The sequence below is a fragment of the Lederbergia citri genome (genome assembly GCF_018343625.1).
GTDB lineage: Bacteria > Bacillota > Bacilli > Bacillales > Bacillaceae_C > Lederbergia > Lederbergia citri.
In genome coordinates this window covers 415,280-472,950 of the sequence record NZ_JAGYPG010000002.1, presented here as the reverse complement: position 1 = coordinate 472,950, position 57,671 = coordinate 415,280, and the positions used below count along the sequence as shown (strand labels likewise).

At 38.5% G+C, this 57,671-nt stretch carries 54 protein-coding genes (1 of these 54 cut by a window edge); 43 read left to right on the top strand and 11 right to left on the bottom strand.

Annotation, left to right across the window (positions count from 1 at the left end; genetic code table 11):
• The 8 genes from araB to KHA97_RS11005 form a co-directional block, all read left to right on the top strand.
• A protein-coding gene (gene araB / locus KHA97_RS11040) for a ribulokinase (RefSeq protein ID WP_213124799.1) crosses the window boundary here: on the top strand, positions 1–234 show its final stretch. Its footprint begins 1,437 nt before the window's first position; only the last 234 of its 1,671 coding nucleotides appear in the window; the start codon falls outside the window, past its left edge; the stop codon is at positions 232–234.
• Positions 235–249: 15 nt separating this feature from the next.
• On the top strand, positions 250–945 hold the full coding sequence (gene araD / locus KHA97_RS11035; protein ID WP_213124798.1) for an L-ribulose-5-phosphate 4-epimerase: 696 nt from the start codon (positions 250–252) through the stop codon (positions 943–945).
• Between the two features lie 196 nt (positions 946–1,141).
• The gene (gene araA / locus KHA97_RS11030; RefSeq protein ID WP_213124797.1) at positions 1,142–2,623 is read left to right on the top strand and encodes an L-arabinose isomerase; all 1,482 of its coding nucleotides are present in this window, start codon (positions 1,142–1,144) and stop codon (positions 2,621–2,623) included.
• Between the two features lie 44 nt (positions 2,624–2,667).
• A complete protein-coding gene (locus KHA97_RS11025; protein ID WP_213124796.1) occupies positions 2,668–4,155 on the top strand; it encodes an alpha-N-arabinofuranosidase in 1,488 nt (495 codons plus the stop codon).
• Positions 4,155–4,415: a DUF6171 family protein gene (locus tag KHA97_RS11020; protein WP_213124795.1), complete on the top strand. Its 261-nt coding sequence runs from the start codon at positions 4,155–4,157 to the stop codon at positions 4,413–4,415. Before KHA97_RS11025 ends, KHA97_RS11020 begins: the two co-directional genes overlap by 1 nt.
• A gap of 26 nt (positions 4,416–4,441) precedes the next feature.
• The gene (arfA, locus tag KHA97_RS11015) at positions 4,442–5,947 is read left to right on the top strand and encodes an arabinosylfuranosidase ArfA (protein ID WP_213124794.1); all 1,506 of its coding nucleotides are present in this window, start codon (positions 4,442–4,444) and stop codon (positions 5,945–5,947) included.
• A gap of 137 nt (positions 5,948–6,084) precedes the next feature.
• Positions 6,085–6,327 (top strand): VOC family protein, encoded by a 243-nt coding sequence (locus KHA97_RS24625; protein WP_213124793.1) that lies wholly within the window; start codon positions 6,085–6,087, stop codon positions 6,325–6,327.
• Complete coding sequence (locus tag KHA97_RS11005; protein WP_213125825.1) at positions 6,282–6,482, top strand: VOC family protein; 201 nt, start codon at positions 6,282–6,284, stop codon at positions 6,480–6,482. Before KHA97_RS24625 ends, KHA97_RS11005 begins: the two co-directional genes overlap by 46 nt.
• A gap of 96 nt (positions 6,483–6,578) precedes the next feature.
• Here the strand turns inward: KHA97_RS11005 and KHA97_RS23970 are convergent, their stop codons facing one another.
• The gene (locus KHA97_RS23970) at positions 6,579–6,713 is read right to left on the bottom strand and encodes a YuzL family protein (protein ID WP_213124792.1); all 135 of its coding nucleotides are present in this window, start codon (positions 6,711–6,713) and stop codon (positions 6,579–6,581) included.
• A 141-nt stretch (positions 6,714–6,854) separates the two neighbouring features.
• On the opposite strand from KHA97_RS23970, the gene KHA97_RS10995 reads away from it, so the two are divergent.
• Genes KHA97_RS10995 through KHA97_RS10970 form a run of 7 tightly spaced genes read left to right on the top strand, consistent with a single transcriptional unit; the run spans position 6,855 to position 12,373 of the window.
• Positions 6,855–8,114, top strand: a complete 1,260-nt coding sequence (locus KHA97_RS10995; protein WP_233713446.1) for an alpha-L-fucosidase — start codon at positions 6,855–6,857, stop codon at positions 8,112–8,114.
• A complete protein-coding gene (locus KHA97_RS23965) occupies positions 8,114–8,311 on the top strand; it encodes a hypothetical protein (RefSeq protein ID WP_233713445.1) in 198 nt (65 codons plus the stop codon). Before KHA97_RS10995 ends, KHA97_RS23965 begins: the two co-directional genes overlap by 1 nt.
• A gap of 33 nt (positions 8,312–8,344) precedes the next feature.
• A complete protein-coding gene (locus KHA97_RS10990) occupies positions 8,345–9,442 on the top strand; it encodes a mandelate racemase/muconate lactonizing enzyme family protein (protein ID WP_213124791.1) in 1,098 nt (365 codons plus the stop codon).
• Positions 9,443–9,454: 12 nt separating this feature from the next.
• Complete coding sequence (locus tag KHA97_RS10985; protein ID WP_213124790.1) at positions 9,455–10,270, top strand: SDR family NAD(P)-dependent oxidoreductase; 816 nt, start codon at positions 9,455–9,457, stop codon at positions 10,268–10,270.
• A complete protein-coding gene (locus KHA97_RS10980) occupies positions 10,267–11,040 on the top strand; it encodes an SDR family NAD(P)-dependent oxidoreductase (protein ID WP_213124789.1) in 774 nt (257 codons plus the stop codon). The genes KHA97_RS10985 and KHA97_RS10980 overlap by 4 nt, the downstream gene beginning before the upstream one ends.
• Before the next feature lie 21 nt (positions 11,041–11,061).
• A complete protein-coding gene (locus KHA97_RS10975; RefSeq protein WP_213124788.1) occupies positions 11,062–11,952 on the top strand; it encodes a fumarylacetoacetate hydrolase family protein in 891 nt (296 codons plus the stop codon).
• 4 nt (positions 11,953–11,956) lie between these two features.
• Complete coding sequence (locus tag KHA97_RS10970) at positions 11,957–12,373, top strand: RbsD/FucU family protein (RefSeq protein ID WP_213124787.1); 417 nt, start codon at positions 11,957–11,959, stop codon at positions 12,371–12,373.
• Positions 12,374–12,463: 90 nt separating this feature from the next.
• On the opposite strand, the gene KHA97_RS10965 is transcribed toward KHA97_RS10970, so the two are convergent.
• From KHA97_RS10965 to KHA97_RS10935, 7 genes are all read right to left on the bottom strand, one after another.
• Positions 12,464–14,266 carry a glycoside hydrolase family 2 protein gene (locus KHA97_RS10965; protein ID WP_213124786.1) on the bottom strand — a complete coding sequence of 601 codons (1,803 nt, stop codon included), beginning with the start codon at positions 14,264–14,266 and terminating at the stop codon, positions 12,464–12,466.
• A gap of 242 nt (positions 14,267–14,508) precedes the next feature.
• Positions 14,509–15,471, bottom strand: coding sequence for a glycoside hydrolase family 43 protein (locus KHA97_RS10960; RefSeq protein ID WP_213124785.1), 963 nt, complete (start codon positions 15,469–15,471; stop codon positions 14,509–14,511).
• Between the two features lie 16 nt (positions 15,472–15,487).
• Positions 15,488–16,147 carry a DUF624 domain-containing protein gene (locus tag KHA97_RS10955; protein WP_213124784.1) on the bottom strand — a complete coding sequence of 220 codons (660 nt, stop codon included), beginning with the start codon at positions 16,145–16,147 and terminating at the stop codon, positions 15,488–15,490.
• 6 nt (positions 16,148–16,153) lie between these two features.
• Positions 16,154–16,996 (bottom strand): carbohydrate ABC transporter permease, encoded by an 843-nt coding sequence (locus tag KHA97_RS10950; protein WP_325167441.1) that lies wholly within the window; start codon positions 16,994–16,996, stop codon positions 16,154–16,156.
• Between the two features lie 27 nt (positions 16,997–17,023).
• Positions 17,024–17,965, bottom strand: a complete 942-nt coding sequence (locus tag KHA97_RS10945; protein WP_213124783.1) for a carbohydrate ABC transporter permease — start codon at positions 17,963–17,965, stop codon at positions 17,024–17,026.
• A 49-nt stretch (positions 17,966–18,014) separates the two neighbouring features.
• Complete coding sequence (locus KHA97_RS10940; RefSeq protein ID WP_213124782.1) at positions 18,015–19,271, bottom strand: ABC transporter substrate-binding protein; 1,257 nt, start codon at positions 19,269–19,271, stop codon at positions 18,015–18,017.
• A 291-nt stretch (positions 19,272–19,562) separates the two neighbouring features.
• The gene (locus KHA97_RS10935; RefSeq protein ID WP_213124781.1) at positions 19,563–20,492 is read right to left on the bottom strand and encodes an ArsR/SmtB family transcription factor; all 930 of its coding nucleotides are present in this window, start codon (positions 20,490–20,492) and stop codon (positions 19,563–19,565) included.
• A 168-nt stretch (positions 20,493–20,660) separates the two neighbouring features.
• Between KHA97_RS10935 and KHA97_RS10930 the strand changes: the two genes are divergently transcribed.
• Together KHA97_RS10930 and KHA97_RS10925 are read left to right on the top strand one after the other, a co-directional pair.
• Complete coding sequence (locus KHA97_RS10930; RefSeq protein WP_233713444.1) at positions 20,661–21,719, top strand: family 43 glycosylhydrolase; 1,059 nt, start codon at positions 20,661–20,663, stop codon at positions 21,717–21,719.
• 271 nt (positions 21,720–21,990) lie between these two features.
• On the top strand, positions 21,991–23,541 hold the full coding sequence (locus tag KHA97_RS10925; protein WP_213124780.1) for a glycosyltransferase family 2 protein: 1,551 nt from the start codon (positions 21,991–21,993) through the stop codon (positions 23,539–23,541).
• Positions 23,542–23,988: 447 nt separating this feature from the next.
• Here the strand turns inward: KHA97_RS10925 and KHA97_RS24285 are convergent, their stop codons facing one another.
• The gene (locus KHA97_RS24285) at positions 23,989–24,117 is read right to left on the bottom strand and encodes a hypothetical protein (RefSeq protein WP_267912425.1); all 129 of its coding nucleotides are present in this window, start codon (positions 24,115–24,117) and stop codon (positions 23,989–23,991) included.
• Positions 24,118–24,242: 125 nt separating this feature from the next.
• Between KHA97_RS24285 and KHA97_RS10920 the strand changes: the two genes are divergently transcribed.
• From KHA97_RS10920 to KHA97_RS10840, 17 genes are all read left to right on the top strand, one after another.
• A complete protein-coding gene (locus tag KHA97_RS10920) occupies positions 24,243–25,202 on the top strand; it encodes an AAA family ATPase (RefSeq protein ID WP_213124779.1) in 960 nt (319 codons plus the stop codon).
• On the top strand, positions 25,203–26,300 hold the full coding sequence (locus KHA97_RS10915; RefSeq protein WP_213124778.1) for a DUF58 domain-containing protein: 1,098 nt from the start codon (positions 25,203–25,205) through the stop codon (positions 26,298–26,300).
• 14 nt (positions 26,301–26,314) lie between these two features.
• Entirely contained in the window at positions 26,315–27,607 is a 1,293-nt protein-coding gene (locus tag KHA97_RS10910; RefSeq protein WP_213124777.1) for a DUF4129 domain-containing protein, read from the top strand.
• Between the two features lie 66 nt (positions 27,608–27,673).
• Positions 27,674–28,561 (top strand): AraC family transcriptional regulator, encoded by an 888-nt coding sequence (locus KHA97_RS10905; protein ID WP_213124776.1) that lies wholly within the window; start codon positions 27,674–27,676, stop codon positions 28,559–28,561.
• Between the two features lie 119 nt (positions 28,562–28,680).
• Positions 28,681–30,189: an alpha-glucosidase/alpha-galactosidase gene (gene melA, locus KHA97_RS10900; RefSeq protein ID WP_213124775.1), complete on the top strand. Its 1,509-nt coding sequence runs from the start codon at positions 28,681–28,683 to the stop codon at positions 30,187–30,189.
• 395 nt (positions 30,190–30,584) lie between these two features.
• On the top strand, positions 30,585–31,922 hold the full coding sequence (locus tag KHA97_RS10895) for an ABC transporter substrate-binding protein (RefSeq protein WP_407658034.1): 1,338 nt from the start codon (positions 30,585–30,587) through the stop codon (positions 31,920–31,922).
• Positions 31,923–31,994: 72 nt separating this feature from the next.
• The gene (locus tag KHA97_RS10890) at positions 31,995–32,939 is read left to right on the top strand and encodes a carbohydrate ABC transporter permease (RefSeq protein WP_213124773.1); all 945 of its coding nucleotides are present in this window, start codon (positions 31,995–31,997) and stop codon (positions 32,937–32,939) included.
• A 1-nt stretch (position 32,940) separates the two neighbouring features.
• The gene (locus tag KHA97_RS10885) at positions 32,941–33,783 is read left to right on the top strand and encodes a carbohydrate ABC transporter permease (protein ID WP_213124772.1); all 843 of its coding nucleotides are present in this window, start codon (positions 32,941–32,943) and stop codon (positions 33,781–33,783) included.
• 36 nt (positions 33,784–33,819) lie between these two features.
• Positions 33,820–34,431 carry a YesL family protein gene (locus KHA97_RS10880; protein WP_213124771.1) on the top strand — a complete coding sequence of 204 codons (612 nt, stop codon included), beginning with the start codon at positions 33,820–33,822 and terminating at the stop codon, positions 34,429–34,431.
• Positions 34,432–34,534: 103 nt separating this feature from the next.
• The gene (locus KHA97_RS10875) at positions 34,535–35,698 is read left to right on the top strand and encodes an MFS transporter (protein ID WP_213124770.1); all 1,164 of its coding nucleotides are present in this window, start codon (positions 34,535–34,537) and stop codon (positions 35,696–35,698) included.
• A 51-nt stretch (positions 35,699–35,749) separates the two neighbouring features.
• Entirely contained in the window at positions 35,750–37,357 is a 1,608-nt protein-coding gene (locus KHA97_RS10870) for an extracellular solute-binding protein (RefSeq protein ID WP_213124769.1), read from the top strand.
• A 129-nt stretch (positions 37,358–37,486) separates the two neighbouring features.
• On the top strand, positions 37,487–38,659 hold the full coding sequence (locus tag KHA97_RS10865; protein ID WP_233713443.1) for a sn-glycerol-1-phosphate dehydrogenase: 1,173 nt from the start codon (positions 37,487–37,489) through the stop codon (positions 38,657–38,659).
• Positions 38,660–38,967: 308 nt separating this feature from the next.
• The gene (locus KHA97_RS10860) at positions 38,968–39,663 is read left to right on the top strand and encodes an ABC transporter ATP-binding protein (protein ID WP_213124768.1); all 696 of its coding nucleotides are present in this window, start codon (positions 38,968–38,970) and stop codon (positions 39,661–39,663) included.
• Positions 39,632–40,681 carry an efflux RND transporter periplasmic adaptor subunit gene (locus KHA97_RS10855; RefSeq protein ID WP_213124767.1) on the top strand — a complete coding sequence of 350 codons (1,050 nt, stop codon included), beginning with the start codon at positions 39,632–39,634 and terminating at the stop codon, positions 40,679–40,681. The genes KHA97_RS10860 and KHA97_RS10855 overlap by 32 nt, the downstream gene beginning before the upstream one ends.
• A gap of 12 nt (positions 40,682–40,693) precedes the next feature.
• The gene (locus KHA97_RS10850; RefSeq protein WP_213124766.1) at positions 40,694–43,564 is read left to right on the top strand and encodes an ABC transporter permease; all 2,871 of its coding nucleotides are present in this window, start codon (positions 40,694–40,696) and stop codon (positions 43,562–43,564) included.
• Positions 43,564–44,463 carry an ABC transporter ATP-binding protein gene (locus KHA97_RS10845; RefSeq protein WP_213124765.1) on the top strand — a complete coding sequence of 300 codons (900 nt, stop codon included), beginning with the start codon at positions 43,564–43,566 and terminating at the stop codon, positions 44,461–44,463. Before KHA97_RS10850 ends, KHA97_RS10845 begins: the two co-directional genes overlap by 1 nt.
• A 543-nt stretch (positions 44,464–45,006) precedes the next feature.
• Positions 45,007–46,020 (top strand): substrate-binding domain-containing protein, encoded by a 1,014-nt coding sequence (locus KHA97_RS10840; protein ID WP_213124764.1) that lies wholly within the window; start codon positions 45,007–45,009, stop codon positions 46,018–46,020.
• A gap of 32 nt (positions 46,021–46,052) precedes the next feature.
• Here the strand turns inward: KHA97_RS10840 and KHA97_RS24620 are convergent, their stop codons facing one another.
• Positions 46,053–46,202 (bottom strand): GH36 C-terminal domain-containing protein, encoded by a 150-nt coding sequence (locus KHA97_RS24620; RefSeq protein WP_407658033.1) that lies wholly within the window; start codon positions 46,200–46,202, stop codon positions 46,053–46,055.
• Positions 46,203–46,457: 255 nt separating this feature from the next.
• Here KHA97_RS24620 and KHA97_RS10830 point away from each other — a divergent pair, with 255 nt between their 5' ends.
• From KHA97_RS10830 to KHA97_RS10790, 9 genes are all read left to right on the top strand, one after another.
• On the top strand, positions 46,458–47,420 hold the full coding sequence (locus tag KHA97_RS10830) for a glycoside hydrolase family 113 (protein ID WP_213124763.1): 963 nt from the start codon (positions 46,458–46,460) through the stop codon (positions 47,418–47,420).
• A gap of 15 nt (positions 47,421–47,435) precedes the next feature.
• Positions 47,436–48,050 (top strand): SGNH/GDSL hydrolase family protein, encoded by a 615-nt coding sequence (locus KHA97_RS10825; protein WP_213124762.1) that lies wholly within the window; start codon positions 47,436–47,438, stop codon positions 48,048–48,050.
• Between the two features lie 30 nt (positions 48,051–48,080).
• A complete protein-coding gene (locus KHA97_RS10820; protein WP_213124761.1) occupies positions 48,081–50,546 on the top strand; it encodes a beta-mannosidase in 2,466 nt (821 codons plus the stop codon).
• A gap of 764 nt (positions 50,547–51,310) precedes the next feature.
• A complete protein-coding gene (locus tag KHA97_RS10815; RefSeq protein WP_213124760.1) occupies positions 51,311–52,939 on the top strand; it encodes a spore germination protein in 1,629 nt (542 codons plus the stop codon).
• A gap of 14 nt (positions 52,940–52,953) precedes the next feature.
• Positions 52,954–54,066, top strand: a complete 1,113-nt coding sequence (locus tag KHA97_RS10810; protein ID WP_213124759.1) for a GerAB/ArcD/ProY family transporter — start codon at positions 52,954–52,956, stop codon at positions 54,064–54,066.
• Positions 54,067–55,305 (top strand): Ger(x)C family spore germination protein, encoded by a 1,239-nt coding sequence (locus KHA97_RS10805; RefSeq protein WP_213124758.1) that lies wholly within the window; start codon positions 54,067–54,069, stop codon positions 55,303–55,305.
• A gap of 18 nt (positions 55,306–55,323) precedes the next feature.
• A complete protein-coding gene (locus tag KHA97_RS10800) occupies positions 55,324–55,518 on the top strand; it encodes a CLC_0170 family protein (RefSeq protein ID WP_213124757.1) in 195 nt (64 codons plus the stop codon).
• A 92-nt stretch (positions 55,519–55,610) separates the two neighbouring features.
• Complete coding sequence (locus KHA97_RS10795; protein ID WP_213124756.1) at positions 55,611–56,162, top strand: NADPH-dependent FMN reductase; 552 nt, start codon at positions 55,611–55,613, stop codon at positions 56,160–56,162.
• Positions 56,163–56,331: 169 nt separating this feature from the next.
• Positions 56,332–57,504, top strand: coding sequence for an MFS transporter (locus KHA97_RS10790; protein ID WP_213124755.1), 1,173 nt, complete (start codon positions 56,332–56,334; stop codon positions 57,502–57,504).
• Between the two features lie 61 nt (positions 57,505–57,565).
• On the opposite strand, the gene KHA97_RS24615 is transcribed toward KHA97_RS10790, so the two are convergent.
• The coding region (locus KHA97_RS24615; protein WP_213125735.1) for an IS3 family transposase at positions 57,566–57,671 on the bottom strand (106 nt) is incomplete at its 5' end.

The window sequence follows — 57,671 nt, the reverse complement described above, 5'->3', positions numbered from 1 at the left end:
GCGATGTTCGGGGCAGTAGTTGCTGGCAAGGAACGCGGTGGCTACGACAGTATTGAGGATGCGGCGAAGGAAATGGGACGAGTCAAGGATCAGACATATAAACCGAATGATGACAATGTGAAAGTGTATGACAAGCTCTATGCAGAATACGAGAGACTCTATGATTACTTCGGCCGCGGTGAAAACGATGTCATGAAAAGATTAAAGGATATCAAACTGAATGCCTCTAAGTGAACAGGAGGAATGATCATGCTTGAAACATTAAAGCAGGAAGTATTGGAAGCAAACCTACAGCTTCCCGCTCATGGATTAGTTACATTTACATGGGGAAATGTAAGCGGAATAGATCGGGAAAGTGGATTTGTTGTCATAAAACCGAGTGGAGTTGCTTACTCGGAAATGAAGATTGACGATCTTGTTGTCGTGGATTTGGAGGGAAATATGGTGGAAGGGAACCTCCGTCCATCTTCTGATACACCGACGCATCTCGCATTGTATAAAGCCTTTCCGGAAATTGGTGGAGTCGTTCATACTCATTCACCTTGGGCTACAATCTGGGCGCAAGCTGAGAGGCCAATCCCGGCACTTGGCACGACACATGCCGATTATTACTATGGTGAAATTCCAGTAACACGTGGATTAACTCAAAAGGAAATCGATGAAGCATACGAACTTGAAACAGGAAATGTTATTATCGAGACTTTTCGTAACTTAGGCTTTGACCCTAAAGCAATGCCAGGCGTCCTAGTTTCGGGCCACGCTCCTTTTAACTGGGGGAAAAATGCAGATGAAGCTGTACACAATGCAGTTGTTTTAGAGGAAGTTGCAAAAATGGCATATCACACAATCCAATTAAACCCGCAAATAGGCGAGATGAATCAATTTTTACTCGACAAGCATTATTTGCGAAAACATGGTCCGGCTGCTTATTACGGGCAGAAGTGAATGGGATACAAGCACCATTATTCGCAAATAACTTTAAAACTTTCCAGTTTTATTCGTGAAATAACCAATAATTCACGAACAACCTAACACTTTTTTCATGTTACTCGTGAATTAAACAGTTATTCGCGAACAACCTTAAAACTTTTTTAATTAAGCTGTGATTAAGTACTGACACATACAAGAAAGGGTGAAGTTTATGTTAAAAACGAAATCTTATGAGTTTTGGTTTGTTACTGGCAGTCAGTTGCTTTACGGAGAGGACGTGCTTGTACAAGTAGAAGAACACTCGAAACAAATAGCTGTTGGAATTGATAGCGATAGCGCTGTTCCATATAAGGTTGTTTTTAAATCGGTTGTTAAAGAATCAGATGCCATTCGCAGATTATTTTTAGAGGCGAATGCTGATGAAAATTGTGCAGGCATCATAACTTGGATGCATACTTTTTCACCTGCAAAAATGTGGATTGCCGGTTTGAAGGCGCTAAAAAAACCACTTCTCCACTTACATACACAATACAATCGTGATATTCCTTGGGATAGTATCGATATGGATTTTATGAACTTAAATCAGTCTGCTCACGGGGACCGTGAATATGGATTTATTGGAGCGAGAATGAATGTAACTCGTAAAGTGGTTGTCGGTCATTGGGAAAGTGAAGAGGTACGCAAACGAATTGGTGGATGGATGGGAACCGCGGTTGCTTTTAACGAGAGCCAAAACTTAAAAGTCGCGCGCTTCGGAGACAATATGCGCCAAGTCGCTGTAACAGAAGGCGATAAAGTAGAAGCTCAGATTCAACTTGGTTGGACTGTGAATGGATTTGGGATTGGGGATTTGGTTCAAGGCATTAACGAAGTAACGGAAAGCCAAGTAGATGAGCTGATGACCGAATACGAAGACAAATACAATATTGTCAAAGAAGGTAGGCAAGACGGTCCAATTCGTGATGCCATCCGCTATCAAGCAAAAATTGAAATTGCCTTAAAAGCATTTTTAGAAGAAGGCGGCTATACAGCTTTTACAACGACGTTTGAAGATTTGCATGGAATGAAGCAGCTTCCAGGTCTTGCCGTTCAGCGTTTAATGGAACAAGGCTACGGCTTTGCTGGTGAAGGAGACTGGAAAACAGCCGCTCTCGTACGCTTAATGAAAATCATTGCCGATGGTAAAGGAACTTCCTTTATGGAAGATTATACGTACCACTTTGAACCAGGAAATGAAATGGTTCTCGGTTCACACATGCTTGAAGTATGCCCAACAATAGCGGAGACAAAGCCAACAATTGAAGTTCATCCACTTGGAATTGGCGACCGAGAGGATCCCGCACGTTTTGTGTTTAATGGAGCGAGCGGCCCGGCAATCAATGCATCGATAATTGATTTGGGACATCGCTTCCGGTTAGTGATCAACGAGGTGGATGCTGTAAAAGTACAAAAAGAGATGCCGAAGCTTCCAGTTGCTCGTGTACTTTGGAAGCCGCAGCCATCCCTTAGCCAAGGGGCAGAAGACTGGATTATGGCAGGTGGTGCCCATCACTCAGGCTTCTCGTACATCGTTACACCTGAGCAATTAAAGGATCTTGCAGAACTTCTCGGAATTGAATCTGTTTTAATTAACAACGACACGAATACACATGCCTTCCAAAACGAGCTTCGTTGGAACAACTTGCTCTACTAATGAGTAGGGGCACGTCCTAATAAAGAAAGGATGAGGAGATTTAAATGAAAAATCAAGTTGTTATTAATGCTGATATTGAAAAAACTACCATTAATAAAAACATCTACGGTCATTTTGCTGAACATTTAGGAAGAGGAATTTACGAAGGAATCTGGGTCGGCGAAGATTCTCCAATTCCTAATACGAATGGAATTCGAAACGACGTTCTTGAAGCATTGAAAAAGTTAAACATTCCTGTTTTACGTTGGCCAGGTGGTTGTTTTGCGGATGAATACCATTGGAAAGACGGAATTGGACCTCGGGAAAATCGGAAACGGATGATCAACACTCACTGGGGTGGGGTGATAGAAAATAATCACTTTGGAACGCATGAGTTCATGATGCTTTGTGAGATGCTTGAGACAGAACCGTATATTTGCGGAAATGTGGGCAGCGGAACTGTTCAAGAAATGTCTGAATGGGTTGAATATATGACATTTGACGGTGAATCACCAATGGCGAATTGGCGGAGAGAAAATGGCCGTGATGAACCATGGAGACTGACATATTTCGGTGTCGGAAATGAAAACTGGGGCTGCGGCGGAAATATGCGTCCTGAATATTATGCAGACTTATATCGTCGCTATCAGACATATGTCCGCAATTATGGAGACAATCGTATATATAAAATTGCCGGTGGAGCCAATGTTGATGACTATAATTGGACAGAAGTGCTAATGAAGAATGCGCACAGGATGATGGATGGATTGAGCCTTCATTACTACACAATTCCTGGCGAATTTTGGACAGGGAAAGGATCGGCAACTGATTTCCCTGATAGTGAATGGTTTATTACATTAAAGAAAGCTTTGCATATGAATACACTCATTACGAAGCATAGCACGATAATGGACAAGTATGATCCTGAGAAAAGAGTCGGCTTGATCATCGATGAATGGGGTACATGGTTTGACCCAGAGCCAGGCACAAACCCAGGATTTTTATATCAGCAAAATACGATTCGTGATGCACTTGTGGCGGGTATCCATTTTAATATTTTTCACGCTCATGCCGATCGTGTACAAATGGCAAATATTGCGCAAACGATTAACGTACTGCAGGCGATGATATTGACGGAAGGCGAGAAGATGCTTTTAACACCGACCTATCATGTGTTTGAAATGTTCAAGGTTCATCATGATGCAACCTTACTGTCTGTTGAATCATCATTTGAAAAATATGAACTTGATGGCGATGACTTGCCGCAAGTAACGGTTTCCGCTTCAAAAGATGCCGATGGGAAAATCCATATTAGTCTCTGTAATCTTGATCATCAAAATCAATCCGATATCGATATCGACCTTCGTGGAATGGATGTATCTTCCGCAAATGTCAGCGGTCGAATTTTAACAGCGGATAAAATGGATGCTCACAACACATTCGAGCGTCCTGAAAATGTCAAACCAGCCGAGTTTACGAATGTAAATAATGAAGGACACTCTCTATCTGTCACCCTGCCGCCAATGTCTGTAGTTGTTTTGGCAGTGGAATGATGAGCATTTGTAAAAGTTGTACAAAAAGCGTTATCATTTCGCAGGAAGTTATCCAAGAATTGATTCAAGACGCTGAAAAAGAAGGCAGAAAAATCGTTCCAGAAGACGTATACGAAAAGCGTCTTAGCATTTGTAAAAGCTGTCCTTCATTGCAATACGAAACAACTTGTATGCATAGCGGAAGTCTTATTCATTATAGAGCAAGGCTGGAAGAAAGCATATGTCCATTCCCACAAGGCTCGAAATGGCTCGGAGTCTGACTATTATAATAGAGAGGATGAAAAAAATGAGCGAGAAAAAAGCTAGGATGATTGTTGAAAAGGATTTTAAAGTTTCAGAGGTTGATAAGCGAATCTATGGTTCTTTCGTAGAACATCTTGGAAGAGCGGTCTATGGGGGGATTTATGAGCCAGGTCATCCAGAGGCTGATGAAAATGGCTTCCGTAAAGACGTCATCGAACTTGTGAAGGAACTGAATGTCCCATTAATTCGTTACCCGGGTGGGAATTTCGTGTCAGGGTATAACTGGGAGGATGGAGTTGGACCTAAGGAAAATCGACCACGCCGACTTGAACTCGCTTGGCGTACGATTGAAACGAATGAACTTGGTACAAATGAATTCGTTGATTGGGCAAAGCTTGTAAATGCTGAAGTGAATATGGCTGTCAACCTTGGAACGAGAGGAATAGAAGAGGCAAGAAACCTGCTTGAATACTGCAACCATCCATCAGGTACATACTATAGTGATTTGCGTATTTCTCATGGCTATAAAGAGCCTTATAAAATTAAAACATGGTGTCTTGGCAATGAAATGGACGGACCTTGGCAAATCGGTCATAAAACTGCCCATGAATATGGAAGACTGGCGAATGAAACCGCGAAGGTCATGAAATTGGTTGACCCGTCTATTGAACTTGTAGCTTGCGGCAGCTCAAACCGCTCGATGCCGACATTTGCTGATTGGGAAGCTACTGTACTGGATCATACGTATGAAAATGTCGAATATATTTCATTGCATCAATATTACGGAAATCGTGACAACGATGTAGCTAACTATCTTGCACTATCACTTGAAATGGATGATTTTATTAGATCTGTCATTTCAATCGCCGATTACATTAAAGCGAAAAAACATAGCAAAAAGACGATTCATCTTTCTTTCGATGAGTGGAATGTTTGGTATCATTCCAATGCTGCTGATCGTAAAATCGAGCCTTGGACGATTGCACCACCTCAGTTGGAAGATATTTATAACTTTGAAGATGCCTTGCTAGTTGGTTCCATGCTCATCACGCTATTAAAGCATGCAGACCGCGTAAAAATTGCGTGTATGGCACAGCTTGTCAATGTCATCGCGCCAATCATGACAGAAACAGGCGGTCCGGCTTGGAAACAAACAATCTTTTATCCGTACATGCACGCTTCCAAATACGGAAGAGGAGTCGTATTGAATCCAATCGTTTCAAGTCCAAAATATGATAGTAAAGACTTCACAGATGTCCCAGTTCTTGATACGACTGCTGTGTACAATGAAGAAAGTGAAGAACTTACTATTTTTGCGGTGAACCGCGACCTAGAGGATAGCTTATTGCTAGAATGTGATATTCGCAACTTCGAAGGTTATAGAGTTGCAGAGCATATCGTTCTTGAAAATGCGGATTTAAAACAAGTGAATACCGCGAGTTCCCAGACAGTCGCTCCTCACAATAATGGCGATGCAATGAATGACAATGGTCATGTAACAGCCACCTTGCCAAAACTGTCTTGGAATGTTATTCGTTTGAAAAAGTAATTTTGTAGAAGGATGGGAGAATTCCTATGGTGCAGTAAGTAAGAAGACTGCTGTAGTTAGTAAAAAGCATAACAATGGACACAGGAAAGACCTGCATCCAGTCCTGGGTATAGCAGAAGCGGAGGAAGTAACGATTTATGGAGAAATTTAAAGTTTTGGGATTTGGTCATGTGGGACTCAGTGTCCGAGATGTAGAAAAATCTTATAACTTTTATAAGAATATGCTAGGTTTCCAGGTGGTTTGGGAACATTTCAATGAAAATGGGAAGCGCACTTTATTGTTTATAGGGAATGGGTCTTGCGTCATCGAGTTCCTAGATGCGAAGCAAGATAGGTGGACGGGCTCAATGGACCTATCAACCATTTATCTATTCTTGTAGATGATATAGAGGCTGCAGTGGCAGACCTTAAGAGTAAAGGCATTGTATTTGAATTAGAAATAACTCTAGACCCAAATCTATACCCAAATGGGGAAAAGTTCGCCATTTTTCGTGGGCCAGACGGGGAGCGCCTCCAGCTAGAGCAAATTTTGTAAGCGGATGTATTAAAGCAAGGATCATTATTTATAAAAAATAAGCAAAACAGATGGAATATGTTTCCGTCTGTTTTACTTATTTAAATAATAAACATATTAAAGTTCTTTCTTATTTTTCTTTCTTGAAGAATCCTTTTTGATTCCAGTTTCCCTCGTTGTTGTTCCTTGCGCCATAGTTTGTGAAGATCCCAAACCAATCGTGGATGGGTCAGCTTTTCTTCCTTTCGACACAACATCACCTCCAAGGAATAGTATTCCTTAAAATTATTTACGTATGCGGACAAAACTCTTTAAAGAAAAATCAGAAATTATCAAGGATTCTAGTGAATTATGCAGAATATGATATATAGCTCAATAGGAAAGGATGACAGGATGGACAAACAGGAATATTTAAAGATGATTGATGACACGATAGCCAAGGGTCGATTTAAAGCTGACTGGGAGTCATTATCGCAAATCCAGGTTCCCGAATGGTACAGACAAGCGAAGTTTGGAATTTTCATTCATTGGGGAGTGTATTCGGTCCCAGCTTTTAAAAATGAATGGTATCCGCGAAATATGTATATTCAAGGCTCCGATGAATATAAGCATCACCTTGAAGTGTATGGGGAGCATAAAGATTTCGGTTATAAGGATTTTATCCCGATGTTTAAAGCAGAAAACTTTCATGCAGAGGAATGGGCGGAGCTTTTTAAACAATCTGGTGCGAAATATATTATGCCTGTTGCAGAACATCATGACGGATTTCAACTATATAAGAGTAATATTTCATCTTTTAACGCGCATGAAATGGGGCCGAAGCGGGATCTGCTTGGAGAGATGAAAAGCGCTTTTGAAGAGCAGGGGTTGGAGCTGACAGTTTCCTCACATCGAGCGGAGCATTGGTTTTTCATGTCGGGCGGGAAAGAATTTGATTCGGATATTAAAGAACCGCTCGTATGCGGAGATTTGTATTGGCCGTCGATGCCTGAGGAGGAGCTTCACGATATCTATGCTCCGAAACCAACCGAAGAATTTCTGGAAGATTGGTTAATTCGGTGTTGCGAATTGATTGACAACTACAAGCCGAAGGTCCTGTATTTCGATTGGTGGATTCAGACGGAAGCTTTTAAGCCGTATTTGAAAAAATTTGCAGCCTACTATTATAACCATGCCGAAGAATGGGGCTACCAAGTTGCCATCAATTATAAATTCGATGCCTTTGTATTCGGGAGTGCGGTGCCTGATATGGAAAGAGGTCATTTTGCCGAACTGAAGCCATATTTTTGGCAAACTTGTACGTCTGTCGCTAGAAATTCTTGGTGCTATACACCGGACAATGATTATAAGTCTTCTGTCGAAATCATTCAGAATTTGGTAGACATCGTGAGTAAAAATGGTGCATTACTATTAAATATCGGTCCAAAAGCGGATGGTACGATTCCGGCAGAGGATAAAGCCATTCTTTTAGAGGTCGGTGATTGGCTGAAAGTAAATGGAGAAGCGATTTACGACACGACTTATTGGAAAACCTTCGGTGAAGGGCCAAATAATGTGGAAGAAGGCCAATTTACGGATCAATCGGCGAAAGTTTTTACGAGTGAAGATATTCGTTTCACAAGAAAAGGAAGCAATTTATATGCAACGGTCTAGTGTATCCAGAAGATGGAGAGGTTCGAATCAAATCGCTAGGGGAAAAATCATCACTTTTCCACGGTATCATTAAAGATATTTCGATTTTAAGTTTCGATGAAAAACCAAACTGGAATCGAACAGAAGATGCATTAATGCTTCAAACAACTACTGTTAAAAGTGCAACGCCAGTCGTTTTCAAAGTTGTATTAGATTAATAAATGTAAGCGTTAACTAAAGGAGGATTTTTTATGAAGATTACTCATGTTGAAACGTACTTATTAGATGTACCTTTAAAACAGCGGGCGATTACTGACTCGCAAACAAGGCTTGAGGGCGTTGAGTTTATTGCGATCCGCATCGACACAGACGAAGGTATCAGTGGCTGGGGATTTAATTGGAACTATACAAAAGGGACAAGAGCTGTTCAAGCAATTATCGATGATACATACGCTCCTAAATTAATAGGGAAAGATCCGCTTATGTATAAAAATATTTTACGAGAGTTGCATTATACGAATCATTTTATTGGACAGGTTGGTGTTACACGAGTTGGTCTTTGTGCGGTTGAGATGGCTTTGTGGGATATAAAATTGAAGATTGCCAATCTACCATTATGGAAATACCTCGGTCCTGTCAAAGATAAGGTGAAGGCGTATAACACGGATGGCGGCTGGCTGCAGGTGACGCAGGATGAACTAATTCGAGATATGACAGCTTTAATCGAACGGGGATTTGATGCTGTAAAAATGAAGGTCGGTTTGCCTGATCCACGTGAAGATTATGAAAGAGTGAAGGCAGTCCGAAAAGCGATTGGCGACAACATTAAATTAATGGTCGATGTTAACACGGTTTGGGATTTAAAAACATCGATCGTTTGGGGCAGGAAATTTGAAGAATTTGATGTGTATTGGCTTGAAGAGCCGATGAATCCTTTTGATAAAAGGGCTCACGCAGAGTTGGCACGGACTTTAGATTTACCAATAGCTGTCGGGGAAACGATTTATACGAAATATGATTTCCGCGATTACATCGAGATGGGGGCGGTCGATATCGTTCAAGCGGATGCTACGAAACTATCAGGTATCGATGAATGGTTGGATGTTGCGGCTCTCGCTCGTTGTTATAATCTTGAAGTCATTCCACATACGAATGTTCAGCAAAAATTACATGTCCAACTGGCGGCAGCTTCTTCGAATGTTCCGATGGTCGAGTATTGCTACGAATCGATCGCCGATATTTGGGAAAATCCCATAAAAGTGGTGAATGGCTATTATACATTGCCAGAAGAGCCTGGATTAGGATGTAAGTTCACGGATAAAGTGTTGACTGAATGCCGAATTGGATAAGGAGGTTTACCGATGAATAGGCTAAAAGATCGGGTTGCGCTAGTAACCGGAGCTAGTAGAGGCATTGGAGCGGCTATTGCGGAGGGACTTGCAGAAGAAGGAGCACATGTCGCCATCAATTATAAATCGGCAGAACAGAAAGAAGAAGCGGAGTCAGTCCTTTCAAACTTGCAAACTCATTTTTCTGGAAAATATATGATTGTAGAAGCGAATGTAGGCGTGAAAAATGAAGTAGATCGTATGATTAGCGAGGTTGAAAAGGAATTAGGTCCAGTAGACATTTTAGTCAATAATGCAGGCGTTGCTCCTTTTCAACCATTCCTTAAAGTCACCGAAGACATATGGGATGCAACGTATCAAACAAATGTAAAATCCATTTTTCTTACCTCTCAGAGAGTAGCACCTCAGATGATCCAAAAGCGATATGGAAAAATCATCAATATCGCATCGACGGCTAGTTTACTTGTGACGAGCCCAGTTATACCTCACTATATTTCATCAAAAGCAGCGGCGCATCAACTGACAAAGGCTCTCGCTATCGAGCTTGGCCAATTTAATATTAATGTCAATGCAGTCGGACCTAGTACAATTGATACAGAAATGTGCAGGGAGTATTTAGCGGATTCTGCCATTCGTGAAAAAGAAATACAAGCAAATCCAATGAAAAGATTAGGGACAGAAAAACAAATCGGTGATGCTGTCGTCTTTTTAGCATCTGAAGAGGCGATGCAAATTAATGGTCATCTCTTAATGGTAGATGGAGGATTAACTGTTAAAGCAGCCCAACCAGAAGATCATATGCAGCATGAAAGGGAGGCTTTGACATGAGATTAGCAGGGAAAATTGCCATTATAACAGGATCAGGAAGCGGAATTGGAAGAGCTTCTGCACTCCGTTTCGCTTCCGAAGGTGCTCATGTGATCATTAATGATATTCATCAGGAGCATGGAGAAGAAACAGTGGAAGAAATCAGAAAGAATGGCGGCAGTGCCTCTTTCTTTTTAGCTGATGTGACAAATCCTGTAGACGTTCAAGCGTTAACGCAATTTGCGATTGGGAACTATGGAAAAATCGATATTTTATTCAATAATGCAGGAATCAGCAATGTCGGTCGGATTGATGAAGTCGAACCAGATGTCTGGGACAAGGTCATGAGTGTCAATGTAAAAGGAGTATATTTGCCTTGCAAATATATCGTTCCGTATATGATGGAAGAAAAAAGCGGATGTATCATCAATATGTCATCATGTGCCGCTGAAATAGGACTTTTAAAAAGAGCCTTATATTCGGCAACAAAGGGAGCAGTCCTTTCCCTTACTAAAGCAATGCAAGTTGACTATGCACCCTATAATATTCGTGTGAACGCCATCCTTCCAGGAACGATTTATACACCATTTGTCGAGAACTATTTAAAATCTGCTTATGACGATCCGACTGAAGCAATTGCAGGAATTAAAAAAAGGCAATTAAGCGGGGAATTGGGAAAGCCGGAGGATGTCGCAAATGCTGCCTTATTTTTAGCATCGGATGAGTCTTCCTTTATGATGGGGTCTCCCCTTTATATTGATGGCGGTGTGATTTTTGGAAAAAATGCGTAATCATGAGAGGAGAAACAAACTATGAAGCTATTAACGTTTATTGATAAAGGAGTACATAAGCTGGGAGTTAAAACAGAACAGGGGATATTAGATATTTCCGCTTCTGTAAAAAATGGAATTAATTTTGATATTAAAACAGATATCATGGATTTTATTTCTGGTTCTACAGAAGAAGTGACAAGGCTTCAGGATTTTATCGACTATTCAATTAGTGAAAAGAAGGCAGTTTTCGTAAATGAAGATGAAATCACTTGGGGTCCATGTGTCACAAGACCTCATAAAATTATTTGCGTCGGCTTGAATTACAGGAAACACGCAGATGAAACAAACGCTCCATACCCGGAAGTTCCTATTTTATTCAATAAATTCGACAATACGTTAACGGGACATAAGGATGAAATTCCAGTTCCGAAAGTGACAAAAAAACTAGACTACGAGGTGGAGCTCGGAATCGTTATTGGAAAAAAAGCTAAATACGTTGAAGTGGATGCTGCATTGGATCACGTGTTTGGTTATTGTACGGTAAACGACTTGTCTGCAAGAGATTTACAGTTGAGAACGCCTCAATGGTTGCTTGGAAAGTCATGCGATAAATTTAGCCCAGTAGGACCATTTTTAGTAACGGCAGATGAAGTCGGAGATCCAAATAATCTTTCGCTCAAAACGTATGTAAATGGCGAGTTAAGACAAGATTCCAACACATCCGATATGATTTTTAATTGTGCTGAAATTGTCAGCTACATATCGCAGCATATGACATTAGAACCAGGTGATATTATTTTAACGGGAACACCAGAGGGCGTCGTCATGGGTTATCCGGAGGACAAACAACACTATCTTCAGCCGGGCGATATCGTTACAGTTGAGATTGAAAAATTAGGTGCACTCACAAATTATTTTATTGAGGAGTGAGGATATGCTCAAAGGAATCCCTTCGATTCTTTCTCCAGATTTGCTGAAAACGTTAATGGAAATGGGCCACGGTGATGAAATTGTATTGGCGGATGGAAACTTTCCATCTGCTAGCAGCAATGCAAGGAGACTAATCCGTTGTGACGGGCATGGCATTCCCGAACTATTGAAGGCCATCTTACAATTCTTGCCCTTGGACGCCTATGTTGAACGTCCTGTTGCTTTAATGAAAGTTGTACCAGGTGATCCGTATGAGCCAAAGATTTGGAAAGAATATGAAACTATTATTGAGGTAACAAAATCCTTTGAATACGTTGAACGATTCGCTTTTTACGAGCGCGCGAAAAATGCTTATGCCATTGTAGCAACTGGCGAAAAAGAGTTGTATGCAAATATTATTTTGAAAAAGGGAGTTATATAAAATAGATTCATGCTATGCATGCTTCGAAATCTAATTTAAGCAATAAAAAATAAGCTAAAAAATTTTTAGCTTATTTTTTATGTTTTTGGATTATGAGTGATCAACAATCGGTTGATGCCACATATCATTTGCTTCTTTAATTTTTGCTAAATCGCATTTTGGTTTCCGGTCATACGTAAGTAATCCATTAATTTCTTGCTCAACGTCCGTTAATTGCGTGTAACAGAAACCGTGCAAGATTTTTGAGGCATATACCGCTTCCATGATCCGCTTATAATCTTGGACGAATTCTTCTGTATTTGTAACAGAAGTATATCCCCATCCTGATTCTTCTCCTACCTTAAAACCAATGCCTCCAAATTCAGTTAATAAGATTGGTTCACCTTCATGTTTGAATCCATTAGCATATATTGGACGATGTGCTGGCTGTGCTTGAAGGATGCTTTCTTTTGTAGCCAATGAATCTTTGTAATATTGATACTTGGCATTCTCCTCTTTATTACCATGATTATAATTGTGGATAGCGCAAATATCCGTTTTCGTTAATTCCCAACCGTCATTAGAAATAACAGGACGTGTCTTATCTAGCGAATGTATCAAATGATACAATGCCAATGAATGATGTTGTTGTTGCTTATCCGTTCTAATCGTTGGAACACCCCAACTTTCATTCAATGGAACCCAGGCAACGACTGAAGGATGATTGTAGTCTCTTTCAATGATTTCTATCCACTCTTTTGTTAATCTAGCAGCTGCCTCTTCGCTATAGTATGGAGAAGACGCACATTCACCCCAGACGAGAAAACCAAGCTTGTCTGCCCAATACATGAATCGAGGATCTTCTACCTTTTGATGCTTTCTACATCCGTTAAAGCCCATCTCTTTTGCCAACTCAATGTCTTTCTTTAAATCTTCGTCTGAAGGAGCCGTTAATAAACCTTCCGGCCAATAACCTTGGTCCAATACAAGCTTTTGATAATAAGGACGATTGTTTAAATAGACCATTCCATTTTCAGTATGAATTTTTCTCATCCCAAAATAGGAATCGATTTTATCCAACACTACATTTTCATTTGTCAACTGAATGCTAATATCAATCAAATTAGGTGTTTCGGGTGTCCAATTCAAGCCTTGATGATGGAAAGCAGTTCTGAAAATTTGTTGCTGATAAATATTAATGGAACGTTTAGTATAAGGTGATTGAATATGGAACGTATCGCTTGCAAAAAGTTCACCCTTAAAACGTATATCTATTTTCGCAGCGTTTCCTGAAAAATCACCAGTTACATTGAATTCAATGTTAATATATCCTTCATCGATATCGGGTGTAAGCCGTAACTTTTCGATTCGCACTTCATTGACTGGTTCTAGCCATACTGTTTGCCAAATACCAGTGGTTCGGGTATACCAAATGCCTTCTGATTGTTCTTTCCAAAATTGCTTTCCACGAGGGATGGTTTCATCTGTTGATGGATCCTCAACCTTTACTACAATTTCTTCATTTTCCCAAGTCAAAAATTCAGTAATATTAAATGAAAAAGAAGTATGTCCTCCTTCATGGAAGCCTGCGAATTTACCATTAATGTACACCCAAGAACGATAATCTACAGCGCCGAAATGAAGGATGATTTGCTGATCTTGCCACTCTTTCGCAACATTGAATGTTCTCCGATACCATACCTGATCACAAAAGGACGGATCATGGATACCGCTTAAACGAGATTGATAGGCAAATGGTACATTTATTTTGCGGTCAAATGCTTCCTGCTTTTGATACCATTTCTCTTTTGTACCCACATTTTCTCGATCAAATGTAAAATCCCATTCTCCATTCAAATTCAGCCAGTCTTTCCTCACGAATTGAGGTCTTGGATATTCTTGTTTATAAGCCATGTTGTGATTCTCCTTTATCTAAAGATAAGAAAGTATAAGTTTTTTATAGTCTATATTTTTGAATTTAGACTTTTGCTGTCTAGCTCCAGCGCCTATCGACTAGCAAACTTCTTGTCCTTCTCCCTACGATAAGTCAACATCGATTCGTCCTATCAGACTCATCGTGTTTCCTTTATCTCAGTCGAAGCCCCTGAAGTTTGTACGTCGATGAGCAAGGCGCTTGCGCTTTTCTTAATCATTTACTAAAGAAAGATATATTGTTTATTTGCAGTTGGACCATCTACCTTTAATTTTCCATCTTCAACATAAAGGCGGTCGATATTCATTTGACGATTCCCGCTCGGATTGTCAGGAAACGTATGTGTATGATATACGATATACATGTCATTCCCACTCAAGCTCGTAGTCACGCTATTATGCCCAGGTCCAGAAATCCCTTTTTCGAGATCTTTTACTAAAATAGGGTTCTCCTCCGCCTTTATAAAGTGCCCCATAGGATGCTCGGCAATAGCGTAGCCAACACTATAGTCCGCACTCCCAAAAAAGTTTGCTGAGTACATCAGATAGTATTTTTCTTGATGCTTGATGACAAATGGACCCTCATTCCATTGAAAATCTGCGTCCAACCCTTCCCATTCAGAATCAGGCTCCAATAAAAGCTGAGGCTCACCTACTAATTGAGTCAAGTCATCATTCAACGGTTGAACGAAAATTTGCGACACATGCTTTCCATTTATAATATTTTCAGAGCAATCCTTTACATAATAGAAGAAAAGTGTACCGTCATCCTCTTTAAAAATATGCCCATCAATATAAGAACCTTCCTGCCGGACAATATCTTTACAAATATCAATAAACGGCCCCGATGGACTTTCGCTTGCTGCGATAGCAATTTTAAGATGTCCCTGCCTATCTCGCGCACTGTAAGTCATAAAATATTTGTTTCGATGATAAATTACTTCCGGTGCCCAAAAATCACCAGTAGCCCATTCTTCCGGCTGCATCTCATGATCATATGCCAATCCTTCATCATCCCAATCGACGAGATTTTTAGATTTCCATACTTTAAAACCTCTTGATGGTTCTGAAGTGGCAAACATATAATATAAATCATTTGTTTTCAAAACAAACGGGTCGCCAATCTCAGTCATCCCTCCAACTGGATTCTGATAGGAAATAACAAGTTGTTCTTTCATGCTATCCATTGTTTCCCTCCTAACTTTATGTGCGCCATGGTCTCCAAGACCCTCTCCAGTTCACTTTCCATTCCACTTCTTCGTGTGAGGTTGAATAGGTAGATAAAGTGTGCGTGACTGAATAATATAGAATGAACCCAACCACTCCAGCTAAAATAAGTAAAAGAAGAGGAAAAATAACGGTAATAGCTGTGACCAATAAGATATAAATAAACACATTAATAGAAAAGCCAATATTTTCAATCGTGATTTTAAACGTTTTTGCCAGGATTCGTGAGACCCTCATTTCGTTTTGTTTCATCATCAATGGAAAAATATAGATGAGCATGAGATGCACTAACAGTAATCCATATAAAATGATTAATGAGAGGCTTATGATCCATATATTTTCAGAAGAAAATAGAATCGAAAAATAAAGAATCCCCGGAACTACAAAAAATAAATACAATGCTGTCAATAATAAAGTTGGCTTAAAGTATTCTTTCATCCCAATGAAGAAATTTTTAAATAAACTATTTCTATTATTCTTATGTTCAATACAATACAAAACACCACTATTAGCAAATCCGATTGTTATTAAAGGAATAGAACACAGCAACCATAGAAGACTTAATTGAATAACGAATCCCAATTGTTGGTATGCTTCATAGATACTTTTATGAAATACCTTTAAGGAAGCTTTCATCGTTAATTACCCCTTCACACCTGTAAGTGAAATTCCTTTTACAAAAAATTGCTGAGCTGCTAAGAATAAAATTAGTACCGGTATAGCGGAAAGGACGGTCGCCGTCATCATTTTTGCGTACTGAATATTATACGTACCTTGCAAAATGGACAATCCTACCGGCAAAGTTCTCATTTCCACACTGTCTGTTACAATTAATGGCCAGAGGAAATCATTCCAGTTCCCCATAAATGTAAAAAGTGCCAGTACTACAAGTGCTGGTTTTGATAAAGGAAGAATAATTTGATAGTAAATTTGGAAGAGTGAAGCGCCATCAATGATTGCTGCTTCTTCTAGTTCATCAGGAATGCCTAAGAAAAATTGGCGTAATAAGAATATACCGAATACTCCTCCAAGACCGGGGATAATCATTGCCCAAGGTGTGTCAACCCAACCGAGAGTATCAACAATACTGTAATTCGGAATAAGGTTCATTATTGGCGGCACCATCATCGTCGCCATTAAAAACCAAAATATTTTGTCGCGCCCTTTAAATTTCAAGCGAGAATAAGCATAGGCAGCCAAAGATGTAATAAATAAAACAAAAATGGTATGGGTGACAGCGATGAAAAGGCTGTTGACAAACCATCTCATAATAGGGGCTTCGCTTGTATTTGATATGACATCGATATAGTTTTGAAATGTCGGATTTGTTGGAATCCATTTAATCGGCCATGAGATTGCTGCACTTTCAGGCTTTAAAGAAGTGGATAAAATCCAAATCATCGGTGCAATCCAAAACACTCCAACTACAGATAGTAAAATAAAACTAGTTAGCTTTGTTGTTCTTTGTTCACTTTTTAAAGACACTGTGCCTTCCTCCTTTCAAAAAGGAACTTATTCTTTATCTTCACTATTGATTACTTTAAATTGAATAACACTTACCGTCACCAAAACAATTCCCATTAGAATGGCCATGGCAGATGCTACTCCCGCTTCGGAATTACCGGTGAAAGCGACCTCTTGAATGTACATGAGTAATACTTTTGTATCTGTACCTGGTCCACCCTTTGTAGCCATAAATGGCTGGCCAAATATATTAAATGAAGCGATGGTTGTCATGATTAATATGAAAATCATTTGATTCCTTATCCCTGGTAAAGTAACATGCCAAAACCGTCTAAATACACTTGCTCCGTCTATTTTTGCAGCCTCATATAAATGGGTGGGGACGTCTTGGAGGCTGGCTAAAAATAAAATCATATTCGACCCGAGAGTCCACCAAATAGTCATGACGATTAAAGAAACCCATGCCCAAGGCAAATCTGTCAGCCAAGGTATAGCCTCAAATCCAAGTTTTCCTAAGTAATAGTTTACTAGACCGGCATTTGTATCAAGCATCCAAATCCAGATCAGAGCAACGGTTGCAATTGAAAACAAACTAGGCGCATAGAAGATTGCTCTAAAAAAGTTGCTCCCCCAGGGCTTAGCATCAAGTCCGATTGCTACGAAAAGTGGAATAACAATTAATAGAGGCACAGAGAAAATAACAAAATAAATCGTGTGTTTAAAAGCACTCCAAAAATATGAAAAATAAAGGCTATTTTTATCAACAATGAGATATATATAGTTTTGCAGACCTACAAACTCCGGTGTGCCAAAAAAGTCCCATGTATGGAAACTAAGGTAAATTCCATACAGAGTTGGAAAAATCAAGAAGACCGTAAAAAAGAAAAAATGAGGCGCAATAAAAGCATACGGTAAAAACCGATTCGCTTTTTTATGATCTCCCCCACTAATTTTAATTTCTTTTTTTGAAATTTTCGTATTAGGAATCATGTTATCCCTCCTTGAAACAATAAGGGAGGGAATTCCCTCCCACATGTTTTTACTTAGCTGCTGCTGCAGCTTGTTTTTCACCTTTTTCAGCCGCCGCATTTAATGCATCTTTCGCTGAGCTTTTACCTAATACAGCTAGATTAATAGCTTCATCCGTCGGAGACCAAGCATCAATAAAGGTTGGTGAAGCCGGCGGGAAGATGAGGTATGGAACTTGTTCAGCAATGGCACTTTGATGTTCAAGCGCTTTAAAATCATCGCTTTCACGAACAGAATTTTTAGCTGGGACTTGTCCAGCTTTTGCCCACTCTAAGCTGTTGTCTGTCACGTATTTAACGAATTTCATTGCCGCTTCCAATTTTGCTTCATTCTTTTTCTTTTGTTTTGGCAATACAAAGTTATGAGAACCTGCAAATGTTGACGCTTTTTCACCGAAAACTGGGATAGGGGCTGAACCAAAATTTAAGCCCTCTTGTTCTTCGAAACCATTAATCATCCAAATTCCATTGAAGTGGAAAGCTAGTTTACCTTGTCTAAAGAGTGTTACTTCTCCATCTTGTTGGATATTGTTTGGAGAAATTTTTTCTTTATGGACAAGGTCAGCCATTGTTTGAAGAGCGTTTACTCCTGCTTCACTGTTGTAAAGTGGAGTTTTACCTTCTGCGTCTGTACTTTCTCCACCAAATTGATAGAGCAAGGAATGGAAAATGAAACCAGATGGCCATAGTGGAGGAATCGCAGTTCCCCATACACCGCTATTATCCTCTTGGATTTTTTTACTCATTTCAATAAGTTCATCTAATGTTGTCGGAGGTGCATCAAATCCAGACTTCTCCAATAAATCTTTATTGTAATATAAGGCAAGTGGATGAACGTCTAATGGAATACCATAGCGTTTTCCATCATATACTCCAGCTTTCCATACTTGAGGAATAAAATCATCCTCACTCATGTCTAAGCCCGCTGCTAAATCATCTAACGGTTCAAGTACTCCAAGATCGGAATACTTTGCAATTTGGTCTAGGTGCATAATCGCTACGTCTGGAGCATTTCCTTTTGATACGACAGTCCGAATCTTGTCATAGAAATTTCCTGCTGGCATTGTTTGTGATTTAATCTTGATTTCACCTTTATGCTCTTCGTTAAATTGATCAACCATCTTTTTCATATTGTCTCCATCAGGACCTGTAAAGATGTTCCAGTACTCAAGCGTGATTTCGCCTTTTCCTCCAGTTTTCGTACCACCACAAGCAGAAAGAATGAGTGCAAAACTTAAAAGTAATACGAGAATTCTTACTTTTTTCATGGATAATCCCCCTAAAAATAATTTCCTAACAAAAATAGATAGATTGGAAAAAGATATGATCCTCCTTTTCTTTTAATACAAAAATGTTGTATTAAACAACTTTTTTGTTTATTTAATTCAAATGATAACGTTACCAAAAGATAAAGTCAACCAATATCAGGTGAAAATCGTGGTTTTTGTCTCTGTTCATTACAAGAATATTGAATAGTATTAAAAGTTGTGCTGGAAAGAAATAAAAGACTACAAAAAAAAGACCCCTTAGATTAGGGGTCAAAAAGAAGAAAAGACGTTTTATTCATCAAGTTCATAAATCACTCTCATCACAATATCTTGAGCGTGGTCTCCAAGTTCTTGGCCGAAAAGGTTAATCCCACCTACATTAGCTGCATTTTGCTTAATTCCTATCCTTAAATCAACATGTTTATTTGCTCCAAGCTTCAAGTCCAAAATATTAACAGATGATACTTTCACATCATCCAGATAACTTGCGCTATTATCCACTTTCCAAGTTTTCAATAAACCGTATTGTGTATGATTTATCGGATACCATGCAGGATTTAGTTTTCCTTTACGATCACCGAAGTCTCCAGGGCAAGTCCATGTATATATTTCCACTCCATTAATCCATACCGTTATATCCGAAGGCCAATCATGGTCATATCTAGGAGCTTCAGAACATAATTCAAAAGAAAACTGAAGTGATTGGATAACTGCCTTAGGCGGTAAAAGCATAGGGAAACGATAATCTACAAATCCTCGTCTGAACCATAAAAGCTGCGCCGACATTCTTTCTGGAAGAAAGAATATAGAAGGCTCATCAGCCGGCTTAATAATGCCGGTTTTTCCAATTAATCCACAAGTCGGCGAGATGTCACAATTAACATAATGACCGATAGGCATGTCGATCTGATAATAATTTTTCGGATCATTTTTTCCCATAAATAAATTTAAATTCATATACACATCTTCAAAATTTCGAGAACATATTTTCATTGTTCCTCTTGATGCCGGCTGAATTTCTGTAGCAATAATATCGGCGTTTTCCAATACTTTAATATTTGATGCAATAGTCGAAACGGAAAGATCTAGCTTTTCGGCAATTTCATTAATATTCATTTTTCTTACGTTTAACAGTTTTAAAATATCTATGCGTACCTTAGACGAAAGAGCATGAGACACTTTTATTAATGCTTCAGGCTCATCGATTGTTAGTTCAAGCATATAGTAACCTCCAACTTTATTTTATTTCTATAAAAATGTTTAGTACAAAATTATTGAAATGAATTGCGGAAGAATTATTAATAGTATAGAATAAAATCTAATTTTAAGCTATCTTTACTGAATATTAGGTTTTGTAAGCGTAATTATTTTAAGGGAGTGGGAGGATTAATGACTGTAAGCGAAATGAAGAAAGAAAGAAACAACAGCCGAACTGTTATGTGGATTGTTGTAGCAATATTATTGGTAGGAATTTTAATTAGTCTTATTTTTTTGTTTCAATCCCAAAGTTCTGCAAAATACAAAAATCCTGTATTTGATCCCGTCTTTGCCGACCCTTCAGTGATTCAAGCAAAAGATGGCTATATTTACGCCTATGGTACTGAAGATGATTGGGGTGATGGCAAGGGGTTGCGTAAAATCCCGATTATTCGCTCAAAAGATTTAGTAGATTGGGAATATGTAAGTGATGCCTTTACTGATCAGCCGCCTACATGGAAAGATGGCTTTTTATGGGCTCCGCATATCGCTTATTTCAATAATCAATACTATCTTTATTATTCCATGTCTCTTTGGGGTGATCCAGACCCTGGAATTGGAGTTGCGATTTCTGATAAACCAGAAGGACCTTTTACTGATCAAGGCCCCATTTTTACTAGCGAAGAAATCGGGGTAAACAATTCTATTGACCCGTACTTTATGACTGATACTGATGGTACCCCTTATATGGTATGGGGAAGCTTTCACGGAATATATGGCATAGAATTAACAAAAGACGGTTTACAAACAGTCGGTGAAAAATTCCAAATAGCAGGCAATGCTTTTGAAGCACCTTGGATTATTGAACGAGATGGTGACTATTATTTCTTCGGATCACTCGGATCTTGCTGTGAAGGAGAATTGAGTACATACCGTGTATCTGTTGGGAAAGCAGACTCCATCAAAGGACCATATCTCGACCAAGATGGCAATGATCTACTTTATTCGGAAGGTACCTTAATTTTATCCGAAAGCGACACATTTGCCGGACCAGGACATAATGCTATTATAAAGGATAAAAAAGGTACAGATTGGTTAGTATATCATGCAATTGATAAAGAAGATGGCTGGCTCTCGAATGGCGCCACAAAAAGACCGATGATGATTGATCCAATCATTTGGAAAGATGGGTGGCCAATGATTAAAAACGATTCCCCTAGTGATGTAGAAAGAAAAGGACCAGCATTTTAAGAATAGACCAAGCCGGCAAGGATAAGAATCTTGCTGGCTTTTTTTATGTTGGTAAAAAAGTGAAACGAAGAACAGTTTATGTGGCGAAAGCAGCGATGAATATGACCAATGGTAGACGGGGTGTACAGGTGTCTGTATGAATCATTAGTAATAAGTGCATAGTCTATTTGTTTTTAGACCAAAATAATGATAGCGTGCTGAAAGTTTTTTAGTTAATAATTTTTTCTGAGCAGCATGTTCAATGAGATTTTTTTAAGGAATGACGTGAAGAATGATCCAAAAATATAAATTATTGGATACAACGTATTTTAAACATTTTCATAAACCAAGAAAACGAGTAGCCTATACTGTACATAACCATTCATCCAAAAGACAGAAAGAATATTTAGTTACTGTTATTACCGCTGTTTATAATGGAGAAAAGTTTTTAAAAAAGTCAATTGAATCCGTAATGAATCAAACTCTTGGCTTTAAAAATATCGAGTACATATTAATAGATGATTGTTCCACAGATCGATCAAAAGAAATTTTATTAGATTTTGAAAGAAAACACGATAATATGATTGTAGTTTCGTTAGATTGTAATTCTGGTACACCTGGACGTCCTCGTAATATTGGCGTCGAATTAGCAAGTTCACCCTATATTACCTTTTTAGACGCAGACGATTGGCTCGATCCAAATGGCTTACAAGTACTTTACGACATATTAGAAGAAACAGGCGACCCTTATGCTGTAGGAAAAACAATCAAAGTGGATAATAGAGGAACTCAAGTAGTAGGAGAACACCAATCTTGTAAAGAAAGAAGAAGCGTTTCTCCTATTTCCATCCCGCATATATTTCATCATCTTGGTCCAACTGCAAGAATGATGCGAACGAGTTTTATTAAAGAGCAGCAGATTCAGTTCCCAGAGATGAAATTTGCGGAAGATAAACAATTTTTTATTGATATACTAACAAGCTGTAAATCCATTTCAACTACCATGAAGCCGATCTATTACGTAAATCGCTTGAATGAAACGAAAAAAACGCGCTTAACGAATCAAACCAATATTTTACAAAAAACAAAATATGATTTAGAAATCATCGGTTATATTTTAAATCGAAAATTTGATATTGAAATTGAAAAAATGATTGTGAATCGAATATATGAAATGGATTTAACGAGAAGGCTTTTTACGACTCCTCATTTTCAAAATACAAAATTTAAACTGCTGTATTATTATAAGTACAAACAAATTTTGAAGACAACAAAAAAATTATCATATGATTTTACGGAGAATTTTTTACAGCCTATTCACAAAGTAATATATGAATTGATTCGCGAAGGTAGGTATAGTACAGTAACAAAACTGTTGGAATGGGATAAATCCGAAAAAGTAAAAGAAGTTGTAATAAAAAATCAGAAGCCTTATCTTGTTACTCCCTTCCTTGAGGAAAGATTTAAATACATTCCTTTGCCCATATATCTCACCTTTAAACAACATTATTTTCAAGGGAATAAGTATATCCTTCACTTTCATGTTTATGGTGATTCCATTCATTCCATAACAGATGTATTAATTCGAGACTTGAAAAATGCTCATAATGATTATGTATTGCCAGTGACTATAAAAGAAAATGGAGAAGGACTTATTGAATTCAAATTTGACTCATTAAAAGATTTACCACCTTCCAATTACTCCATTTTCGTAAGATATAATGATTATATGAAAATGAATATTAGGCAACTGATTAAAAATGAAATAAAACATCGTTACCTAAACCGAGAATTCATTTTTTATCATACGGTCTTTTCGAATGTTGCTATTAAAATAAAGTGAAGAAAGGTTTTTTAATGATGGGCAACCTGACATTTATCCAATGTTAATAGCGCAGGCTTGCATATAGATGCAGGCTTTTCGCATATATGTAAATTCACAGGAGCAGGTGAAGCTTTTTTTGAAGTGGACCGGCCGATTGCTCATGCTATGAACAGCACTATCAAGATAAGAAAGAGGCTCGATACAGAGGTCCGAACTCTCGAAGTTCGGGCTTATTACCTTATGGGTTTGTGCTAGAAATCGACTATTGTAGAATCTATTAGCCGATTGCGAATTGTTATTAGTAGTTTTGGTAAATCTATTTGATTCAGCGTTTCGGTTGGAAGTTTAAGCGAATAGAATCGCCGTCGCGGCAGTTTTATTCACCATCGTGGTCGCAGGAGTTCAATTCGCCGTCGTGGTGGTTCTATTCGCGGTCGCAGGAGTTCAATTCGCCGTCCCGGCGTTTCAATTCGCCATCCCAGCAGTTCTATTGGCTGTCATGGCGATTATATTAGCCATCGCGACCACTCTATTCGTCATCCGCGAGATCTTATTCTCTACACCTGCATTACGATCCGATTCAAGATTCCCCAAGACAGGTTTCTCTCCCGCATTACATTTCTATCATTATTTTCAGTAGATTAATAGTGTATAATTAAAATAATCAAAAATTTTCGTGTATTAATCTGAATACAGCTATGGAAAAGGAGTCGTGTTTTATGGAATTAACACAAATAAAAGACCTTGCCGATCGTGTAAAACAAAATATTCAACAAGTTATCGTTGGGAAAGAAGATACGATTGACCAGCTGCTTGTGGCATTAATATCTTCAGGGCATGTGCTGCTGGAAGATGTCCCTGGAACAGGGAAAACGTTACTAGCAAAATCGTTGGCGCAGTCGCTTTCTTGTTCTTGTAAACGCATCCAGTTTACGCCTGACTTACTTCCTTCCGATGTGACGGGAATTAATTTTTATAATCAAAAAATAGGCGAGTTTGAGTTCCGACAAGGACCTATTTTTTCTAATATTATCTTAGCGGATGAAATAAATCGTGCGACGCCTCGAACACAGTCGAGCCTGCTTGAATGTATGGAGGAGCAGCAAACGACGATTGATGGTGAGACACATATTCTTGAAAAGCCGTTTCTCGTCATTGCGACTCAAAACCCGCTCGAGAGTCAAGGAACATTTCCTTTACCGGAGGCCCAGCTCGATCGTTTCTTATTAAAATTAAACTTGGGCTATCCTTCCAAAGAAGAGGGGATTGCCATTTTAAAACGATTTAAAGAAAAAAATCCGATTCATGAATTGCTGCCGATTGCGAGTAAGGAAGATATTTTAGAAGCGCAGAGATTGTATTCAAAAGTATATGTAAGTGACGATATGCTCAGCTATATGATGGAAATTATTGAGAAAACGAGGAATCATGAACATATTGAATTAGGCGTCAGCCCGCGTGGAAGTCAGGCATTGCTCAAAGCAGTTCAGGTTTACGCATTGTTAAAAGGTAGGGATTATGTGATTCCTGATGATATAAAAGCGATGGCAAAGCCTGTTTTGGCACATCGTCTCATTTTAGCACATACGATGAGACTTCGTGAAAATCAGGCCCAACTACTATTGGATGAAATCATTGATCAAGTTACGGTTCCAGCAGAAGAATTGACGGTGAAGTAAATGAATATTGCGTGGTTTATTTTGATAACATTTGCGGTAGTTGGGGTTCAAGCTTACATCTATCATAAATGGGGTTTACTGCGAATCGAATATACGCGATCTTTTTCCGAAAAGGCGGTTTTTGAAGGCGAAAAAGTTGAAATGATAGACGAAATTTCAAATAAAAAACTGCTTCCGATACCGTGGCTTCGTCTCGAATCGAAAATAAGTGCTAACTTGCAATTCCAAAAATCTTCCGCCACCGATAATGAAGTCGATAGTGGGGATTATCATCGTACATTATTTAGCTTAATGCCTTATCAAAAAGTGAAGCGAAGACAGTTTTTGACTTGCGCGAAAAGAGGACATTATCAATTTAAAACTGTGTCCCTTTCAACCGGTGATGCATTTGGAATTAGTGAGAGATTTAAAAGTGTATCATCAGCTGCGGAGATTACCGTGTATCCACAATTAGTACCGATGGAAAACATCCCGCTGCCAGCGCATAGCTGGTTAGGGGATATTATCGTCAGGCGCTGGATTATCGAAGATCCGTTTTTGACAGCTGGTGTCCGTGATTATGCATACGGAGATCCTTTAAATTCGGTAAATTGGAAAGCGACCGCTCGTACGAATCGTCTCCAAGTAAGTAAAAAGGATTATTCTGCAGACCATCATTTAATGATTTATATTAATTTTAATCAAACGGAAGATTTCCGCATCCCGATAGTAGACGAAGCTCTTATGGAACAAGCGCTTTCCTATGCGGCATCCATTGCCCAATATGCGATTGCAAATGGAATTGCGACAGGTTTTGGCTGCAATGCGTATTTTGATGAAATGGATAAAAAGCCGATTCGGATTGAGCCTGAGAATGGCAAGCAGCAACTAACTCATTTATTTGAAACGATGGCAAAAGTAAAAATAGGGACAAGTACATTTTTTGATTTTTTCTTAAAAGAAGATGTGGATCATGATTTACAAGGGACCGATATTCTCTTAATTACGGCGCTTATGACGGATGGCATGAGAGAAATAATCAAACAGTTAGAAGCACAAGGGAATTCCGTGGAAGTTCTTCATTTACAATCTGACATTTTACTAAAGAAAGCGAATTAAAGGAGGTATAGGAAATGAAAAGACTAATCGTGACACTCATTCAAGGATTATTCGAATACCTCCTTTTCTTTCCGCTAGTTTTAATCATTGGAATTCTTGTTATGCCCCAACTGCTATGGATTTGGGTTCCTATTCTTTTCGGATTGTTTATTGTCGGTGTACTATTTCGAACCTTCTTTCCGAAGCAGCAATGGTGGGTGTATGCCATTTGTTCTTTTGTCTTTGGGTTGATTCCAAGTATTTTGTTTGATCAATCCATTTTAACTTTGATTTTGTTATGTATCATTCATCCAGTATGTATTTATCGGGGAATGATGTATGTAGGACGCCGCTGGGAAACTCTTCTGCCTACATCTTTTATGTGGTACGGAGGTTTTGGAATTTATTTTGTGTGTTACCTGCTTTTCCGCTACGTTGAAATCTTTAAATTTTATTTGCCAATCATTTCATTATGCGGAGCGGCTGTAGTTGTCATTATTCTTTTTATTTCAAATAGCGAGCAGTTGAGGGCATCGACATTATCTAAAGAAAAGAAACCGTTTATTAGTCGGGCTATTAAAAACCAGAATAGAGTTTATCTAGCATTAACAACTGCGGTTATTCTTCTTTTAACCAATGGAAAAATTATACAAGAAGCGATTATTCAAGTAATTAAAGGTTTGATCCAGATGATTTTATGGTTATTTGGATCTGACCAAGGGAAACGAGTTGCAGAAGATACTTCTCCTCCACAGATGGCACTTGATTTAGAAAAAGGAGAGCCTAATGCCTTTTTGAAATTTTTGGAAATGATTTTCATGTATGTATTTTACGCCGCAATAATAGCTCTAGCAGTAGGAATGCTCCTTTTATTAATAAAAAGGGTAAGAATGGCTGTAAAGAAGGCTCTAAAAAGGTTTATTACGTTTTTGAAAAATATTATCTTCCGTTCAGCAGATTTAGAGGATTCAACGCAATATATTGATGAAAAAGAAAGTGTCTTTGATTGGAAGGAATGGAAGGAAGCCCAACAGGAAAAGGCAAAAGGACTTTTTCAGCAAATTTTTAAACGCGAGCCACGATGGGACTCTTTAACAAATGAACAAAAGGTTAGATACGTGTATAAACAAATGCTGAAGCAAAATAAAAAAGAAATGGACATCAAAGCATCTAAAACTCCTCGAGAAACAATCGAAATATTAAAAACGTTAGTGGCCGAAAAGTCTACTTTGGAAGAGTTGCGCGATGCATATGAGCAAGTACGGTATGGTGAGCAAGATGTTGAGGTGAGTAGGATAAATGGATTGCGAATGTTGATTAAAGAATAAATTATTTTTCTATGGGATCATTTAAGAGGTCCCTTTTATTTTTCACGATTAGCAAGGGGGAAAACCATGTCGGTAACAAGCATCTTCCACCCGGAATTAATAAAAAATCACTATTTTCCTAAAATCAATGCTTACTATTTTAAGCAATGGCCACCATATGAAATGCCATTCCATGCACATAAAGATATAGAAATCATGTATGTAATCAATGGGGAATGTATTGTAGAAACATTATCGGAATCATATACGTTGAAAAAAGGCGATTTTATTTTACTTGATTCGAATATTCCTCACCGACTGATTGTTGCTTCTGGGCATACTTGCAGAATGTTAAACGTAGAATTTTCTTTTATAGAAACGAGTGGAAGCTTCCCATCGATTAAGGAGTTAGCACTTGAAAACACCGCGTTGTCGGAGTTTTTACATATGAATATTCCATACATAGTTTTGAAGGATCCGAATGAAATCTATCATACATTAAAAAATCTGGTTCTGGAAAGTGATAAAAAAGAAGATAAGCAAGTGATGGTTCAGCTTCTGTTATCTCAGTTGCTTATTCAATTAGCGAGAATGGTCACCCGCGATCGTAAAATGAAAAAGGAAAACCAACAAGCGAATGTGTACGTCAACCAAGTGAAAGAATTCCTTCATCAAAATTATGATTGTGAATTAAAATTAGAAGACGTCGGACGAGTGGTCAATTTGCATCCAGGCTATCTTCATCGAATCTTTAAAAAAATGATGAAATGTACCATTATGGAGTATTTAACCACTTTGCGAATGGACAAGGCGAAGACCCTTTTAGTTGATACAGACATTCCCATTATTGAAATTTCACATTATGTTGGAATCAATAGTAGTCAATATTTTAGTCAAATCTTTAAAAGGCATACAAATATGACACCTGTTGATTATAGAAGAAATTACTCCAGCCAAATAGAAAAATTCCGATAAGAAGAAGTTAAGATTTTAAACATATCGTCAATCGAAAAAGTTATAATCCTGCAATAATAAGTCTGTAATGATTGCTATGATACTAGCAATCATTATTTTTATGAAAAGGAGATATGCCTATGTCATTTAAAGTAGCTTTCATTGGAGCAGGTAGTATCGGGTTTACGAGAGGACTGTTACGTGATCTACTTTCGGTACCTGAATTTCATAACATCACAGTTGCTTTTACTGATATTAATGAGCGGAATTTGGACATGGTTACCCAGCTTTGCCAAAGAGATATTGATGAAAATGGATTAGATATAAAAATCTATTCGACTTTAGATCGCAGAGAGGCATTCAAAGATGCAAAATACATTTTTTCCGTTGTACGTATTGGTGGGCTTGAAGCTTTTCAAATGGATGTGGATATTCCGTTAAAATACGGTATTGATCAATGTGTTGGCGATACACTATGTGCAGGTGGAATTATGTATGGGCAGCGCGGGATTGCCGCGATGTTAGACATCTGTAAGGATATTCGCGAAGTCGCAGCTCCAGATGTACTGCTGCTAAACTACGCAAACCCAATGGCCATGATGACCTGGGCTTGTAATAAGTACGGTGGAGTGAGGACAATCGGACTTTGTCACGGTGTGCAAGGCGGACATTGGCAAATTGCAACGGCTCTTGGTCTGAAAAAAGAAGAAGTCGATATCATTTGTGCAGGAATCAATCATCAAACTTGGTATATTAGTGTCAAACATAATGGTGAAGATTTGACGCATAAAATATTGGAAGCATTTGAGAATCATCCCGAATTCAGTAAGACTGAAAAAGTCCGCATCGATATGCTTAGACGTTTCGGCTATTACAGTACAGAATCAAATGGGCATTTAAGTGAATATGTTCCTTGGTATAGGAAACGTCCAGAAGAAATTAACGATTGGATTGATTTAGGCGTATGGATTAACGGTGAAACCGGAGGCTATCTGCGAGTATGTACAGAAGGTAGGAACTGGTTTGAGACTGATTTTCCAAATTGGTTAAAAGAAAAACCGATGGAATACACAGGGGAGAATCGCAGTGAAGAGCACGGTTCGTGGATTATTGAAGGTCTAGAGACAGGACGAGTATACCGTGGTCACTTTAATGTGGTAAACAATGGAGTCATTACGAATCTTCCAGATGACGCTATCATTGAAGCTCCGGGTTATGTTGATCGTAATGGAATTAATATGCCGCATGTCGGAGACTTACCGCTTGGCTGTGCTGCGGTTTGTAACGCGAGCATATCAGTACAAAGATTAGCAGTAGAAGCAGCAGTCCATGGAGATGATTTTTTACTCCGTCAGGCAATGATGATGGACCCGCTTACTGGCGCCGTCTGCAATCCGAAAGAAACTTGGCAGCTGACCGATGAGATGCTTGTTGCACAGGAAAAATGGCTGCCTCAATATAAGGAGGCAATCGCAGAGGCAAAGAACCGCCTCGCTTCTAGTAATCTTATTCCAACGAAAGATCATTACAAAGGGGCAGCTCGTATTAGAGTGAAATCTGTCGAAGAAATGGCGGAAGACCGGGAAGTATCAAATAAAAATGCGGGAGAAGCCGACAAGGCGAAGGAGAGGCCAGCTGAGGTAAAATAAAATGTATAAACGATTAGAGTGATTGCATTTTTTCCTGCGATCACTCTTTTTTAATCGAAATAATACGTATCAGTTGTTGAACTCTATATATTGTACGTATAAGAATGAAATATTACACATAATTAACTATGTAGAATATATAGTGGTTTTATCTAAAAATGACGAATAAACTCAGATTTTATAAGGGAAAAACTCCAATGAAACACAAATTATTCGGTTGACCCCATTCAACGTAAATGTTAACATGTTCGTACAGGTTAAAGAAATTATACGAAATAGTTGTACAACAACCGTACTTGTGTAAGTAAAAACCGAGGAGGTGCAGATTTCTATTATTAATTGAAAGCGTTTCCTGTTTAACGAGCTTTGTCAAAAAATAGGGGGTAAGATTAATGATGAAAAAAAGCCTATTTATATTACTCGTTGGGTTAATGGCGATTGTTCTCGTTGCATGTAGCGGCAAGAAATCTGGCTCTGACTCCGAGGGAGCTACAGATACAGTCGTTGTAGGTGATGATATTAAAGGTGCAACGGAATTATCGTTTTGGACATTCGTTTCCTTGCATATGGAGTTTTTTGAAGATGCTGCAAAGCGTTGGAATGAAGCCAATCCTGACAGACCCATTAAATTGAAAGCGGAAACATATCCATATGACCAAATGCATAATAACTTGCTCTTAGCCTTGCAATCTGGAAAGGGTGCTCCGGACATTTCCGATATCGAAATTAGTCGTTTCCCGAATTATTTGCAAGGTGAGCCACAATTATTACCGATGAATCAGTTTGTTGATCCGGAAATCGACAATTTTGTAAAAGCGCGACTAGAAATATACAGCAAGGACGGCCAATATTACGGCATGCCAACACACGTCGGGGCATCCGTCATGTACTATAACAAGGAAATAATGGATGAAGCAGGTGTTGATATTGATTCCATTAAAACGTGGGATGACTATGTAGAGGCAGGGAAACAAGTTGTTGCCAAAACTGGAAAAATGATGGCGAATGTGCCAACGGGTGACTATATCCCAATGTGGGCGATGATAAGTCAACAAGGTTCGGATTGGTTCGATGAAAATGGTGATGTAACAGTTGATAGTCCCGAAAATATTAAAGCATTACAGTTCTTGCATGACCTCGTTTATGTGCATAAAATTGCTGAATTGACTCCAGGGGGACAACCTCATGCGGAAGAATATTATGCCTATATGAATGACGGTGGGGCTGCTTCCATTTCAATGCCATTATGGTATATGGGTAGATTTTTAGATTATATGCCAGACTTAAAGAATAAAATCGTTATTCGTCCGATGCCTGCTTGGGAGCCAGGTGGATTCCGTTCGGCAGGTATGGGAGGAACTGGGACGGTCGTTACGAATCAAACGAAGCATGCTGATCTTGCGAAAGAGTTTTTAGCGTTTGCAAAGCTTTCAAGGGAAGCCAATATTCAATTATGGACAGTATTAGGATTTGATCCACCTCGTTGGGACGTATGGGAAAGTGATGAGGTTAAACAGGACAATAAATTCTATCAATATTTTGGTAACGATATTTTTGACACGCTACTTGAAATTCGAGATGAAATCAATCCTGTGCATATTACTGCACAAACGCCTGAAGTACAGAACGAAATCAACACGGTCACTTTTGATAGTGTCTTAAGGCAGCAGACGCAAACGGCGGAAGAAGCGTTGAAAGAAGCTGCAGATAAGATTAGAAGCAATAAGCAGTAAAGGTAAACAATAAGGATTATTGGCGGGCAGGAACTAACTCCTGCCCTATTAAGGAACAAAGAGGTGGATCAAATGCTGCCAACACCGCGAAATACAGCGACAGAACTTGCACCGATAAAGAGCCCAAACAAACTTTATAAGTTTTTAAACTCAAAAAAAGTTGTACCATATATTTTTGTTACGCCATTTATACTCTCGTTTTTAGTTTTTACACTTTATCCAACAATCAAAGCATTTATCATGAGCTTCCAAAATATTTTGCCGGGGCAAATTACCTTTGTAGGATTCAAAAATTATTCCCGGATTTTTAACCCGACCTTTTATAAAGCATTATCCAATACGACGATATATGTAGTATTGACCGTAGTCATTTTAGTTACAGTCCCGATTATATTAGCTGTTTTACTAGATTCGAAGTTTGTTAAATTCAAAATCTTGTTTAGAGCTTCCTTATTTATACCGGCATTAACTTCTACGATTGTGGCGGGTATGGTTTTTCGTTTGTTGTTTGGTGAGACAGACAGTGCTGCGGCAAACCAGTTAATGAATTGGTTAGGGTCGAACTCGATTGAGTGGCGGTACCATGCGTGGTCTGGAATGCTTTTAATGGTTTTGCTCTGTTGTTGGCGTTGGATGGGAGTCAATATTTTATACTTTTTGGCTGCACTACAAACTGTTCCGGATGAATTATACGAAGCGGCGGAAATCGACGGAGCGTCTAGATTTCAGAAGTTTCGATTCGTGACACTGCCATTTTTAAAACCAGTTACTATTTTTGTGTCGACGATTTCAATCATCGGGGGATACAGGATGTTTGAAGAAAGCTTCGTTTACTGGGGAACCGGCTCTCCCGGGAATATCGGATTAACGGTTGTCGGATATCTTTATCAGCAAGGGATCCAGCAGAATAATATGGGTTTTGGTGCTGCAATCGGTGTCGTGTTAATGATTATCATCTTTATTATTAGTTTTATTCAGCTTATCCTCACCGGAGCCTTTAAAAAGGGAGATGAATAATATGAAACTGAAAAAAAGTGATCAAGGACTTAAATGGGTCATTAATCTATTTTTTGTTATCATTTCCTTAATCGCGTTGTTCCCAATTTTGAGCTTGCTTCTTTCTTCATTTAGACCTTCATCCGAGCTGATGCGCAATGGGATTAGTTTAACATTCGATCCGAGCTCGTTAAATGTGGACAACTATATTTATATTTTCACGGTGGCGGGGAATTATTGGGACTGGTACGGGAATAGTTTAATCATTTCGGCGATTACAATCATCCTTTCTTTGTTTTTCTCTTCCATGGTTGGATACGCGCTTGCGTTGTATGATTTTAAAGGAAGAAATTTTTTATTTATGCTCGTTTTATTTATTTTGATGGTGCCATTTGAAATATTAATGCTGCCCCTTTACCAGCTCATGATCAGTTGGCAATTAATCAATACATATACGGCTGTTATGCTGCCAGCGATTGTTGCGCCAATAGCCGTGTTCTTTTTTCGGCAATTTGCACTTGGACTTCCTAAGGAATTAATGGATGCAGCTAGAATTGATGGTTCGACAGAGTATGGGATCTTTTTTAAAATCATGCTGCCATTAATGACGCCATCTTTAGCAGCGATGGCAATTTTACAAGGCTTGGGAAGCTGGAATAATTTCCTATGGCCACTTATCGTTTTGCGTTCGAATGATATGTTCACATTGCCGATTGGGTTGGCAACATTATTAACGCCGTACGGAAATAATTATGATGTACTTATTGCAGGTTCGGTCATGACGATTGTTCCAATCATTTTATTGTTCATCTTTTTCCAACGTTATTTTGTGACAGGGCTTACAGTCGGAGGTGTAAAAGGATAACATAGAGTGAAAGAATCTAATAAGGGTGGCGGCAACATGGATGGTAAACAAATCGTATCTTCACTTGATCAAATCCTGCAATGGATTATGCGCCTCGCAATTCTGAACGGGCTATGGTTTTTATTTTCTTTTCGCGGATTATTTTTGGCCGGAGTTTTTCCAACAACGGTTGCAGCGCTTGGAATGGCGAGAAAGTGGATAATGGGCAATGATGAGATTCATATTTTTCGAACCTTCAAGGAGATTTATAAGCAAGAGTTTAAAAACGCCAATTTACTAGGATGGGTTCTTACGATAATTGGCATTGTACTTTATTTGAATTATCGAGTGATGTTGAATACGGCAGATCTTCTATTTATCATTCCATTTGCTTTTTACTTGTTAGTTTTTTTCTATACGATTATCGCTTTATGGTCCTTTCCGTTGATGGCTCATTATGAGGCAGCTTGGTATCAACATGTAAAAAATGCATTCATTCTTGGAATTTCCAAGATACATTATACTCTTTTACTTGGAATGGTCATTTTCATAGTCCTTTATATTTCTTTGGAAATCCCCGCATTTATTATCTTCTTCTCAATTGCGATTGGATTATCAGGCTGCATGTGGGTAGCCATGCAAGTATTTAACAAATTGGATAAAAGCTAAGTTTGTGTTAAAATGAGAAATATTCAAAAAAATAAAAATGTAAGCGAAATCAGTCCCTTCCGAATGTCGGTAAGGGGCTGACTCGTGTGTATGGGGGAACATCATGAATAGAAAACTTTTTACGTATGCCATTAATTTCACAATTTTGGTGTTTGGTTTACAGATGACGATGCTTGGACCATTGATTGAAAAAATGTCTGAATCTTTCCATTTGTCAGTGGCGCAAATGGGGTCCTTCTTTTCCGTTTCTGCCGCTGGATTTACAGTGGCGATTATATTTGGAGGAATTATTTCTGATCGTATCGGGAAAAAACGAGTTGTTGTTTGGTCAGGTTTAGGATTTGCAAGTTCACTCCTATTTTTCTCCATTTCTCCTTACTTTTCACTTTCCATCGTGATGTTTTTTCTAGTGGGTGGTTTTGGTGGAGTTATCGAGAGTACACTTAGTGCCATTGTTGCGGACGTCAATCCAGGCAACGAAAGACGGGCAGTGACATTTACACACGTATTTTTTGGTGTTGGAGCGATTATAGGTCCTACTTTTTCCGGTTGGTTAATCGATTCAAATTATTCATGGAATACGGCCTATTTCGTTGCGACCATCTTAGCTTTTGCAGCTGTTATATGGGTCACGAGATACGAATATCCAAAAGTAGAAACAGATGAGAGTTTCGATGTTTCTGCATTTAAAAACATTTTAGGCAATAAAAGCTTCATCCTGCTTTGTACCGCGATAGCACTTTATGTTGGAGTGGAAACGACTGCGTGGGGTTGGACACCGAAACATTTAACCGACTTAAACTATGATCAAACCTTTGCTGGGTTTATGGTAGGTCTGCTTTGGTTTGGCATCACGATTGGGCGCTTTATTTCAGCATGGTTGGCAGAAAGATTTTCAAATAAAATTCTCGTAAGCGGTCTTTGCCTTGTAGCCATTACAGGGCTTGTGGCGCAAGTATTTTCAGTATTCAATTCAATTGCTCCCGTGACATTGTTTTTAATGGGACTTGGTTTTTCAGGAATATGGCCACTCGTCGTATCACAGGCTGGAACGATGTTTTCATCCAAATATACGGGAACCGCTTTTGGTCTTGCGGTTGCAGCAGGTGGAATCGGTGGGATGACCATTCCTTATGTGTTCGGATTTATTGCTGAGCATGTGCAAATGGGTGTTTTATTTGGAATTTTATCAATGCCGTTAATATTGATAATACTTATAAGTTTCTATTTAGAAAAATCAGAAAAACTTGAAAAATCAGCAGCCTAGTTTAACAAAAATTGGTATCATTATAGTAAGAATGATTATTGGAGGAAAGTCGTGAAAAAGGGACTCTCAGCATTATTAATGATAACCATTAGTGCGTTTATGTTGGCGGGCTGTATGAGTATTGGGGTAAGTAAAAAGAGTAAAGTGAAACTAAATGCTATTATTGTAAAACATCCACTAACCCAAGATGTAGCCAAAATGGATTGGCTTAAGGAGACAGAGAAAAATGCCGGAGTAGAAATTGAATGGCAGGAAGTGACTTCTCCTGATTGGGAAAAAGTAAAACAAGAATTATTGTTTAGCGGAGAAATTCCCGACCTTATTATTGGTTCATATGCAATAACGGATGCTGAATTTGCCCAATATCCAAACTTGTTTCAAGATTTGACGGAATTAATTGAAAAGGATGGTCCGAACGTTCAGCAAATGTTTCAGGATAAACCTGAAACGAAAGTGATTGCGACTCAATTGGACGGAAAGATTTACGGATTGCCAAAGTATCAGCCCTTTGGAACGGAAACGGCGACAAGACAATTTATCAATAAACAATGGTTAGATAACTTAGGTTTGGATGTGCCGACGACATGGGATGAATTATTCGCAGTTTTAGTGGCTTTTAAGGAAAATGATGCCAACGGAAATGGAGACCCTGATGACGAGATCCCAATGGATTTTGCTCCACTTGGAATGGGAGGCTTTGATTTCTTCCATCCTACTGTTATGTTAGGGAGTGTCGGAATTACGATCACGAACGGTGGGGGACAAGGATATTTCGTTGAAGATGGAGTCGTGAAAAACTTTTTTGTAGACGAGCGTGTGCAGGAATTAATAAAATTTTTACATAAATGTTGGGAAGTTGGTGTATTGACAGAAGACATCATATCCCGCGATTATGCTTTATATCAATCCGTTGCACGCGGTAATGGGAATACAGCAAATGTAGGGTTTACATGGGGCTGGGAGTTATCTGAACGATTTGGCAATACGTTAGCCTCGCAATACGTTTCCATGCCGTCTTTGCAAGTTTCATCAAGCTCAGACGCACAAGTATCCTGGAGTTATGATTACTATGGATTAACGTATGGAGCTAATATGGTACAAATGTCCGCTTCAGCGAAAGACAAGGACGCAGCGATGAAATTCATTAACCAACTCTACGATCCGATTGTCAGCATGCAAGCTTTATTTGGTTCGATTGGGTCCAATATTTCCGATAATGGGGATGGAACATACACGGTGCTTCCGCCAGAGGATCTCGCGCTGGACCCGGCTACGTGGAAATGGACAACGACATGGGGAGATAAGGGCCCGATGTATATACCAGACACGTTGCATCTAACTCCAAGCTCTGATTTAGAAGCAATTGTTGACCAAACGAAACCGTTAAAAGAAGCACTCGATTCCATTAATAAAGAAAAAGATGTGTACCCTGACATTTTCATCAAGTACAGCCCCGATGATTATTATGTATTAACACAGATCAATACTGCCTTAATGAATATTTCGATGGGTGCTTTCGGAAAATGGGTAACAGAAGGCGGTATGGAAAAAGAATGGGATACTTATGTGCAGCAGTTAGAAAGCATAGGAATTTCCAAGACAATAGATATAATGCAAAGGTATTATGATGAGTACCAAGTAAATAAAATAGATTTTTAGAGGAGGGAGTTATTTCTTCCTCTTATTTTTTTGTTAACAATTTAACAGTATCGCTACATGCAATTGAATTTACTTGCTAAAAATGGTAGCATGTTCGTACAAGTTGAAAGAAAGGGAGACTTTTACCAAATGAAACTAGAAGAAATGATTGCGGAAATAGAAGCTTTAGGTAAAACATGCAGCTGTGGTCATAAACATCATCACATTCCAATAGAAACGATGTATATAGGTACCAATGCTTTTGAAAAATGCTCATCATTTCTTATAGAAAAAGAGTTTAAGTGTGTTCTTCTAGTAGCAGATGAAAATACGTATGAAGCTGCTGGGGAAAAGCTTGCAGAAAGTTTACGAAATGCAAATCTCGAATATTCCGTATGCACCATTAAGCCGAATAAAATGGGAGATGTAGTAGCGGATGAAGTTTCGATTGTCCAGGCACTTATAGAAATCGATGCCCATGTTGATGTGCTTATGGCAGTTGGTTCTGGTACAATCCACGATATTACAAGATTTTGCAGTGCCAAAACTGGAAAGCCGTTTATTTCAATTCCAACAGCGGCTTCTGTGGATGGGTTTACTTCATTAGGTGCTCCGTTAATTGTTCGTGGAGTAAAAAAGACTTTTCAAACGGTATCTCCCATCGCCCTTTTTGCCGACATCCATGTACTTATAAATGCTCCAAAAGAGATGACAGCGGCTGGCTTCAGCGATATGTTGGCAAAATATACATCGCTCGCAGATTGGAGCTTTGGTAGATTAATAGCAGATGAACCATATTGCCCGCTTGCTGCTTCGATTACGAAAGAAGCCCTTGATTATTCTGTAGAGCACGTCGACCAAATAGCCGCAGGGGACGAAGAAGGAATTCGCATTTTACTAGCTTCACTTATCCAGTCCGGTCTCGCTATGCTATTGTTTGGACAATCACATCCGGCATCAGGTGGAGAACACCATCTTTCACACTACTGGGAAATGGAATTATTACAAAATAAACGTCGCCAAGTTTTACATGGTGCAAAGGTTGGTATCAGTTCCGTTATGCTTGCAAAGCTTTACAATGATTGGCTTTCATCTGGTAAGCTGCTTCCACATGCATTAAAAGATAAAAGTGAAAAAGTTGCAGAGATCGTTGCCACCATTCCAAATAAAGAACAATTGCGAACTCTTTTACAAAAGGTCGGAGGTGCTACTGCACCAGAAGAATTAGGAATTAGTGAGGAACTTGTTAATAGAAGCTTAAAAGAAGCACATCTATTAAGAGAGCGTTTTACAATGTTGAAATGCTATAACAGCGGTCTCTAGAACTATATTGGAAGAAAACCTTGATTACAATGGTATTTTTATTGCCCTAGAACGATTCTAGAACTAAAGATAGCCTTCTACGAATGTAACAAATTTGTAAAAATCACATTGACGTTTGGTTTCATGAATACTAATATAAAGTTATGCGAAAACTGACACAATATTAAGACTAAAGTATGATATTTCGTAAATGTACGTTGATTTAATATTTTTTGTAAGCGCTGACTTCAGTGATTTGAGCACAAAGGGGTGGTCGTTTAAAGGATTGGGGGATTAGCATCCAGAAATGATAGAAAGGTGCTGTGAAAATGGAACCGGTTGTAAGAATAGAAAATATTAGCAAGTCATTTGGATCCGGGAATAAAAAAGTAGATATTTTAGATCAGATTAATTTAACAATTGAGCCACATCAGTTGGTAGCCCTAAGAGGAAGGTCAGGATCAGGTAAAACAACTTTGCTGAATTTAATTGGTGCTTTAGATAAGCCAACGGATGGGGAGATATACATAGAAGGAAATCCGATCAGCAAATACAATGAGAAGCAGTGTTCAGAGCTGCGCAGGCAGAAAATGGGCTTTGTGTTCCAGTCTTATGGACTAGTTCCACTAATGACAGTGGAAGAAAATATCGAATTTGGGCTTAGAATCGCAGGGGTGCCGCGTGCAGAATGGGCAGAGAAAATAAAAGAGTCCATTGAACTTGTTGGGCTTTCAAAACGAGCTAAACACCGCCCTTACGAAATTTCCGGCGGAGAGCAGCAAAGGGTAGCGGTAGCAAGGGCGATTGCTACAAAACCAGCACTTCTCTTAGCGGATGAGCCTACAGCAGAATTAGATACGAAAATGGCATTTCATATTATTAGCGCTTTTCAGGAACTCGTGAAAAATAAAACGACTACGATCGTGATGACAACACACGATCCTGGCATTCTCGAAATAATAGAACATGTTTATACATTGGAGGATCGGAAAATTGCGAAAGATAAACAAGAAATTATCATCTAATAGAATAAATGTTTACTATTTACTAGGGACTTTGGCATTCTTCTCATTCTTTTTAGGAGGATGTTCTTTCTTACCGAAGGAAGAACCTGTGTTGGCGCCGCCACTTGTTGAACCAGCCCAGCTTGATTACGAAACGGCAGAAGTTAAAAAAGCCGAAATCATTAAAAGGGTTAAAGGGTCGGGAACGATGGTTCCAACTAGTCATCATGATTTATATTACACAAAAGATGGCGGACGTTTAAAGAAAATCAATGTTAGAGAAGGGGATTTAGTAAAGAAAGGCCAAGCACTTGCAGAATTAGAAACTGGCAATCTCTCTTTTGAAATTGACCAAGCTTATATCGATTTGAAAAAAGCTCAGTTAAGACTTCAACAAATGCAATCGAATCATGAAGATAAATATTCCATCGAAATGGGAAAATTAGATGTCCAAAGCATTCAGAATCGACTTTATTTTATGAATAATCAGTTAGAGGAATCAAAAATCACTTCGCCTATTGACGGAGTCATCACGTATGTTACAGAAATTCAACAAGGTCAAGGTGTTCCCGCTTACGAATCATTATTTCAAGTAGCGGAAACGACTCAACTGCAAATTCAATATACAGCAATGAATGCCAATGATCTTGCAGATGTGAAAATTGGGATGGATGTCGTAACCAACATAAGCGGTAAAGAAGGTAAAGGAAAAGTCGTACAGACTCCAAAAGATGTCCCTGCTGATATTTATGAAAAAAATCCAGATCTTTATAGTAAATCAATCCTAGTAGAGGCTGAAAAGCTTCCGAATGATACAAAAGTTGGAGATCTTGCAGGTATTGAAATCATCACTGCGAGTAAAAAGGATACACTCGTCATTCCGAAAAATGGCCTTCGCACAACGGTTGGCAGAAACTATGTTCAAGTCATGGTTGATAATACAAAACGTGAAGTGGATGTTGAGGTCGGAATTATGTCTTCTACAGAAGTGGAAGTGTTGAAAGGACTCAATGAAGGGGACGTCATCATCTTAAAGTAGGAGGTATAAGCGGTGGCTATCATAAAGTTAATTTTTCGTAAGATGCTGAACAATCGCTGGCTGACCGGAAGCTTATTCCTCGGTTTAATCATAACCGTTTCACTTGTTTCCAGTATTCCAACATATACTTCCAGCGTATTACAAAAATTATTAGTTCGTGAATTAGAAGACCATCAAGTGAAGAAAAATCAATATCCAGGTGAATTTTCGTTCTCTGATACATTCGCTAGCTCTATCGTTAAAAAACCTGCAGAATCACTCGCCAAAGTGGAAGATATCAAGAAGAATCTTGTAGAGAGTACAGGAATCCCGGTTATAGCAGATGCAAATATTATCGCGACGACTCCGCTTCGAACAATGTATGAAGAAGAAGAACGGCGCGGAAGTTCGCAAAACGCAGCAAAATTACTTATGATTTCCGGACTCAAGGATCATATTACGATTACGGATGGAACTTTTCCTAGTGATAAAACTGTAGATGGAGTTGTAGAGGCTCTCGTTTCAGAAACAGCTTTAGTTAAAAGAAGCATGGTGCTGGGAACTAATTTTATCGTCGGCAGCGAAGGCGAGCAGCAGTTTGTCATTAAGCCCGTTGGAACCTTCCAGCCAAAATCAGTTGAGGACCCATATTGGTCTCTTGTACCACGATCATTCAATGATGATTTTATCGTTAATGAAAAATGGTTTAGGGACGAATTAATTCCAAAACATGAAGAACTATTAGGAATTGGCCGATTCAGTTCAGCATTTGACTATCATAAAATCGAATCTACCCATTTCCCAGCATTATTGAGTTTGGAATCAAAGTTGAAATCGCAAATCTCGAGCGTGAAAAAAGCAACTATTTTATTTAACTTCCCAATCAAAAATATCCTAAAATCATATGAAAATAAAGGAATGCAAATGACAACGATGCTTTGGTCGTTGAATGTCCCGGTTCTCATTATGCTTGCCATTTATTTATTTATGATTTCTCGCTTGATCATTGAACGGCAATTAAATGAAATTGCAGTCTTTACAAGTAGGGGAGCAAGCCGCTGGCAAATTCTAGGCATTTATTTTATCGAAATAGCCATTTTGGGTGCTCTGGCACTCTTAATCGGCCCACTCATCGGTTTGCAACTGTGTAAATTGCTCGGTGCATCCAATGGTTTCCTAGAATTTATTCAGAGGTCAGCATTACCTGTTAAACTTTCTGTAAAATCTTATATTTATGCACTGCTTGCTGTTTTGGCTTCTATCATCATGATCATGATTCCTGTTTATAGTGCATCAGGAAAAAGTATTGTCAGTCATAAACAGCAATCAGCAAGGGATGTTGGCAAGATACCTTGGTATACTGTAATTTTTGAATTTTCGGTTCTTGGAGTTGCCATTTATGGACTCGTTGCTTTTAACCGCAGTCAAAAAGTGTTGCAGAACCTTGATGTAGAGAGTTCTGACGTAATGATCGACCCGGAGCTATTTTTCATGCCAGCCTTATTCATTATTGGCTTAGGATTGGTAGCCCTCAGAATATATCCTTTAATTTTGAAGCTGTTTTATAAAATTGGAGAAAAGTTTTGGCCAGTCTCGTTATACAGTACATTTTTACAAGTGAGTAGATCTACAAAACAATATCAGTTTCTTATGTTGTTTTTAGTGATGACAATAGGAATGGGTGTGTTCAGTGCTAGTGCCGCCCGGACTATTAACACAAACTTGGAAGAGCAATTGCATTATAAAAATGGTTCGGAAGTTCGTATGCTGTTAAGATGGGAGAGTAGTCGTCCTAGCAGCGGTGGTACTTCTCCAAGTCCTAGTGGAACTGAAGGCGGAGGAGAGTCTGCTGATGCTCTTCCAGAAGTGGAACCTGTTGTTTATACGGAACCACCTTTTGATCCAATAACAAAATTAAAGCAAGTTGATAAAGCTGCGAAAGTGTTTAAAAAGGATTCCGTATCCGTTACAACCCCTAGCGGAAAAAGCATCCATTATCCAACTTTGATGGCGATTGAGCCGAAGGCGTTTGGTGAAACGGCATGGTTTAAACCTTCCTTATTGCCGCATCATTGGTACGAGTATTTGAACCTAATCGCGAAAGAGCCAAGCGCGGTCCTTATTTCGAAAAAAGCAGCCGATGCTCTAGAAGTTAAACAAGGTGATTATATTACGATGCAGTGGGCTGGTTCCGATTATGGGGAATTTGTAGTGTTTGGAATCATTGATTATTGGCCATCGTTCAATCCTTTGGAGAAGTCGGTGGAAAATAAATCCGAGGGTGCTCTTGTTGTAGCTAACCTCCCATATGTACAAAATATGCTTGGCCTTGAACCTTATGAGGTTTGGCTGAAGTTAAAGCCGGATACTTCTCGGGCCGAATTTTATCAAGATTTAAAAGACTCTAAAATTCCGGTTATGGTCATGAACGATGTAAATCCACAAATCACTGATTTGAAAAATGGAGCACTTTTATTGGGGTTAAATGGTACAATGACATTAGGTTTCCTTATATCGTTGTTGATTTCATTTATTGGTTTCCTTTTATATTGGGTGCTGACGATCAAATCAAGGACACTGCAATATGGTATTTACAGGGCAATGGGGATTCCAATGCCAAAATTAATTGGAATATTGGTTTCAGAACAAGTCCTTACATCAGGTTTCGCATGTATACTCGGAATCATCGTAGGTGGAGTGACAAGTCAATTATATGTTCCACTGTTTAAGCTTTCGTTGAATATTCGTGACTTAACGCCTCCATTTACGGTCATTTCTGATGCGAGCGATGAGGCGAAAATTTATATATTCTCAGCATTAATGCTAGTTCTAGGATCCGCCATATTAATCGGCTTCTTAAGAAAAATAAAAATTCATCAAGCCATAAAGTTAGGTGAAGATTAATGATCGATTGCCAAAATTTAATGAAAATCTATAAGATTGATGATGATCATGAAGTTATTGCGTTACAGGGTCTAGATCTAAGAGTAGAGCAAGGCGAAATGATGGGAATTATCGGAAGCAGTGGTAGTGGAAAATCAACATTACTAAATATGCTCGGCGGATTGGACCGACCGACTGCAGGTAAGCTCATTGTAGGTGGCAAGGATCTACTTCGTTTATCCGATAAAGATCTAGTAAAATATAAACTCGAAACAGTAGGATTTGTTTGGCAAAATAACGCGCGTAACTTGATTCCATACTTGACGGCCATCGAAAATGTCGAGCTGCCGATGTTAATTAAGGGCCGACATAAACGGGAGCGTGCGAAAGAATTACTGGAAATGGTCGGAATGGGTCATCGTCTAAATAATAGATTAGGCTCGCTTTCAGGTGGAGAGCAGCAAAGGGTAGCCATCGCCATTTCCCTTGCGAATGATCCGAAATTAGTTCTGGCGGACGAACCGACGGGAAGCGTTGATGTGAAGACGGCGGATATCATCCTAGATGTTTTCCGTAATCTAAACAGAGAACTTGGCGTCACAATCGTCATCGTTACCCATGACACTCAGCTCACGAGAAAAATGGACCGCGTCGTCGCCATTCGCGATGGAAAAACATCTAGTGAAATATTGCGTAAATCCTACTATATACAAAATGACGATAACGAAAGCAGCGATGACGGTGTAGAAGAAGATACACACGTAGAATTGGCAGTTCTCGATAGCGCAAGAAGAATCCAAGTTCCAGAAAGCTACTTAGAAGCCATCGGAATTTCCGAAACGAATAAAGTAAGAATGGAACTCGAAGACGGAAAAATTGTTATCGTTAATCCAAACGAAATAAAATCAAAAGTTGTATAGTTTTTACTTATGGAAACGGCCATCCCTCTTTGAAACGGGAGTGGTCGTTTTCATAGTTTCGTCGATAAATTAATGTGTAATTATCGATGAAAAAAGAGAATGCCAGAGTTTTGTCGATAATTAACGCGTAATTCCCGATGAAAAGAGAAAACGTCAAAGATTCATCGATAATTAAAGCGTTATTCTCGATGAAAAGAGGTAGTACCAAAGCTTGGTCGAAAATTAATACGTAATTCTCGATGAAAAAGGAAGATGCCAGAGTTTCATCGATAATTAATGCGTAATTCTCGATGAAAAAAGAGAATGGAAAAGTTTCATCGATAATTATCATGTAATTCACAATGAAAGAAAAAAATCATATAGTTTTTGCGATAAGCAATCCATATTTTTTACGATGAATATGAAAATAATAGAGTTGGAATCCCTCCCCAAACGCCAATTTATCCTCCTTCCTTTGACTTTCCTTCACCCAACAAGTAATATAAATATTAAGTTATCGATAAATTAATTAACAACTGCGAGATAAACATGTGAGGGATTTAGATGAAACATAATGTAACGATGAAGGATATCGCTGAAAAAATCGGAGTCACCAGTGTGACGGTTTCGAAAGCACTTAATGATAAAGAGGGTGTCAGCGATGAATTAAAGGAAAAAATAAAACAATTAGCTGAAGAAATGGGTTATCGCTTTAATACGGCAGCGAGATCGATGAAAGATGGGCTTTCGTTCAATATTGGCGTCATTATCCCTGAGCGTTTCACTGGTATGCTCCAATCCTTTTACTTGAATTTTTATCAATCGATTTCAAAAGTATTAGAAGAGCAAGGTTACTATGGGATTTTGCATATTTTACGTTCTGAAGATGAGGACGAATTAAAACTCCCAAGGATTTACCAGGAACAAAAAGTTGATGGATTTGTTATTCTTGGGCAAATCAAAAAGCCGTATATTAAAAAATTGCAATCGGTTGAGCTTCCAACTGTATTCATGGATTTCTACGACGAAGAGGCGAATATGGATGCTGTCATTACTGATAATTTTTACGGAGCATACGATATCACCAATTACTTAATTCGAAACGGCCACGAAAAAATTGCTTTTGTAGGTAATATATATTCTACAAGCAGTATTCAAGATCGATTTCTCGGCTATTACAAATCTTTGCTTGAACATCATATAAAACTAAATGATCAATACATTTTGTGCGATCGTGATGAACATGGAAAGTATATCGAGATTGACCTTCCAGAGGAACTTCCTACAGCGTTTGTATGTAATTGCGACCAAGTCGCTCATCTTTTAATCGCCAAATTAAAAGATTTTGGCTATCGTGTTCCGGAAGATTTTTCAGTTGTCGGCTTTGATAATGATATTTATGCAACCATAACAGAACCTGGTCTTACAACAGTAGAAGTGAATATTGAAGAAATGTCCCGTACAGCTATTGGCTTTATTCAGGAAAAAATTCGTGACAAGGGCAAAAAGCATGGTAGGATCCAAATAAAAGGAAACATCGTGTATCGGGATTCTGTGAAAAACATAAAGAAAAAATGAGAGAGGCTGCCCTCTCTCTTTTTTTGCTCTTATTATTGAGCTCGTAATTTAAACCACGTACTAGCATAGTCCCCGTGAAGTTTTGGCACATAAAAGCCTCCCGCAAGCAGCTGGTCACCGCCGTATACTACTCCATCACGTTCGGAAACATAGTTAAAATCAGGATTTAATCCTTTTAAAATGAGACGTTTGAATGATATAGCTCATATCTTTCGATTGAAGATGAAAGATGTTTGATTGACTTTCGTAATAGATTGTCATTTTAATACTCCTTTTATGGATTAAGGCAACTTGAATTTTTATGTGAATTATACGTTAAGTCATGTTTTAAAGTACTTTAAATTACTAAAAATAAATTGATTAAAGTTAACGATTAAGTTAAAATTTATTATATATTACCAGAAAAGTATTTTCAAAAGCTAAACGGAGGAAAAATAGTGAAGGAACTATTTGTTAAAGGAATGACATATGGCTGGGATTCTTCAAGAGGGGCATATCGGACGCCGGGAGCCGTTGAATCGTTAAAAAAATTAAAGGAAACGGGTAGCGAGTGGATTGCATTGTCATTTTATACATACCAAAACACCATCTTCTCTACTGATATTCCTTTTGATTACGGTTTCACAATGACAGACAGTGATATTATGTTTGCGGTAAAAAAGGCAAAAGAGCTCGGTTTGAAGGTGTGTTTAAAGCCAGTGGTCAACTCAAGAGATGGATTATGGAGAGCAAGAATCGGTTTCCCGGAAGAAGCATATACATATTGGGCGAAGTGGTTTGATTCTTATACGAATTTTTTACTCCATTACGCTGAGTTAGCTGAGGATCTTGAATGTGATATGTTTTGCATAGGCTGTGAAATGGTAGGGACAGAGGCGCAGACGAAACATTGGATAAATGTTGTTGAAAAGGTTAGAAAAGTTTACAGCGGTCCGATTATTTACAATGCAAACCATGGGAAAGAAGACGGGATAGATTGGTTTGAACACGTAGATATAATTGGGACAAGTGCTTATTATCCAGTCGCTGAAAAACCTGGCGACAGCGAAGAAACGATGTTGAAAAATTGGGAGAAGGTAAAGGAAAGAATTGAAAACCTTCATAAGAAATTTAAAAAGCCTATTTTATTTATGGAAATTGGCTGCAGGAGTGCTGAAGGATGTGCGACGATGCCTTGGGATTTTGAACATCAGGATCTCCCTTTTAACGAGGAAGAACAAGCCAATTTTTACAGTTCAGTCATGAAAACGTTCTGGGATGAACCGTGGTTTGCCGGGTTTTTCTGGTGGGATTGGAGTACCGAGCTCTATCCGCTGGAGGAAGCGAAGCAAAATAGAGGCTTCGATATTTACGGTAAAAAAGCGGAAGAAGTTTTAAAAGATTGGTATATAAACAAATAAAAGGCGGGGAAGAACATGAAGGATAAAGCGCGAATTTTATTTATAGGCGACAGCATTACAGAATGGGGCAAAAATGAAGATCCCGAAGGCCTTGGGATTGGATACGTTCGAATCATCCATGATTATTTAAAGACTGCTTTTCCAAGCAAAAATCTGGAAATCATCAACAAAGGAATTGGTGGAAACCGTGCAACAGATTTACAGGACAGATGGGAAAAAGATGTTCTTGCCCTAACCCCTGATTATGTATCAGTTTCCATTGGAATAAACGATGTATGGCGTCAGCTTGATAATCCAGATATGGTACAAGTGTATCCAGACCAGTTTGAAGAGATTTTGACAGGACTTTTAGAAAAAACAAACGCCCAGTTAATTTTAATGGAACCAACTGTCATTGAAGAGGATGTAAATTCTGAAGGTAATCAAAAGCTTATTCCATATGTGGAAATCGTACGAAAGTTAGCTAATAAATTTGGTGCGATTCTCGTTCCAACCCATCAAGATTTTATCGATTATTTAAAATCAGGCACTACATACAAGCTTACGACCGATGGTGTTCATATGAATTCAGCGGGGAATATGCTGATGGCAAGATCATGGCTTCAAGCATGTGAAAGCTTACTTAAATAAATAGCAATGTAACTTCGAGGAGTGGACAAAATGTTAAAAGTTGATTTAAACGGACAATGGAAAATGCAAGAAGTTGGAGCAGACTTGTCGCTTGATGTTCAAGTACCAGGCTCTGTCATGAATGATTTATTGCAGCATGGCAAAATTGAAGATCCATTTTATCGCGATAATGAAAAAATTGGACTTGAAATTGCGGAAAACGATTATGTATATTCGCGAATGTTTTCGGTAGATGAAGAGTTTTTGAAGCAAGATAAAATCCTTCTCATTTGTGATGGGCTCGATACATTAGCGGAAGTTTCCATTAATGGTGAACTCGTTGAAAAGACGAATAATATGCATCGCATATATGAAATGGATGTAAAATCGTTTTTACAAAAAGGCGAAAATGACATTACAGTAAAATTCAATTCTCCTACTAAATATATTCGTGCTTTGCAAAATGAAGATCCGCTTGCTGGGGTTGGCGATGCAGTTGCTGGATATCCATATTTAAGAAAAGCCCATTATATGTTTGGTTGGGACTGGGGTCCACAAATTCCAGATATGGGGATTTGGCGAAATATTTCGATACAAGCTTGGAGTACTGCAAAGCTTGATGATGTGTATATGACACAAGTGCATAAGGAAAATGAAGTGCAGCTTGATGTACGAGTAAAAGTGGAAGAATTGAGCAGTCATCAAGATGTTCAAATCGAAGTATCGTTGAAAAATCCCACTGGTGAGGTCGAGGTAAAGACGATCTCTGTTTCAGCTTCACAAGAAATCGTCACTTTTAATGTAGAAAACCCTGAATTATGGTGGCCAAACGGATATGGAAAACAACCATTATATGAAGTAGAAGTATCTTTATTGGATAGCAAGGGTTCCAAGCTTGATACAAAAGAATACACCATCGGTCTCCGTACGATCGAAGTGAAATCTGTTCCGGATGAATTTGGAAGATCGTTTGAATTTTACGTAAATGGCCTTTCGATTTTTGGAATGGGAGCTAACTATATTCCAGAGGATAACTTACTCGCAAGAAATTCTGTAGAGAAAACGGAACGGCTTTTAAAAGATAGTGTTGAAGCGAATTTTAATATGGTCCGCATTTGGGGTGGCGGCCATTATCCTGAAGATTATTTCTATGATCTTTGTGATCGCCTCGGTCTTATTGTTTGGCAGGACTTTATGTTTGCGTGCAGTGTGTATAAACTGACGGATGAATTTTTAGATACAGTTAAAAAAGAAGTTGCAGACAATGTGAAGCGTCTGCGCCATCATGCGAGTCTGGGGATTTGGTGCGGAAATAATGAAACGGAAGAAGGCTGGGTACATTGGGGCTGGCCGCAAGATCCAATGCGCAAAACGGATTACATTAAGTTATTTGAATACATTATCCCTGAAATGATGAAGGAGCTGGATCCACAAACATTTTATTGGCCATCTTCACCGACATCAGGCGGTGGCTTTGACCAACCGCGCGATCCGAATCGTGGGGACATGCATTATTGGGAAGTGTGGCACGGCTTAAAGCCATTTACTGAATATCGTAAATACTTTTTCCGTTTCTGTTCTGAATTTGGGTTCCAATCATTTCCTTCATTAAAAACAGTGGATACTTTTACGATTCCTGAGGATCGAAATATTTTCTCCCGAGTGATGGAGACACATCAGAAAAATGCAGGAGCAAATGGAAAAATTCTCTTCTATTTATCAGAGAACTTCCTATACCCGAAAGACTTTGATTCACTGCTATTTACTTCGCAGCTTTTACAAGCAGAAGCAATTAAATATGGAGTTGAGCATTGGCGCCGCAACCGTGGACGGTGCATGGGTTCATTGTATTGGCAATTAAATGACTGCTGGCCAGTCGCATCATGGTCAAGTATCGATAGCTTCGGCCGCTGGAAAGCTCTTCATTATTTCACGAAGAAATTTTATGAGCCGATCTTACTATCTATTGAAGAAGAAGGAAAAACAGCATCCATTCACGTTACAAATGATTCACTGGAAGACATCGAAGGGCGAATTGAATGGAAACTACGTACAAACACTTCCGTTATCTTAAAGGAAGGTACTGTTACCGCAAAGGTCGGAAAGCTTTCCGCTGAAAATTGCATCGAGCTTTCTTTTGAGGATGTACTTTCAGATGAGAACATGAGAAACACATACCTTGAAGCAACACTATTCATGGATGGGGAAGTCCATTCAAATGCAGTTGTCTTATTCGTAAAGCCGAAGCATTTTGAATTCGTTGATCCACAAATTACAGTTGAAGTGCAGGATGAGCAAGATCAATTTATTCTTTCAGTAGAAGCCAAAGCCGGCTTAGCTAAATATGTAGAACTTGATTTAGTGGATGCCGATTGCAAATTCAGCGATAATTATTTTGATCTTTCTGCTGGTGATGTGAAGAAAATTACTGTTCAGAAAGCGAGCTTAAGCAGGGAAATAAGCTCAGAAGAATTTAAGAATAGCTTATCTGTTCGCAGCATTTACAATACGTACTAATCATTGTTATGGAGGCAGACTCAAAAATGAGTCTGTCTTTTTTGTGGTTAGTTTTTTTAAATATAGTAAATCTTTTGTGGATTGAGTTCTTGATTTTACCGAGTAATGAACCGAATCGCGGCACAACTTCGCGAAAATTCGCGATTATGCTGCGCAACGAGCTGAATCGCGGCACAACTTCTTGAAAAGTCACAAGTATGCCGCGCAACGATCTGAATCACAGCATGACTTCGTGAATAGTCACAAGTATGCCACGCAATGAGCTGAATCGCAGCACACCTCCCTAATAATTCATCATTGTGCTACGTATTAAACTGAATTAGTTAACATCTTCTTGATTTGCCACACATGTTGTACGAATGGAAGTGAATTGCGTAAGAACTCTCTCATTTGCCACACTTGTTGTATGAATGGAAGTGAATCGAGCAAGAACTCTCTCATTTGTCACACTTGTTGTACGAATGCAGATTGAATTGCGCAAGCACCGGCCCATTAGCCAATTGCTGTTCGAATATAACAGAATCTTTCTAAACTTGCTCTAAATGTCACAATCAGGATCAACTCCATAATATTAAAATCAGAAATTTTCCTTTGAAGAATGTACTTGCAACCGCACAATAATGAAGGAAACGCCACATTTAAGTCCAATAGTTTTTAGCAATTAAAACAAGATAACAGCAGAGCCTTACGCTACTTTTTTACATAAATAATCTTAGATTACACATAATGACATTAATTATTCTGACCAGTTATGGGGGATAAAAATGTCAGGCTGGATGTGGAAAAAGAAAAATAAAAAGGAAAATCGTCAAAAGCTTAACAACGTTCCCCATGTGAAGCTCAATAATGCAAGCGAGCAGACGTTGGATGGAAGTCTAGAGAAAACCAGTGCTTTTATGAGTAACATACTTGGTGAAAATGAGGATTTTATTACCAGAAAGGTTACGATTTTTGGGAAGTTTCCAGCAGTTATTTTTTATATAAACAATATGGTTGATCAATCAGTTATTAATAATGATCTTATCAAACCGTTATTATTTCCGCCGGATCATCTAGAAATCAATAAAATTCAGCATAGTAATATTGTAGATATTTTATCAGAAGAAGTGATCTATCATAGTGGAATTAAGTTGGAATCTAATCTTAAAAAACTTATTGAAAAAATTCTTGTAGGGGAAACAGTGATTGTTATAGATGGTGTATACGAGGCTATTCATCTTGCGACACGTTCCATTGACAAAAGGGCTATAACACAACCGGAAACCGAGCAAGTCATCATAGGACCTCGGGAAGGTTTTATTGAACGATTAGATACGAATATAGGGTTAATTCGCTATCGTCTTCCTACATCTGATTTATGTGTAAAAACGATGAAGATCGGCAGGTTGACGAAGTCGAAAGTAGCAATTTGTTATATGAAAGGGATCGTGGAGCCTTCGTTAGTAAACGAGGTCGAAAAAAGGTTATCAGAGATTGATGTGGACGCCATTTTAGACGTCGGTTATCTTGAACAATTTCTTGAAAATTATCAGTTTTCTCCTTTTCCTCAGACGATTTTAACGGAGCGTCCTGATAGTGTGGTCGGAAATATTATTGAAGGAAGAGTAGCCGTTCTTGTTGACGGATCTCCTTTTGTTTTAATGGTGCCTGTTGTCTTTAACCAGTTTTATCAAACGACCGAGGATTACTCAACTCGTTTTCTTTTAGCGAGCTTTACAAGGCTTGTACGAATTTTGGCACTCGTCTTTTCATTAATTTTTCCTGCCCTATATGTTTCGTTTATTTCCTTTAATCCGGAGTTGCTGCCGACAGAATTCGCAGTTGCGGTTGCAGGAGGTCGAGCTGGAGTCCCTTTTCCGGCGGTAGTGGAAGTGTTAATGATGGAAGTAGCGATGGAAGTGTTGCGTGAGGCGACGGTCAGATTGCCGAAACAAATTGGCGGAGCTTTATCGATCGTTGGCGTTTTAGTTATTGGGCAAGCGGCAGTAGATGCTGGTTTATCAAGCCCAATTACAGTTGTGGTAATAGCGATTACGACAATCGGCTCCTTTGCAACGCCCGTTTATAATGCATCTTTCGCTTTAAGGATGCTGCGATTTCCATTAGCTATACTTGCCGGGATATTTGGCCTTTATGGCGTCGTGGTTGGAATCATTATAATCTTCAATCACATGCTGTCCTTAAAATCATTTGGTGTTCCATATATGAGCCCAGTATCTCCTGGGAATTCACATGGAATGAAAGATGTCGTCATTAGATTTCCGTTTAGATGGATGCCGAGGAGACCAGAATTTCTCCATCCAAGCAATAATAAAAGATTGGGAAAAAATGAAGAAATTATCTCGGCTAAGGCAAATAATAAATCCAATGAAACGAAGGAAACTAAAAAATGATCGGAGAGAAGTGCATGGAGCAAACTCGTGAAATAACGGCCGTTCAAACAGCAGCGATTTTAATAAGTACCATTATTGGAGTAGGGGTTTTAAACCTTCCGCTTATTGCTGTTCAAGCCGCAGACACCGGGGCTCCTCTTCTTACTTTAATAGCTGTCTTCCTTGGTTTTATTGGGCTATATATTATGACAAAGCTTGGAATGCGATTTCCAGACCAATCTATTATAGGATACAGTCAAATTGTTTTGGGAAAGTGGATTGGCCGCATGTATGGAATAATGATCATTTTATTTTTCACATTTTTAACGGCGATGGCATCCCGAGAATTTGGCGAAGTTGTCGTGGCAGCAGTGTTGAAAAACACTCCGATTGAAGTAACTGTAATTGTCATGTTGTTAATGGCAGCCATTTTTACACGTGATGATATAAATACATTTGCTTATATTCATAATTTTTATGTCCCTGCTATCTTGGTTCCAGCCTTAATCATTGTCGTTTTATCTTTTACAAATGCAAATACTCTTTATTTCCAACCAATTTTTCAACCACTTATAGCAAACAACCTAAAACAAGTATTCATTGGAACATTGACAGTAACTGCTTTGTTTCAAGGGTCGTTTATTATAACAATCATCATTCCCTATATGCAAAAAACTGGAAAGGCGATGAAATCTGCTATTTGGGGTATCGGAATTTCCGGGATTCTTTATGTCATGATTATCTTTGCTACCTTATCTGTTTTTGGAGTGGATGAAATGAAAAACTTAATGTGGCCAACATTGGAACTTGCAAGAGCAACCTCTTTACCTGGCAACATTTTGCAAAGATTAGATGTTGTGTTTCTTGCCATTTGGGTGACGGCCGTTTTTACGACGATTTTTTCTAGTTATATGTTAACAATCCATTCATTAAGTCAGTTTTTTCGAATGCAAGGTCAAAAAACATTATCGCTTTTTTTATTGCCCATCGTTTTTTTTATAGCGATGATTCCCCATAATATGTTCCAAATGTACGACGTCATTAAAATAGTTGGCAGATTAGGTCTATTGCTTACAATTGTGATTCCTATTTTTATTTTTATTATGGCTATTATTCGCAAATTACCTAAGAGTAAAGGGGGAACATAAATGTATCGGAAACATATCTCTCTACTATGCATTATCGTTTTCTGCATCCCTCTGCTCTCCGGTTGTTGGGATAGCTTAGACATCGAAAAAAGAGCAACCGTATTAGCTATTGCGATTGATAAAGCGGAAATGGATCACGGGACACAACATGGAAGTGAGGAAGAAAAACAAATCACCAGTATTAAAGGCGATACGGCGGAACAGGATCACGATTTAATTCAATTGACCGCTCAAATAGCCGTACCAGGACGTATTCCATTAGGTCCGCAAACTGGTGGCACTGGCGGTGAGGGTCAGAAACCAGTTTGGGTACTTTCAGTAGTTGGCTCCACGATTGATGCGGCTATGACAAATCTCCAGCAAGAATTATCAGATAAAATATTTTTAGGACATTTGCGTGTCATAATTTTAAGTGAAGAAATTGCTAAAAAAGGCGTCGATCGCTTTAACGACTATTTACGTAGACAATCCGAAGTAAGAAGAACTGCTTGGATTGCCGTTTCAAGAGAAAGAGCTTCAAAATATATGGAGGTGGCTCCGGAATTGGAGCGGGTACCTGCATTATATCTTAATGCTATGATCGAAAATTCAGTGAAACTAGGAAAATTTCCTAAAACTCCAATTGGTGTTTTTTGGCGCATTCATGCAAGCAAAGGGCAGGATGCCTACCTCCCGTATTTAGAAATAAAACGTGGAGGAAATATTAACCTTGAAGGACTTGCGTACTTCAAAGGAGATAAAATGAAAGGATATATCCCACCTATTCAAATTGGGTTGCAAATGGCTATCCTTCAACAAAGCACAGGTGGATATGCAGCATTTTATAAAATACCAGGTACGCAAGATCAAGTTTTATTGCGTGCTATGAAACGAAGGACAAAATTTAAAACTAAGCTACATAACGGAAAACCTGAAATTCGGATTAGAATTCGATATGTAAATGAAATTATTGAAAAAGAGAAAGGAAAAATATCGATTGATAATCCAAAGACATTAAAGAAAATTGAAAAAAACTTTAATGATGAAGATACGAAAGCTATAGAAAAGTTAGTTAAAAAAATGCAAAAGGAAAAATCAGATATCTTCGGTTTCGGGGAGCATATAAGGGCTAAGCATTCAACTTATTGGAGTCAAAACGTAAAAACAATAGGAGATTGGGAAAATATTTTTCAAAATGATTTAAAAGTTAATGTTCAAGTTGAATCTCAAATCGTAAGGACAGGTATGAAGGCGAAGTAGATAAAGGAAGGGATTAAATTGCCTTATTTTTATTACTTAGTAGTTCTTTTAATAGTGACTGGATTCTTCATCTTAATTATTGATGTTAGTGCATTCAAGAAAAATCAAATGAAAAAAGAAAAAATGTTTGCAATATTTTTAGGGTGGACGAATGTCCTTGCGGGAGCACTGCTTTTTATAGGGTATTGGGCGTATCAGAAGTGGTTTTGGTAATTGGAGAAGAAAGCAAATATATTGGCAGTGAATTTTTATTAGTTTATGATTCAAGTCATCATGGTATTAAATGAAAGGGTGGTCAACACATAATGAACATTTTTACAATCGTAGGAAGTATTAGAAAAGAATCGTATAATATGCAGCTCGCCAAAACGATGCAAGAACGTTATAAAGATAACTTGAATATTGAAATTGCTGATATCAGGAGCCTTCCATTTTTTGACCAAGATGAAGAACATAACCCACCGCAAGTAGTAAAAGATTTTAAAAAAGCTGTTGCAAATGCGGATGGAGTTATTATTATAACACCAGAATACAATTGGTCCGTTCCCGGTGTTTTAAAGAACGCTATTGATTGGACATCGAGAGTAAAGAGAGTGTTTTTAGGTAAACCGGTCATGCCACTAGGTGTTTCTACTGGAATGCTCGGAACGGTGCGCGCTCAATTACATTTGCGGGAAATTTTATCTGCGCCCGGAATTCAGGCAAAGGTACTTCCGCCAGGAGGTAACGAAGTCCTCGTCAATTTTGCAGCACAGAAATTTGACGAAGAAACTGGTTTATTAGTAGATGAGACAACAATTAGCTTTTTGGATGATAAAGTGGATAAGTTTATAGAAATGATTAAAACCAGCAAGTGATTCATTGAAAAACCGTGGGCAAAATAATTTAGTACTTTCAAACTATTCCAATCAATAGTATATTATAACAGTAGCCATTACCGGCCAGTCCTCATTATAGGGCTGGCTCCTTCATTTTTAAAAATAATATTCATCATTGACCTATAACATGAAAAGGAAGCATACTCATATGTTACGAAAAAATCCTCTTTTGTCTCTTAAGATGTTTTTGTTTTTTGGTGCCGCTATCAGTTCACTGGTTGTTAGCTTTTTGCCTTTATATTTTCAAAATAATGGACTGTCGAAGTCAGCAATAGGAATGTTTTTTGCGCTTGGAACAGCAGTTGGTCTTTTTGCCCAGCCTGTTTGGGGGTTTATGAGTGATAAATATAAAACAGTTAAAAAAATCATCAATATTGTGTTAATTGGTATTTTAATAGGAATCTTTTTGATTTTCCAGCTAAGTTCTCTTATTTGGCTTTATGTCGCAGGAGCATTATTTTTCTTCTTCTTTACGGCGTTAAACCCATTATCAGATAATTTAGCTAAGCGTGTTGCAGATGAACATAAAGTCTCTTTTGGCTCCATTCGATCATGGGGTTCCTTTGGTTTTGCGGTCATTTCGTTAGCAAGTGGGTTTTACTTTAATAAGATGGGTGTACAATCTCTTGCCATTCCAATGATGACTGTTGCAGTATTGACCTTTTTGTTATCACTTACATTGCAAGATGCCAAATCTGGTGCGAAAAAGGTGAACTTAAAAGAAGTGGGTCAATTTTTTAAAAACCGGACATTACTTATTTTCTTTTTATTAAGCTTTTTTATTTTCTTGACACACCGTGTGAACGATAGTTTTATTAGTTTATATTTATTTGAAATTGGCGGGAATGAAATGCTTGTTGGCTGGCTCTGGTTTATAGGGGTTCTTAGCGAAGCGATCCTCCTCATTACAAGTTTCATTTGGTTCAGGTCAGAAAGCCCAATTAAATACATGATCATTGCTGGGTTCCTTTTTACAATTAGATGGATCATGATCGGATTTATTACAGACCCTTCCATCTTGCTTTCCATACAGGCACTGCATGGAATTTGTTTTGCAATCATGTACATGGGAGCTATTGAATATTTATATAAAGCCCTTCCTGTTGAAATGCAAGCGACCGGCCATATGGTTTTTATGGCGATTGCGTTTAGTATAACGAATATTATTGGCTCCTCTATTGGCGGCATTATCTTTGACGCTTTCGGTGGTCCGACTCTCTATTTTTTAATGGCTGGTAGTTCCTTCATTGGCACAGTTGGCTTTATATTATTTTCTATTAAAGAAAAGTCTAGTAGAAAAATAGAAATGGTAGAAGGATAATAAAAAAAGGTGCAGACTCCATTTTAGGATTGAGGTGACCCCCAAAAGTTAGAGTTTTATATTAAGCTGCTAATTGGCTGGTATGAATCCGGTATTCAACTGGGCTCATGCCTGCCAGTTTTTTCTTTATACGTTTATAATTATAATAATTTATGTATTCTTCTATT

Excerpts from the sequence above, each read along its gene's own strand:
- KHA97_RS10975 (WP_213124788.1), top strand. The coding sequence starts at position 11,062 with ATGAAGCTATTAACGTTTATTGATAAAGGAGTACATAAGCTGGGAGTT.
- KHA97_RS10890 (WP_213124773.1), top strand. The coding sequence starts at position 31,995 with ATGCTGCCAACACCGCGAAATACAGCGACAGAACTTGCACCGATAAAG.
- KHA97_RS10985 (WP_213124790.1), top strand. The coding sequence starts at position 9,455 with ATGAATAGGCTAAAAGATCGGGTTGCGCTAGTAACCGGAGCTAGTAGA.
- KHA97_RS11025 (WP_213124796.1), top strand. The coding sequence starts at position 2,668 with ATGAAAAATCAAGTTGTTATTAATGCTGATATTGAAAAAACTACCATT.
- KHA97_RS10945 (WP_213124783.1), bottom strand. The coding sequence starts at position 17,965 with ATGATTCCTAATACGAAAATTTCAAAAAAAGAAATTAAAATTAGTGGG.
- KHA97_RS10805 (WP_213124758.1), top strand. The coding sequence starts at position 54,067 with ATGTATCGGAAACATATCTCTCTACTATGCATTATCGTTTTCTGCATC.
- KHA97_RS10965 (WP_213124786.1), bottom strand. The coding sequence starts at position 14,266 with ATGGCTTATAAACAAGAATATCCAAGACCTCAATTCGTGAGGAAAGAC.
- KHA97_RS10990 (WP_213124791.1), top strand. The coding sequence starts at position 8,345 with ATGAAGATTACTCATGTTGAAACGTACTTATTAGATGTACCTTTAAAA.
- KHA97_RS10820 (WP_213124761.1), top strand. The coding sequence starts at position 48,081 with ATGTTAAAAGTTGATTTAAACGGACAATGGAAAATGCAAGAAGTTGGA.
- KHA97_RS10880 (WP_213124771.1), top strand. The coding sequence starts at position 33,820 with ATGGATGGTAAACAAATCGTATCTTCACTTGATCAAATCCTGCAATGG.
- KHA97_RS10930 (WP_233713444.1), top strand. The coding sequence starts at position 20,661 with ATGACTGTAAGCGAAATGAAGAAAGAAAGAAACAACAGCCGAACTGTT.
- KHA97_RS10960 (WP_213124785.1), bottom strand. The coding sequence starts at position 15,471 with ATGGATAGCATGAAAGAACAACTTGTTATTTCCTATCAGAATCCAGTT.
- KHA97_RS10845 (WP_213124765.1), top strand. The coding sequence starts at position 43,564 with ATGATCGATTGCCAAAATTTAATGAAAATCTATAAGATTGATGATGAT.
- KHA97_RS10895 (WP_407658034.1), top strand. The coding sequence starts at position 30,585 with ATGAAAAAAAGCCTATTTATATTACTCGTTGGGTTAATGGCGATTGTT.
- melA (WP_213124775.1), top strand. The coding sequence starts at position 28,681 with ATGTCATTTAAAGTAGCTTTCATTGGAGCAGGTAGTATCGGGTTTACG.
- KHA97_RS10925 (WP_213124780.1), top strand. The coding sequence starts at position 21,991 with ATGATCCAAAAATATAAATTATTGGATACAACGTATTTTAAACATTTT.
- KHA97_RS10940 (WP_213124782.1), bottom strand. The coding sequence starts at position 19,271 with ATGAAAAAAGTAAGAATTCTCGTATTACTTTTAAGTTTTGCACTCATT.
- KHA97_RS10980 (WP_213124789.1), top strand. The coding sequence starts at position 10,267 with ATGAGATTAGCAGGGAAAATTGCCATTATAACAGGATCAGGAAGCGGA.
- KHA97_RS10995 (WP_233713446.1), top strand. The coding sequence starts at position 6,855 with ATGGACAAACAGGAATATTTAAAGATGATTGATGACACGATAGCCAAG.
- KHA97_RS10875 (WP_213124770.1), top strand. The coding sequence starts at position 34,535 with ATGAATAGAAAACTTTTTACGTATGCCATTAATTTCACAATTTTGGTG.
- KHA97_RS11020 (WP_213124795.1), top strand. The coding sequence starts at position 4,155 with ATGAGCATTTGTAAAAGTTGTACAAAAAGCGTTATCATTTCGCAGGAA.
- KHA97_RS10905 (WP_213124776.1), top strand. The coding sequence starts at position 27,674 with ATGTCGGTAACAAGCATCTTCCACCCGGAATTAATAAAAAATCACTAT.
- araD (WP_213124798.1), top strand. The coding sequence starts at position 250 with ATGCTTGAAACATTAAAGCAGGAAGTATTGGAAGCAAACCTACAGCTT.
- KHA97_RS24625 (WP_213124793.1), top strand. The coding sequence starts at position 6,085 with ATGGAGAAATTTAAAGTTTTGGGATTTGGTCATGTGGGACTCAGTGTC.
- KHA97_RS10840 (WP_213124764.1), top strand. The coding sequence starts at position 45,007 with ATGAAACATAATGTAACGATGAAGGATATCGCTGAAAAAATCGGAGTC.
- KHA97_RS10860 (WP_213124768.1), top strand. The coding sequence starts at position 38,968 with ATGGAACCGGTTGTAAGAATAGAAAATATTAGCAAGTCATTTGGATCC.
- KHA97_RS10815 (WP_213124760.1), top strand. The coding sequence starts at position 51,311 with ATGTCAGGCTGGATGTGGAAAAAGAAAAATAAAAAGGAAAATCGTCAA.
- KHA97_RS10790 (WP_213124755.1), top strand. The coding sequence starts at position 56,332 with ATGTTACGAAAAAATCCTCTTTTGTCTCTTAAGATGTTTTTGTTTTTT.
- araA (WP_213124797.1), top strand. The coding sequence starts at position 1,142 with ATGTTAAAAACGAAATCTTATGAGTTTTGGTTTGTTACTGGCAGTCAG.
- KHA97_RS10935 (WP_213124781.1), bottom strand. The coding sequence starts at position 20,492 with ATGCTTGAACTAACAATCGATGAGCCTGAAGCATTAATAAAAGTGTCT.
- KHA97_RS10810 (WP_213124759.1), top strand. The coding sequence starts at position 52,954 with ATGGAGCAAACTCGTGAAATAACGGCCGTTCAAACAGCAGCGATTTTA.
- KHA97_RS10915 (WP_213124778.1), top strand. The coding sequence starts at position 25,203 with ATGAATATTGCGTGGTTTATTTTGATAACATTTGCGGTAGTTGGGGTT.
- KHA97_RS10910 (WP_213124777.1), top strand. The coding sequence starts at position 26,315 with ATGAAAAGACTAATCGTGACACTCATTCAAGGATTATTCGAATACCTC.
- KHA97_RS10865 (WP_233713443.1), top strand. The coding sequence starts at position 37,487 with ATGAAACTAGAAGAAATGATTGCGGAAATAGAAGCTTTAGGTAAAACA.
- KHA97_RS10955 (WP_213124784.1), bottom strand. The coding sequence starts at position 16,147 with ATGAAAGCTTCCTTAAAGGTATTTCATAAAAGTATCTATGAAGCATAC.
- KHA97_RS10825 (WP_213124762.1), top strand. The coding sequence starts at position 47,436 with ATGAAGGATAAAGCGCGAATTTTATTTATAGGCGACAGCATTACAGAA.
- KHA97_RS10795 (WP_213124756.1), top strand. The coding sequence starts at position 55,611 with ATGAACATTTTTACAATCGTAGGAAGTATTAGAAAAGAATCGTATAAT.
- KHA97_RS10920 (WP_213124779.1), top strand. The coding sequence starts at position 24,243 with ATGGAATTAACACAAATAAAAGACCTTGCCGATCGTGTAAAACAAAAT.
- KHA97_RS10970 (WP_213124787.1), top strand. The coding sequence starts at position 11,957 with ATGCTCAAAGGAATCCCTTCGATTCTTTCTCCAGATTTGCTGAAAACG.
- arfA (WP_213124794.1), top strand. The coding sequence starts at position 4,442 with ATGAGCGAGAAAAAAGCTAGGATGATTGTTGAAAAGGATTTTAAAGTT.
- KHA97_RS10885 (WP_213124772.1), top strand. The coding sequence starts at position 32,941 with ATGAAACTGAAAAAAAGTGATCAAGGACTTAAATGGGTCATTAATCTA.